This window comes from Spirosoma daeguense, assembly GCF_054776875.1.
On the sequence record NZ_BAAHBF010000013.1, the window covers coordinates 1 to 57,671 of the forward strand.

Below are 57,671 nucleotides of genomic sequence, written 5' to 3' on the forward strand. Positions count from 1 at the left end.
GATGAAATTAGCATTACGAAACCTTAACAGTCTCAAAAGTCAATCTACTCTATTAGCTAAGGCTGCGTAACATCAGTGATTAATAAAATAGGCCCCAGTCGTCGGGGGCATCATTATTCTTATCGAAGCCATTGACCCATTCCACAAAGAGCACTCTGAACTGCTCTATTTCATCCCGCAGTACGTTGAGGTAAGCTGGCATCGCTAATTTTTCGGCTTTGCAATAAGACGTTTGTGCCAATAATTCACGCGCATGCATTTTAATAATGACGGCGTTTTCCATCCGCAACGTATACAAATCTCCCCCCTCGGCACCAACTATTTTTGGAGCCAGCATCATGGCATTCGCTAACATCTGCTCATGCATCATTAGCACATCGTCTTCTTTATTGATGGTTTCGACAATAGCTTGTGTCAATTCCATCAACTCATTGGCTTTACGCAGGATGGGCAGATTTTTGATGCGCCGATTTTCGGCTTCCATTTCAGCACGGGTTTCTTCCGGATCGTAATCCTCGTCGAAGCCATCCCAGTCCATGAAGCTATCGTCGTCGTCGTCGTCAAAGTTCATCGCAAAATGGGCAGAGGGGTTATAATCTTCTGGTTGCCAAAGTAACACAAACCTTTATCAAAAACAAACCATTGTAACCGAAAAGCTAGCCATAAGGAGTAGATAACCGATAGGGTATTTGCCTTATTCGAAATCCTGTTTTTAATGGGGCTTATCAAAAACCTACATGTTACTATTATTAGTATAATTTAATTTAATTTTTTATACAGATCAACAAACGTATATTTGATGAGTAAACTCTATTTTACTATATAGATTTTATCTGCTTTATCCTACATGATGTTACTTTTAAGGGATTTCATTCGCTCACTCCTTCTGAGTTTGAGCTTTTACCTGTATTGTGCTCAGGGGTATGCTCAGGTTGATGTTACGTATCCGGTGAATCGGATGATTGTGCAACGTAACAACAATAACACAGCAACGATCCAGATTGCTGGCAGTTATTCGCAACCCATCGACGCTATTGAAGCCCGCGTTGTTGCCCGCGAATCGGGTCAGGGCGCCACCACGAATTGGACAGTTATTCAATCAAACCCCACCAATGGTCAGTTTAACGGCTCGATAAGCGCGAGCGGTGGCTGGTATAAACTCATGGTTCGGGGCATGCGTAATGGAACCATCGTGGGCGTGGATTCAGTCGATCGATTCGGAATTGGAGAAGTTTTTGCCATTATCGGCCACTCTAATGCGCAGGGAAGTAGCTGTGGCCCCGATGGTAATGGAAATGAACGTTGTCCTACACTAGGCGGAGCCTCCGACGATCGGGTGTCGGTAGTTGTGCTTGATGAAACTACGCCCGATTTCAATACGTATCTCCTTACCGCCGATACGCGCTATTTGCCCGGTATTGTCTTCAATAAATTACCAACTTTTCCGGGTCAGGCTCCGTTTGGCCACTTTGCATGGTTCTGGGGGCGCATGGGCGATCAGCTTGCGCAGAAGCTAAACGTACCGATTTTATTTTACAATGCAGGTTTTGGTGGCACCAACATGCAGCAAAACTATCAGGCAGCTTATAATCAGCCATTTGGCCACGGGTTTGTCCGATATTCACTACGTATGCCTTATGCCAATTTCCGGAATCTGATGAATCTCTACGTACCAAGTACCGGCCTTCGATCGGTACTGGTCCATCATGGCGAAAATGACCGATTTAGCCCGCCTGATTCACTTCCGATTTACTATTCAGGCGTTATCAGCAAGGCACGACAGGAGTTTAATAAGCCGGATTTGGCCTTCATCATCGCAATTTCTTCGTATGCGGGAGAGGTTTTTTCGAATGTACGTTACGCTCAGACACAAACGATTAATCAGCCGGGATTTCGTACTTTTCAAGGTCCTGACCTCGACAATATTTCATCCTATAACGATCGTCCCGATGGAATTCATTACTCCCCGTCTGGTCAGGAAAAGGTAGCCGATGCCTGGGCCAATTCCATTACAACATCAATGTTACAGAGTATAACGCCGTATGGAGCCGAAACGCAGCCCCTGGCAACAATTGCCTGTGCCGTTAACAACCAGCTTACCCTCACGCAGCCCGGCGGTTACCAAGATTATATGTGGAATACCGGGAGCACTAGTCAGGCGATAACGGCTGGAAACGGCACCTACAATGCCCGAATACGTAATGCCCAGCAGAAAGTGTATTTTCCTCCTGCCATAAACGTTCCTGATAACGTTAAACCAGCAGTGCCAACTATCAATGGTGGATCTTCCATTTGTTCAGTGGGCGGCTTAATATTAACCTCCAGTTTTACTGGCCTTAACCAATGGAGCACAGGGGCTACTTCTCAATCAATTACGGTTTCAAGTCCGGATTCTTATAGCCTGCTGGCCAAAAATCCGGTCTATGGATGCCTTTCCGAGCCGGTTTACAAACAGATTACCTTGGCCGATGCCGACCTGAGTTTAGCCTTAAAATCTAGTCGCGGTGCAGTGTTGGTAGGCGATACCGTTACGTATACCTTAACTGTGCGTAATGAAAGCGATTGTGATGCAGGTAGTATAACGGTTCAAAATCGGCTACCACCGAATATGACCTTTATTTCTTCACCTGATGGCCTTTCAGTAACCAATGGTATTGTTCGTGCCGTTATACCGTCAGTACTTGCGCGTGCTAAAGTTAGTCGTCGATACGTAGCTCGACTTACGGCTGCAGGTATGTATCGAAATGCAGCTGAACTACAACTCCAAACCAACAATGACCCGGATAGTGAACCTGGTACAGGTACAGGCGACGGACAGGACGATATGGCTTTTGCCGAATTAAGGACTCGAACTGCTGGCACTCTATCCGTATACGTATCACCCAATCCAAATCCTCCGCCATTACCACCCGTAGTTCCTGACGAACCGCTGGGTATTCCGAATAAAGCTGATTTAAGCCTGATACTACGTGCCAATAAGACAGTAGTCACAACTGGCCAATCGCTTACATTTACCATCACGATTGCTAACGACGGCGGTTCATCGACATCGAACATTTCTGTAAAACACGAATTGCCTCCTTCGCTCCAATTTGTAGGTTCAATCTCAGGCATGACTGTAAATGGGTCTACGGTTACGGGTACTGTAGCCCAGTTGGCAGCAAAAAAAGTAGCTGTTCTGCGGTTCGAGGTGAGAGCCGTTAGTGCTGGTCAGTCAATCAATAGAATTCAAATATCGGCATCCGGCCAGCCCGACCCGGATTCAACACCAAACAACGGAACCAACAATGGCGAAGATGACGAAGCCCGCTTCGATTTACGGATCGTGGCACCGTTGTAAGGTGTAGCAACTACAGCATTTTTCGAGAAATCAGCGGGAGTAATCGAACAAAAATGAGGGTAACCTGTATATTTGTCCGTATTACATCCGGAGTGGATGCTCCTGAACTCCCACTTTATCGAATGACGTATTGTTTAGGCATTAAGGTTGCGTCGGGCTTAGTGGCTATCGCCGACAGACGGCTAACCTCTGGTACCGAAGTATCATCGAACCGTAAGATCTCGGTTCATGAAGTCGAAAATCACTCATTATTTATCATGACATCGGGCCTTCGTTCGGTGCGCGATAAAGCCATTACTTACTTCCGGGAAGTATTAGCCGAACAAGATCGGTCGTTTAATAAACTCTATAAAGCAGTGAACGCTTTTGGCGAGCAGGTAAAGCGGGTGGCACAGGAAGACAAGGCGTCTATTGTAGCCAACGGACTGAATTTCAATCTCAATGCTATTGTTGGCGGCCAGTTGGAAGATGACGAAGAGCATAAGCTGTTCATGCTCTACCCCGAAGGCAACTGGGTGGAGGTAGATCAGGGTTCGCCGTTTAAAATTATCGGAAACTCGGGCTATGGCAAGCCGCTGCTGTTTCGGAATTTAGCCTACGAAACCAGTATGCAGGATGCACTTAAGATTGGCTTTCTGGCGTTCGATGCCACTAGGGTAAGTGCCAACGATGTCGATTATCCATTAGATATTGTCATCTATCCTAAAGATAGTTTCCATATGACCGAATACCGGCTCGAAAAAGACGATATGGACGAAGTATCGCATCAATGGAGCGCTTTACTAAGCAATTCGGTTCGAAAATTACCCTCTTACTGGATGGACCCCATTTTTGAAAAAGTCCGAGCCACCAAACAGATATAAATGATATATGAAGTAGGATGTATAATATATGATGTTAGAATACAATTTTATACATCATATATTATACATCCCACTTCATATATCATCCATCTTAATTCATCCGTTAACCCACCGTTTCCATGAATCTCCACGTTCGGCACGAATCTGAATATACCTATGATATTCCCGTAGCGCTGGGGCCTCAAACTCTGTATCTCTACCCGCGCATGTATCCTTACCAGCGTTTGCTGGATTACCAGTTGATAATCGACCCCACCCCCGATCGGGTTGTTCGAAACATCGACGCTGAGGGAAATGTACAGCAACTGGTGTATTTTAACCACCCAACCAAACACTTTAACGTAACGGTAGAAATGCAGTTGCAATCCGAAGAATTTAATTCTTTCGATTTTGTGCTGTTTCCGTTCGAAACTCAGCGCGTTCCTTTTCGCTATCCCAAAGCAATAGAAGAGCTTCTGGCACCATATCTGGAACGAGTGGGCGTATCTGAACGGGTTGAGAGCTGGGCCCGGCAAATTGCCGCTAGTACTGGCTGGCAAACTGTCGATTTTCTGATGGCACTTAACAAAACCATCTGGCAATTCACCTACGAAATCCGAGAAACAGGAGCCCCGTTTGCCCCCGAACAGACGTTAAACATGCGTAGAGGCTCCTGCCGCGATTATACTACGTTGTTTATGGCTGCCTGTCGCAGTTTGGGTATTGCAGCCCGATTTGTAAGTGGCTATTTGTTCGGAAATCCGCAACAGGAACACCAGTTGCATGCCTGGGCCGAGGTCTATTTACCAGGTGCAGGTTGGCGGGGTTTCGATCCGGCCGAAGGCTCTGTGGTCGTAAATCGCCACGTGTTTCTAACATCCACAGCGAAACCCGAATTAGCAGCTCCCATTAGTGGCATGTATACAGGAAAGGCGAAATCTAATCTTCGTTCCGAATTATTATTTGTATAAAGCCGCCGATTATTTACGTTATTTACGAGTAGCAACGTCGACTATAACCCTTCAACTGGCACGATTGACTATATTTGCATTCAATTATAGTGTATTATACTTATCTTATTCTGACCCAGAACAGTGGCATTAATTAAGTCTATTTCCGGAATTAGAGGAACTATTGGAGGACGTAGCGGAGAGGGCCTTACTCCCCTCGATGTGGTTAAATTTACAGCCGCTTTTGGCCAATGGCTCCGGCAACGTAATCCAGAACGTAAAGCTGTTGTTATTGGGCGAGATGGCCGTTTGTCGGGTGAGATGGTATCAAAATTAGTAGCCGCTACGTTGCAAGGGCTTGGTCTCGACGTTATCGATCTGGGTTTATCTACAACACCCACCGTTGAAATGGCTGTTCCTGGCGAATCAGCTTCTGGAGGTATTATTCTAACAGCCAGCCACAACCCTATTCAGTGGAATGCTCTCAAGCTGCTCAACGAAGCAGGTGAATTTATATCAGCGCAGGATGGAGCCGACGTATTGGCCATTGCCGACTCAGAATCGTTTGAGTTTGCTGAAGTTCGTAAATTAGGAACGTATCGCGCCGATGATACGTGGCTTCAGAAGCATATCGACCAGATTCTGGCCCTACCGCTGGTTAATCGTGATGCGATTGCCGCCCGTAATTTTCGCATTATTGTCGATGCCGTTAACTCAACTGGCGGATTAGCCGTGCCCATGCTTCTTGAAGCACTTGGTGTGGAACGTATCACCAAACTACATTGTGAACCCACAGGCAATTTTGCTCACAACCCAGAACCTCTTCCCGAAAACCTGCGCGACATCATTAAGGAAATGGGTAAAGGAAACGCTGATATCGGTGTTGTTGTTGACCCCGACGTTGACAGGTTAGCGCTGATTTGTGAAGATGGTTCGCCTTTTGGCGAAGAATATACGCTTGTTGCCGTTGCCGATTATGTACTGAAAAACAGCCCACAGGGCGGGAATACCGTATCGAATATGTCGAGCACGGTGGCCCTGCGCGACATTACTCAGAAATACGGCGGTCAGCATTTTGCATCGGCAGTGGGTGAGGTTAACGTAGTGGAAATGATGAAAGAAAAAGGGGCGCTTATTGGCGGAGAAGGCAACGGTGGAGTCATCTATCCGGAACTTCATCAGGGTCGCGATGCGCTGGTTGGTATTGCCTTGTTTCTGAGCCATCTGGCCATTTCTGGCAAATCAGCCTCTATGCTTCGGCGGACATATCCCAGTTATTATATTTCAAAAAATAAGATTGAGCTTACGCCCGATATTGATGTAGATGCGGTACTGAATCAGATACAGACCAAGTATGCACGTAACCCCATTAGTACTATCGACGGGGTAAAAATTGAGTTCGATAAAGAATGGGTTCATCTTCGTAAGTCAAATACAGAACCCATTATCCGTATTTATTCCGAGTCCGATACGTTGGCAACCGCCGATTATCTGGCAGGCAAAATCATTAGCGACATTCGGGAAGTGATTTCTGAGAACCGCTAGATACGTAGCGCACAAACACCCCTTAACCGCAAACAGGTTGCCTTATTTAGGTGGCCTGTTTTTTTATTAATGCTACGTAGCAACCCCTATATTGTAGAATAAAATACTCAATCGCTTTGTTAAATCTATGCATTAAATAAAGTTAACTATCTAACCTACAACTATTTATATAAAAAAAATTATCGTGGCATAATTTTTTAAGAATGTATTTCAGATTTCATTCATTACTAATTCAAAACAACCAGTATTATGGGCTTTTTGAGAGGAGTACTAGCAGGATTAGCAATTGGTTACCTAACAGCTCCACGTAGTGGCAAGGATACCCGCGACAAGCTAACACAAGGTTTCGACGATATGCAACGGCAATGGGAAGAGGGTGTCGATCAAGTACAAGCTCAACTCGACCGCCTGAGAGGAAAAGCAGAAGCCAACGCTGATAAGTACTCAAATCAGGCTGAAGAGATATTCGACAAATATCGCGATGATGCTGAATCGACTTATCAGCAGAAACGTAGTCAGGCAAAAACCGCCTATAACGATAAAGTTGATGAAGCAGCGAATGCCGCAAAATCAGGAATCAACAATGCCGAATCAGCACTCAAACTGAACTGATTTAATTCGAACTAATAGAAAAAGGCGTGGCTTCCCAAGATGGGAAGCCACGCCTTTTTCTATTAGTTCGAATTAACGTAACGGTCAAATTCACTACTGGTAAAGTTGACTTTTTCAAAGAATTTATTTTTAAATAATATATAGAATAACCATCAAGCGATTTAAAACAACATCTAATAAAATACTTTATGTAACATAAATTATAAGTTTAAACTACATTAAACTATAAACTAATAAATATTTAGATACAAAATATTACCGCCAATACTTTTTACATTAAATTTCGGACAAAAAAAGTCCTTCCTCAATAAATAACATAATCTAAATTTTGCCAATAAGCCCTATACTCAGCCCTCATAAATTTTCACGTCTAGGAGGGTTAAATCTAGATCATTATGAATATCATAGCCAAAGCCATAGTACTAAGTAGTATGCTGTTAATCGAATGTAAACCAAGTTCGGTTAATGGCGGCTATGAAGATATAGGTCACTTTCCTTCTAGAACTGCCGCACAGAATGAAGCCATCCGAGCCATTTTAGTGGAATATAATCGTTTACCAGCCCAAACAGACTATAAAATATCGTATTAATTTGACACATCAGGCTCCTCCAATAGTAATGCGATATGGTATAATCGGGACCAACAGGTAATGCGCTTAGAAGTCGATATTCATAGTGGCCCTGCCTGCAGATGGGATTCAGTTAGTAAACCTATTTTAGAACAGGCACTCCAATCCGCTAACAGATTAATGAAACTTGATTCATTAGCCAAGCCCAAACAGCCTTTGTCAGTATGCCAGTTCTAATATAGAAGATGTCTGATCGATGCAGCCATTCAGGTAGCTGGGGCTGCAGTATGTCTCTAATTAACTTACAAAAGGATTTTTAACGTACTAGAAATACGTAGCTAAAATGGTATTTTAGCTACGTATCATTCGGTTTTGAGAAACCTCACTACGTTGGTTATTAGTAATCAACGTCACATCTCATATCTATTTCAAAGTAAGAGCGGTCAGATTTCCCAAAACCTGACCGCTCTTACTTTTACATGACAATTACTTTTATTGAATCATAACAGGTACTTCCACATTTTCCCATTTCAGCGTTACGCCCTTGCCGGTTACGTCATACGCTAATTTCTCCGTCATCTGGGCCGACTTTTTGGGCTTGGCTGTTACACGCAGCACGTCCTGCGCCTGATCGTATTTGAACGCGCCCCACTGGTTCGATACTTTGTTGAAAATGATAGTCCACTCGTCCTGCCCCGGAATGGCAAAGAAGCCGTATTTACCAGCGGCAAGCGTTTTTCCTTCTACTTTAATGTCCTTATCTGTCTCAAAGATGGTGGCTTCGTTGGCACCAGCCCGCCATACTTTTCCATAAGGCGCCAAACTACCGCTCGGGTCCCAAACGTTACGTCCTTTTACCGACGGACTACTGTAATTAACCGTAATGTTTGCCCCATTTACTTTTCCGCTGGCGGTAGCGGGTGGACTTGGCCGACTGGCTTTGTCGCCCTGTGCCCATGTCATAAGGGTCATTAGTAGGCCCACCATCGTCAGAGCGATAGTCCGGTTCATTTGTGTTGTTTTCATTGATTGTTAGGAGTTTTGATAATCAGCGGCTAATGTAAAAATAAAGCCGAGAAACATCGGAACGTAGCACGGTTTATTTAGCGAACGAACGTAGCATTCCATAAAAGCAAAACGCCCGACACTACGTAGCATCGGGCGTTTTGTTTGGTATTGCCTATTCCCACTCAATGGTGGCCGGTGGTTTCGATGAAATATCGTAAACAACCCGGTTCACGCCTTTTACGCGGTTAATAATTTCGTTCGAAATATCGGCCAGAAATTCATACGGCAAGTGCGCCCAGTCGGCTGTCATACCGTCAATGCTTGTTACGGCACGTAGCGCCACTACACGCTCGTAAGTACGTTCGTCGCCCATTACGCCAACCGATTGCACAGGGAGCAACATAGCGCCAGCCTGCCATACCTTATCGTATAAGCCTTCGCGCTTCAAACCATCGATAAACAACGCATCGACCTGTTGTAGAATGGCCACTTTTTCAGGCGTTACGTCGCCCAGAATCCGAATGGCTAACCCAGGGCCGGGGAATGGGTGCCTTCCGAGAATGGCGTCGGGTAGGCCGAGGGTTTTACCAACCGCCCGCACTTCGTCTTTGAATAAGGTATTAAGCGGCTCTACCACTTTCAGTTTCATGTAATCGGGCAAACCTCCTACGTTGTGGTGCGATTTGATCGTTGCCGATGGCCCTTTTACCGATACCGACTCAATTACGTCGGGGTAGATTGTTCCCTGACCCAGCCACGCTACGTTCTCAACCAGATGCGCTTCGTGATCAAATACGTCGATGAAGGTTTTACCGATGGCTTTACGTTTGGCTTCAGGATCAGATATTCCAGCCAGAGCGGTATAGAATTGCTGCTGAGAATCGACTCCTTTCACGTTCAATCCCAGTGTTTTATAGGATTCCAGTACGCCCGTAAATTCGTCTTTACGTAATACGCCGTTATCGACAAAAATGCAGTAGAGATTCTTGCCAATAGCGCGGTGAATGAGCATGGCTGCAACCGACGAATCGACACCGCCCGACAAGCCCAGTACGACTTTATCATCGCCGAGTTTTTGCTTCAGTTGCTCAACGGTTGTTTCGACAAACGAAGCCGCCGTCCAATCCTGTGAACATCCACAAATATCAACTACGAAGTTGTGGAGCAACGTTTTTCCCTGAAGTGAGTGTGTAACTTCGGGGTGAAACTGAATACCATACGTAGGCTCACCCTCGACTTGGAAAGCGGCTACCCGAACCGTATCGGTTGAGGCAATAATCCGGAAATTGTCAGGAACACTGGTAATCGTATCGGCATGTGACATCCAGACCTGAGAGTGCTGATCGATGTCTTTCAGCAACGGACTCGTGTTATCGACAGTGCCAAGTTTAGCCCGTCCGTACTCGCGAATAGCTGATGCCTGTACTTCGCCCCCGCTGGTATGCGCCAGCAATTGAGCACCGTAACACACACCCAGGATGGGAAGTTTATGCCGAAAAGCTGCAAGATGAACTTCTGGGGAATCAGCGTCCCGTACAGACGACGGACTTCCTGACAGAATGATACCCTTTACATCGGGCGTAATAACGGGTAAATGATTGTACGGATGGATTTCACAGTAGACATTCAGTTCGCGAACCCGGCGGGCAATTAATTGTGTATACTGCGAACCAAAGTCCAGAATTAGAATCTGTTCGGTGGCCATGATGGGTCTCTAAACTGCAAAGTTAGCCCATTTTAGCGGGACAGCAAACCTAAAGAGCGAAAGAATGAGTGAGCGAAAGAGCGAAAATCATCCGGCAGGCTATTCGCTCTTTCACTCATTCACGCTTTTGCTCATTTATACAACAGGTATTTTTTCCGCATCACTTTGTAGGTATCCAGTGCAGGTTGCCAGCTTTTTCGGATTTTTTCTTCTGAAACACCCGTCAACAATTGTAGCCGGAGTTGGTCGGTTCCGGCAAGTTTGTCGATCCAGTTGTTGGGAAAAAAGAACTTGTTTTTATCCGACGCTCTTTTGATAAAATCGAATAGATAGTTCAGCATCAGGCCATCTTTTTTTACCGTAACGTTCGATAAATCAAGGCCGTAGCAAAGTTGCCCTTCTAATGGTGGATTAATTGCGCCCGGTTTATCGACTGGTGTAAATGTATAGGGGCCATACTTTGTATAGTGTGAACCAATTACCTGAAACTGTTTATCTGTACCCCGCCCAACGCTAACCACCGTGTTTTCAAAAAAACAGAGTGATGGGTAGAGCAAGATCGACTGCTGGTTCGGCAGATTCGGCGACGGTGGCACGGGTAATACATAAGGCGTCTGATGCGTATAATTTTTAAGTGGGATAATCGTCAGCGGGCACGTTTTCGCGCCAGCGAGCCATCCTTCACCATTAATCATCCGGGCCAGTTCACCAATCGTTAAGCCATAGACAACCGGAATCGGGTTTAAGCCAACAAATGATTTGAACTTCGGATCGAGTACCGGCCCATCAACGTAGTGCCCGTTTGGATTTGGGCGATCCAGCACAATCATCGGTTTGTTGGTTTCGGCGCAGGCTTCCATAACGTAGTGCATCGTGCTGGTATACGTATAAAACCGAGCGCCAACATCCTGAATATCAAACACCACAACATCCAACGAATCCAGTTGCTGAGGCGTTGGTTTATACGTTTTGCCATACAGCGACGCAACCATAATGCCGGTACGTGGGTCGCGACTGCTGGTGATTTTTTCGCCGTCCGTAGCGTCACCCCGGAAACCGTGCTCGGGCGCAAAAATCGTTTTCACAGCAATTCCTCTTGCCAGCAAACTATCGACCAGATGCGTTTTGCCGATACGTGACGTATGGTTTACCACCAATCCAACCCGTTTTCCCTGTAAGGTTGGCAGATAAAGTCCCATCTGGTCGGCCCCGGTCTGGATAGCATTGGCCGGGGTTGATGTTTTTGTTTGGGCAAAACTGGCCAAACTTATTACACAAAAAGCTGTCAGAAACAGTTTAATAAGGAAATACATAATGCAGGAAGAGGTAAGCGTTCTTACAAAACTCTTACTTTTACCAGAACAAAAAAATAGTTGGAAGTTATTAGGCATCGACAGGCTCCGGCTGTTGAGACCGCACTAGCGGCTAACCAGTAACTTCCACGTATCCGACAGCCGGAGCCTGTCGGAGCCTAACGGTTTTCGACTTATCTTGAACGTTCCTGTTTTTCTGGCCCGCAAGGTCCGCAACGCCCCTGAAGGTAGTTTTTCGGCTACGGTTACCCGCATCGGTATCGCCAGTATAGCACTGGGTCTGACTATTTTAGTCGTAGCCTTTGCTGTATTATATGGCTTCAAAAACACAATTCAGCAAAAGATTTTTCTGTTCGGAGCCCATTTGCAGGTCAGCAAATTCAGTAACAACAGCTCTTACGAAGAAACGCCACTCCCACTCAATACGGTTCTTTATCGCGAAGCCAATCGAATCCCCGGCCTTCATCACATTCAGGCGGTGGCCTTGAAAGCCGGTATTTTAAAAACCGATACAGAACTAACGGGGGTCATTCTCAAAGGCGTTGGTAAAGATTACGACTGGAATTTGTTCCGCGAGTCGCTCGTGGCCGGAACAGTGCCCGTTGTTGGCGCAGATACGGGAAACGGCTCCACGCAACTGCTGCTGAGCCAGTATATGGCTAATCAGTTGCAGGTAAAAGTGGGGCAGAACGTACCGTTATATTTTTTAGGCAATACGCCCCGCGCCCGTAAAATGACCGTAGTGGGTATTTATGAAACTGGTCTTGAAGAAGTCGACAAAACCATTGCACTGGGCGATATCCGACTGATTCAGCGACTCAATAAATGGGGAACCGATTCAGTTGGCACCTACGAAATTTTCGTCAACGACTTTAAAAAGCTCGACGCCACAGCCGACAATGTTTTCGACGTAATGGCGCCCAGTATGCGGCTCACCCGCGTAACAGACCAGTATCGTCCCCTGTTCGACTGGATGATTTTGCTCGACCGGAACATGGTCATTTTACTGAGCCTGATCGGGTTTGTTGCGTCGTTCAATATGGTTTCGGTATTGCTGGTTCTGATGATGGAACGTACTCCAATGATTGGCCTACTGAAAGCACTTGGAGGAGCCAATCCGCTAATTCGTAAACTATTTCTAGCCGTCGGGCTAAACATGGTTGGTTGGGGTTTGCTCATTGGCAATGGTGTTGGCATTGCGGTTTGTTTCTTACAAGACCGTTTTAAACTCATTCCGCTCGACCCAAAAAGCTATTTCATGAACTACGTACCAATCGTCTGGGACTGGCCAACTGTTCTGTTTCTGAACGTAGCAACTATTCTGATCATTGCGGCCATTCTATGGCTTGCTACGTTCATCATCAACCGTATCCAACCCGTAAAAGCACTGGCCTTTAAGAAATAATGGATAATGGATAATGGATAATGGATAATGGATAATGGATAATGGATAATGGATAATGCTTTACAAAATCTTTTTCATTCTTCACTATTCATTATCCATTATCAGTTATTCACAGCTTTCACTGTATAGCCTTTCTGACGTAGCAGATTGACAACGCCTTTGTCGGTACCTAGATGACCCGCTCCGAACGCGAAAAATGTTGGTTTATCTTTGGCTGCTTTTTCAATTACCGGAATCCAGTTGGCGTTACGTTCGCCAAGTAGACTATCTTCAAATTCGCCAATATCGCTGAACTTGCTCGACTTCATAAGTGCGTTCAGTTTGCTCACATCATTGGTTTTATAGGCCGCCAGCAATTCCGAAAATTCTTTCTTTGCCTCCTCAGGCATTTTTGCCATATCGACCAGACCTTTTAACTGTTCAGCCATCGGAATTTTATCCAGAGCCGCCAATTGAGCATCAATCGACTCTAGGCCAAGCACCTCTTTTTTGTCCTTAGCCGCCATTTGCGCAAACGTCATATCATAAGATGCAGGCTGACATGGTAACACCGTCATATACATCAGCGACAGTAGACCAATCGGCTTAAACCGCTCAACCTGAGCCAGTCCCATGTTCATTTTCTGCTTCAGATACGTATCCAATACCGTATAATCGTCGGGCTTAAGCAGGTCTTTCAACGTTTTGCCATCGGTCATCATAATGGCTTTCTGCATGTTCATCATCATCGACGGATCGTCCAGATCAAGCTCCAGATAGACCTGTTGGGCATCACCAACGGCTTTTTTCACCGCATCCGAAATTTTCAGATCGGTCGGGCAAACCAGATGAAACGTACCATATAAGTAAGAAGGCTTCGTAATGCCCGGCCCTGTTACTTCATAAAACAACGAATTATCCTGCGCTTTTGTCGTTGTTAAGGTACTGACAGCCAGCAAACCGGCTAAGGCGAGTTGAGTAATAATTTTTCGTTTCATAGACGTAATTAACGGAGAACGGGAAACATATTTTCCGATGAATCGGTAAGTCGTTTCCGTTTGTAACTTTGATAGTACCGACCCTTGCTAACGAAATTCTAGTCCGAATGATTGCACAAGATTCTAAGCCAGCATCTATAAAACCAGCGGCCTTCACGCACAAAATTCGCCTTGTTACGGCAGCCTCGCTGTTCGATGGACACGATGCCGCCATTAACTTGATGCGTCGGCTTATGCAGGCATCCGGAGCCGAAGTGATTCATCTGGGACATAATCGGGCAGTCGCCGAAATTGTTGATTGCGCCATTCAGGAAGATGTTCAGGGTATTGCCATCACGAGTTATCAGGGCGGACATCTGGAATTTTTCAAATACATGTATGACCTGCTTCAGGAACGTAGCGCGGGCCATATCAAAATTTTCGGTGGTGGGGGTGGCACAATTTTACCCGCTGAAATTGAGGAATTACATGCTTACGGAATCACCCGCATTTACTCGCCTGATGATGGTCGAACAATGGGACTTCAAGGTATGATCAATGATTTGCTACGTCGGTGTGATATTGAACTTCCCCCTGTCGACGTAGCAGATTTGCCGTCACTATGTAGTAATCCCGGACTAATCGCCCGACTTATCACGACCGCTGAAAACAACCCGCAACTATTCCGTCGACTGGTAACGGATCATTCACTTTTTAGTGCACACGCTCACACAGCGAACGTACTGGGTGTTACGGGCACGGGCGGTGCAGGCAAATCGTCGCTGGTCGATGAGCTGGTGCTACGTTATTTACGGACATTTCCAGATAAAACACTGGCAATCATTTCGGTAGATCCATCGAAACGAAAAACCGGCGGAGCACTTCTCGGCGACCGTATTCGGATGAATGCTATCTACTCCCCTACCGACACTACGTCGCGAGTGTATATGCGTTCGCTAGCTACCCGGCAGTCGAACCTGGCCCTAAGTCGATATGTGCAGGATGCCATTGATGTATGTAAAGCTGCTCAGTTCGATTTAATTATCGTCGAAACATCGGGCATTGGCCAGTCAGACACCGAAATTACCGAACACGCCGATAAAACGCTCTATGTAATGACGGCCGAGTACGGAGCCGCTACGCAGTTGGAGAAAATCGACATGCTTGATTTTGCCGATATCATTGTCATAAACAAGTTCGACAAACGCGGTTCGCTGGATGCACTACGTGACGTTCGGAAACAGTACCGACGCAATCATAATCTGTGGGACGTAGCAGATGACGACCTTCCGATTGTTGGTACTGTTGCTGCTCAATTCAACGATGCAGGCATGAACGCTTTGTTCCGTATGGTAACAGGGGATGGTAGGGAACAGGGAATTGCAGGGGTTGCGCAGGGTAGCGACATAGACAGTCCAAAAAATCAATCCGCTCCATCCCGGCACTCCCAGCCCCCTGCCATAATCCCCCCCGACCGAATTCGGTATCTAGCCGAAATTGTGGAAGAAAGCCGTCGATATAAGCAGTTTGTGCAGGAGCAAAGTTCACTGGCCCGTCAGCTTTATCAGATCGATGGTACGTTGACATTACTTGATGATTCTACTATTCAAGAAGCTCTTCAGAACGTATACACAACGCTCGAAACGCAGCTTCATCCCGATTGTCGCGCCCTACTTCAGCAATGGCCCGATCTGCAAAAGCGCTACGTATCAGAATTTTACGAATTTAAAGTCCGGGATAAAATCATCCGACAGCCGCTTTATTCAGAAACCTTATCGCATTTAAAAATACCGAAGGTAAGTCTGCCGAAATACCACGATTGGGGCGACGTACTACGTTGGTTATTGACCGAAAACGTACCGGGGGAGTTTCCGTATGCGGCTGGCGTGTTCCCACTCAAGCGTGAGGGCGAAGATCCTACCCGTATGTTTGCGGGCGAAGGCGGTCCAGAACGTACCAATCGGCGGTTTCACTACGTATCGAAAGGGTTACCAGCCAAGCGACTTTCTACCGCTTTTGATTCCGTTACGCTTTATGGTGAAGACCCGGCACTACGTCCGGACATTTTCGGAAAAATTGGCAACTCCGGGGTGAACATCTGCACGCTTGATGACGCTAAGAAACTGTATTCTGGTTTCGATCTGTGCGACCCTGCTACGTCGGTTTCAATGACCATAAACGGCCCTGCGCCCATGCTACTGGCCTTTTTTCTAAATGCAGCTATCGATCAGCAATGCGAAAAATGGTTACGTCAGCAAGAGGTCGATGGTATAGGGTTGGAGGCTAAGGGTGGCACATCAGATCTTTTCCATTCCCTAAACTCTATGCCCCACCCCCCTTCTTACAACGGAAATTTACCCGACGGTAATGACGGATTAGGGCTTATGTTATTGGGAACAACTGGCGATAAAGTTTTACCGATTGAAGTCTATGAACAGATAAAAGCTGATACACTTCGGCGGGTTCGTGGCACGGTACAAGCTGATATTCTCAAAGAAGATCAAGCCCAGAACACCTGCATTTTCTCGACTGAATTTGCGCTAAAAATGATGGGCGATATTCAGCAGTATTTTACCGATAATCTGGTTCAGAATTTTTATTCGGTGTCCATTTCGGGCTATCACATTGCCGAAGCAGGGGCCAATCCGGTTTCGCAACTGGCGTTTACCCTCTCTAATGGGTTCACGTTTGTTGAATATTACCTCAGCCGGGGAATGCACATCGATGATTTTGCACCGAATTTGTCGTTCTTTTTCTCGAATGGCATGGACCCGGAATACACTGTACTGGGGCGTGTTGCCCGACGAATCTGGGCGAAAGCTATGAAACACAAATACAAAGCCAATAGCCGGTCGCAGAAACTCAAGTATCATATCCAGACATCGGGGCGAAGTTTGCACGCCCAGGAAATTGCCTTTAATGATATCCGTACTACGTTGCAAGCGCTACTGGCTATTTATGACAACTGTAACTCACTGCATACCAACGCTTATGACGAAGCCATTACAACACCAACCGAAGAATCGGTACGTCGGGCTATGGCAATTCAACTGATTATCAATCGCGAATTTGGGCTGACAAAAAATGAAAATCCGCTACAGGGTTCTTTCATTGTGGAGGAGTTAACCGATCTGGTTGAAGAGGCTGTTTACCAGGAGTTTCTGGCGATAAACGAACGAGGTGGCGTATTGGGTGCTATGGAGCGGATGTACCAACGTAGCAAAATTCAGGAGGAGTCGATGTATTACGAAACACTAAAACACAACGGCAATCTGCCGCTTGTGGGAGTCAATACGTTTCTCGACCCAGCCGGTTCTCCTACAGCTTTACCCCGCGAAGTGATACGTTCGACGGACGGCGAAAAACGCTACGCTGTCAGCTCCTGTCAGGCATTTCAGGAACGAAATCGGCTGGCTGCCAACGTAGCCCTGACTAATTTACAGGCAACAGCCCTAGCCAACGGAAATATCTTTGATAGCCTGATGGAAGCCGCAAAAGTTTGTTCGCTGGGTCAATTATCTGCGGCACTTTACGCGGTCGGCGGGCAGTATAGGCGTAATATGTAAACCCCTGAAATCAACCTACTTATTGTACGTAAAACTAGTTTGCAAGCTATGTAACTTTTGCCAGACAGTATGTTCTGCAGGTTTCGGTGATAACTCAAACAAAACAGCCGTTCGGTTTTGTTTGGTGCAGTTTGTTACGTGAATTACGCAGTTTAGAATAATGTTTGCCTGAGCCATATAATCAAACATGGCAATTGTGCCACTGTAATATTCTTCTCCGTCAGTATTTTTAGATTTCTTCTTTATATCTACTGTTGTCGACGTTGTTTTTCGGGTCAGGATGTGTCTATCGGCAATATTTCGGTTTACGAGGCCATTATAATAGTCGGTTAGATGTTTCTGTAGGCTACCAGCATTTATCTGTGGGTTTCCTTCGAGCCACCATAAATAGGCGTATGACCAATAATCGGGACTATTCGGTTTTCCCCAGCCCGGTGTAAACCGTAACTCTTCGATGCCTTTATAGGGAATCTGAGGAGCAAAATCGATGGGAATGAGAAAACGCTCTGTTGTCCAGCCAGTAGGAATCGGCAAGGTGTAAGGCGGTGTCCAGGTGTGAATATCAAATTTGCCGGATAGGCTCTGTCCATAAACAGTTAGGCCGATTAGATTTAGTAATGTAATGAATAGGTTTTTCATACTTTTTAGCTGGTTTCAGGCCAAAAGTATGCGCCGTTTCTACGACTCCCGTTTCTGTTAACTTTTATTATGTTTTTTTAACAAATCGCTGATTTTAAGTCAATTCACAACTGTTTAATTAGCGAATCAGGACGTTTTTTCTCGTTTTGATGGCGTTCTGACGATAGCAAACTGTTGCAGAAAATGTTTGTGACTAGTTTCGGGAAATTGTATTGGCGTTTTGCGTCCATATACATAAAACAGCCCTTTATCGATTCGTTCTACATAATCGAGATTTACCAGTAATGAGCGCGATAAACTATAGAAATTACTGGTCGTAAAAAACTGTGCGAGGTATCCCAGATTCATCGAAAAAACCCGTTTCTGTTCATCGTCTATCAAATATATTTCTACATAAACGCGATCGGCAGCTAAATAAAGAACATCGCTTTTTTTAATTTTCACGTAGCCACGTCCCTGATCAACAGGCAAATACAAGCTATCTGACAAAAACGGATCAACCGAGTTTGCTTGTGTAGCCTGATAATTATAATAGGCCAGCTCCACCTGTATTGCTAATTCTTTATGTCGAAAAGGTTTAAGCAAGTATGCCGCTGGACGTGTTTGTTGCGCTCGGGAAATGGTTGGTGATTCTGAATTCCCTGTCAGGTAAATGATGGGTATGGTTTGCAGTGTCAGCAGTCGCTGCGCTATATCGATCCCGTCTTCAGAAGAGTGATCTAAATGAATATCGATCAGGATTAAATCGGGGGTGTTGACACGTACTGAAGTCAGAGCTGCCGATAGATTTCGGGCAATATCGGTTATCAGATGCCCCGCCTTTTCCAGAGTTTCCTTAATATCGTGAGCCGTTACCAGCTCATCTTCAATGACCAGAATTCGTAGCGCTTTCATTGAGTGGTACTTAGTTTAGCTTTTCTCCGAAGCGGAGAAAGAGGAAGTAATGTAAATGCCATTTCGAACTGCACATTTCCGTTGTTTTCGAACCGATACGTGCCAAACAACTGCTCTACCTGCATCTGAATTAGTCGTAAACCAAATGAGCGGGTAGGTACTTCTGCAATAGAAAAACCCGGCCCATTGTCTGCTACGTGCAATTGAAATGTTTTATTGACTAACGTAGCAGAGATTTGTAGCCTCGGTTTTGGGTTATTTTCAAAAGCATATTTACAGGCATTTGTAATTAATTCGTTCACAATCAAACCAATTCGCATGGCATAATCTTCAGACAATACTACTGTAGGTTCGATTTTGTAGACTACCTCCACCTGTTCCAGTTCAAACGCTTTCAACACCATTTCGGCCAGATCTCGTATAAAATCGGCCATATTGACCGTAACCAGATTGTTGCCATCATAAAGTTTACGCTGAAGTAAGCCCATCACTTCGATACGTCGCTGGCTATCTTCTACAGCATTTCTGGAGCGTTCATCATCCAGCCGATTCAACTGTAAACTCAACAGACTGGAAATCAATTGAAGATTATTTTTAACCCGATGATTTTGTTCCTGCACCAAAGCGGCATTTTGTTGACTTAATCGCTGGTTTTTCTGCGAGATTTGGTAGAATGCAATACTTGCGGCTGCTGTGCCCAAGAGCAAAACTGACAAAACGATGAGTAACCAACGTTGGCTCTGCTGGTTTTTCTGGCTCAGTTCTAACTCTCTCCGCTGACTTTTAAGCTCTGCTTCTTTTTTTTCGGTATCATACTCTACCCCAAGTCTCGAAACAGCCCCATTCCGATCTGCCAACATCTCATCACGCTCAAAGCTTCGTACCTCCAGCGACTTGTCGAACGCATTTTTCCAGTCTTGTTTTTGCTGGTAATACTGCATATAGGTTCGGGCTAAGCCCCGATCAAGAGCAAATTCTCTTATTTTCAGCGACTTATACAGTTCATTTGCATTCTTCAATAATGGGTAAGCTTTATCGGGCTGATTAAACTGCAAATAGGTAAGTGCCAGTTGCTGAGTAATAGACGCCTGATTTGCCTTGTGCTTGAGCGCAGTATAGATTTTTAAGGCAATCTGATAGTAATAAAATGTTCGTGGATTTCGCTGGAATCCGTAAACTTTACCCAGTGTATTGCTTACGCCCGCAATACTCAGCGAATCGTTTAGCCGATAAGCGATTCGCTCCCCTTCTTTACAGTAATAAAACAGGCTGTCCTGAAGTGGATGTTTTCGGTTGATGCTTAAACTATCATAACAAACCATTACGTATACTTCGCTCATAGATTGGTAAGCTGACAGGAGTGCTTTGGGCGTACTGATTCGTGCATAAGCAATTGACTGACGGGCAAACTCCAGTGATTTAACTTCATCGGCCTGTTCGCGCTCCATCCATGACAACCAAATATAAATTCGGCTGACCTTATCAAATTTATGTTTTCCTTCAACAATACGTAGCGATTTTATGAAGTAGTCTTTCGCAGTCAGATAGTCTCGGGCGGCTATGTGTATTTTACCATACAGATAATATGCTTCGGCCATGAGCAACGTATCATTCTTCGTAATTGCTTCCTGCTCAACTTCTTTTGCATAGGCCAATTTGTCGGGCTGAAGGGGTAAACCTATTCCACGTTGAGCGTTCGTTATCTGGGCTAAACACAGAAGGCAAAAGAGCAGAAAAAAAGTAGAGTGCGTTCTCATCAAACACAATACAGAAGCCCGGTTAGAATAAGGAAGGAAGCGGTAAAAGAAAGCTTTACCGTATCCAAATACGGCATAAACCCTGACTTTTCACGTCAATAGTACATAGAAATATCACATTTATTTTCGCCTGATTTTTTTTTCATTCTTTTCGCCACATAGCTGTTACCTCAGCTAGTTCGACTGGAATATAGGCATCCATAGTCGATACGTACAGGCTTGCAAATAACCTGTCTACACGTTGCTATGACTTAGCCGATTGGAAGGAATAATACCTATTTCGGAAAGAAAAAAACCGAATTGGGCAGTTTAACAAACACCACATTTGAAATATGAGTAGACTTGAATTATTTATCAATACGGCTTTCCGGTTCTATCCACACCGTTTTTATTAATGATTTCCTTTAACTGTTTCGTTAACATGAGACATTTTTATCTTCTTAATTTTGTTTACTAAAAACGATAGCATAAATGACTTTTTGAGACACTATTTATCTATCATGTAATCGACTCTGAATTAACGTAGTCAGCCCTTGTCGACAAAAGATAAGTTAGGAAATCAGATTCCCTGTCTCCTAACTGATGATATTGGGTGGTGATGTTGAAGGGAAATTGATTAGACTGCCCGAAGAATGGTTTGTCGGGTAATAGCCAAAGCCTTTTGGGGTGCGCTTCGACCTTGGAAACGCTACGTTACGTGTTCACTAAAAAATACTACGCCACAATCGTTTCAAAAGAGAGGGTTTACGAACAATACATATTCCTCCACCAACCATGATTGGCCCAGCCTTGGATTCATGCACCATAATTGTGCCTAAACTAATTACTGGATTTGCTGGGTTACCAGTAAACGTGCTACGTTTAAAGAGTCCACTTCTTGACGATATAAAGAGACGAAATTCGGTAGTATCCTGAGTTGCATCAAACTCGAGCAGAAAGGCTCCTGTACTATCCGTTTGGGTTGTCCAGCTATATCGCTGATTACCAACCAATATGTTGGCTTGTGATACAGGCGTTTGGTTACCAGTAGAATCTTCCAGTAGTACTCGCCCCGAAACGGTCCAGTGCGTCGTTATTTCGCTTGGCCTATTCTCCTTAAAGTTTGATACTATTGGCTCAATAACTGTCGGCTTTGGACGTAGCGAATCCTGAACAGATGGGTTGTATTTTGGTCTGGTTTGCGCCTGAGCAGTTTGCCAACCCAACAGGCTTATAGTCATTACGTTTACCCATCTACTCCAACGCGACGTAGTATGGGGGCTGGCTTTTATGCTACGTTGAAGTTGCTCCGGTCGAAAACGCCCGCACAACGATAGTGTTGCCGTATGATCACGAAATGCCTGTATTAACTGAGCATCCGAAAAATTACTGTAGTCAACAACCGTTTTTTGACAGTTCGCGCAAAACCGACCACATCCATCAGGCTGCATGGTTTCCCACGATTCGGCACAAGGTTCTGGAATTTGAATACTAAATCGGTTCATAGTTAACGGATCATTTCATTGTGCTGGTTATATCAGCTTTAATTCCATATGGCCGGTTTGCTCTTCAACAAACCCAACCATATGAAATTAAAGCCGAACCTACCCTTATGCGCCTGTTTCATCGACAACACTGGCATCCGGTGCGTTCCGTTTCACCGAATCAATACCATTATCCCGGCCAGCTTCTGATTCATACATCTGACTGGAGCCAATTATCTGACCGTTTCCCGCTTTCAGATTGAAATAAAACTTGCCGTTTTTTGCTTCTTTACGGTCATATTTCCCGTCATCTTCCGCATTTTTACGCACCGATTCAATACCATTGTCGCAGCCAGCCCGGGCGCTATAGCCTTCGCTGGTTAGAATCACCTGCCCATTATCGGCTTTGAGGTTAAATTGAAACTCGCCGTTGGTCCGAGTCGATACAACAAACTTGCCCATGTGTGATTTGGATTTAGGTTGACACTCATTTAGTTACAGGACAATTATACAAATTTGTTATTTAAGATACCTACTAAATGACGGTTTTTATAAATACCAACCATTCAACGAGTTACACAGATTTTTTATCTCTGGCATTTAGCTCATCAAGAAGTTATGACAAAAACATCGTTTAGTACTTTTCTGGCACGTGCCGGACTCGACTGGTTTATTCTGGCTTTGCTCGCCATGATTGGTTTAGCCAAAATTTGGCCATCTCCCGGCATTCAGGAAGGACCTTTTTCCCTATCGTCGATAGCTAACTACGGTGTTTCGCTTATTTTTTTCTTTTATGGTCTCAAACTCAACTTTGCTCAACTGCGCAAAGGGCTACGTAATTATCGGCTCCACCTGCTTATTCACCTAACTACATTTGTGCTCTTTCCGGCTCTTGTTCTGCCCATGCGAGCCATTTTCAAAACACCCGACACCGATATTCTATGGTTGGGCATTTTCTACGTAGCAGTCTTACCATCAACCGTTTCGTCGTCAGTCGTTATGGTATCTATTGCCGGAGGGAATATGCCAGCGGCCATTTTCAACGCTAGTATTTCCAGCCTGATTGGGGTATTTATTACGCCTGTCTGGATGAGTTTTTTACTAACCGACACAACCGGAAATTACGATTTAACCAACGTAATCGGTAAGCTAACGCTTCAGGTCATCGTGCCTGTTATACTTGGTCTGCTATTAAACAAACAACTCGGCTGGTTTGCGGCCCGTCATAAGACATCGCTACGTTATTTCGACCAGATTACCATATTGCTCATTGTTTATACGGCATTTTGTGAGTCATTCACGTTACGTTCCTTCGAGAAAATTTCGCTTGGTGACCTGCTATGGCTGGCGGGCCTGATGCTCTTACTTTTCTTTCTGGTATTCGGTCTGATTACCCTCTTTAGTCGATTACTTGGTTTTAACCGGGAAGATCGGGTTACGGCCTTATTCTGCGGTTCTAAAAAATCACTAATACAGGGTACAGTTATGGCTAACGTATTGTTTCCGGGCAATATGGCTGGAGTTGCCTTGCTGCCGATTATGCTTTATCATGCTCTCCAGCTAATTGTAGCCAGCATTCTGGCACAAGCTATGGCACGCCGAAAGCAGGACGATACGAAAACCATTTAAACGCAAGTTAGCTGGACTCGGCACCCCAAAACGGGCATTCAGCCAGATAGGGCCATAAGTCGATTAAACGTAGTGAATGGATTGGTCTCTAAGAATCATAAAACCTTAAAAACACAATCTGATCATGAAAACGACCATCATTGCAGCCCTGACTTTCTTCACCTTATCTACTGGTGCTTCTTTCGCTCAACGCGTATTTTCAAAACCTTTCGACAACCGCGCTCCACAATATGGTGGTGCCCAATACGACCGCGACCAGTATCAGGATGAGCTGAAAATCGACAGAATCGACGCTATTGTCAATCTGTCGCGCCGTCAGGAAAAACAGTTACACAAAATCGAAGATAATTACGATCGTATCCAGCAAACGTCGCGCATGACACCTGCCGGACTTCGTGATCTTCAACTCCGCAAACGTCAGGATATGTTAGCCGTTCTGACGTCGGCCCAACGCGACCGTCTGTTTGCAACCCAACAGCCTAATCGCTACAATGGTCCTTATGGCCGCCGTGGCTAATCGACACATAACGTAGTAAAAGACCATCCCCGAATCGGTATGTTAAATTATCGTTTCGGGGATAGTCTTTTTCGATCAACCAGCTACTTTTGCCCGAATTAGCCAGAAAACTAACGTATTGATTAACGACGTAGTAACTCCAACGTTTCCGCTCACGTTTAATCGTGCTGACTTCGGCGATAATTTTATCTGGGGAACCGCCACAGCCGCCTATCAGATTGAAGGAGCTGTTGACCGCGATGGCCGTACGCCCTGTGTCTGGGATACATTCAGTCGGCAAAAGGGACGTATCAAAACAGGTGAAACCGCCGATATTGCTTGTGAATTTTATGATCGGTATGAATCAGACCTAAAACTTCATAAAGCATTAGGACTCACTACATTCCGCTTCTCATTATCCTGGTCACGAATTTTACCGGATGGCATTGGGCCAGCTCATGGAGGACGTATCAACGAAGCGGGACTGGCTTTCTATGACCGACTTATAGACTGTTGTCTGGAACTGGGTATCACCCCCTGGATAACCCTTTATCATTGGGATTTGCCGCAAGCGCTTGAAAATCTGGGCGGCTGGCCCAATCGAAAAATAGTAGACTGGTTTGCCGACTTCGCCGACGTTTGCACCAAAGCGTATGGGCATAAAGTAAAACATTGGATTATTCTGAACGAACCGCTGGCGTTTTCGGTGCTGGGTTATTTCACAGGCCAGCATGCGCCGGGTCGGCGGAGTTTTCGGAGCTTGTTGCCTGTTATTCACCATACTACGTTGGCACAGGCCGAAGGCGGACGTGTCGTTCGACGTAACGTACCGGATGCGCAGGTTGGCACTACGTTCTCCTGTTCCCCCATCGACCCGTTTACTTCCCGAGATCAGGCAGCGGCTAACCGGGTCGACGCCCTAATGAATCGATTGTTTATCGAGCCAGCTCTTGGTATGGGCTATCCTGTCAAGGAACTACCATTTCTGGGCGGAATTGCCAAAAAAGTAGCCAAACCCGGCGACATGGAACGGCTGGTGTTCGATTTCGATTTTATCGGCTTACAACACTATTTTCGGGCGGTTGTTGAGCAGTCTTATTTCATGCCTTATTTGTGGGCAGCTCAGGTATCACCCCTCCGACGTAACGTAACGACCATTACCGAGATGGGCTGGGAAGTTTATCCCGAAAGTATATACCGGGTTATTCAGCAGTTTAGTCAGTATGAAGGTATTCGAAAATTGCTCATTACCGAAAGCGGTGCCGCTTTTTTTGACTCGGTTGAGCGAGGTATGGTCAACGATGTAGCCCGACTAACGTATCATCAGCGCTATCTCGAACAGGTTTTACGGGCAAAACGCGACGGTTTTCCGGTAGAAGGTTATTTTGCCTGGACGTTTTTAGACAATTTCGAATGGGCAGAAGGATTTCGCCCTCGATTCGGGCTGGTCTATGTTGACTTTCGCACCCAGCAACGTATTGTTAAGGCATCAGGCAAATGGTTTCAGCAGTTACTGACAGCCTGACAGACATTTAAGTGCTGAATACTTGTTCTGATCTATAAATTAAGGAGCAGATCAGGTGATGGGTTTGCGCTACGTTAGTAATTCATACTACATCTGTAGTAGCAAAAAATCAAGTCATTTTTCTAAATAGTACCGTTTCTTCTATATCAGGAGGTACCTACTTATTCGGTATTGCAAATAGAGCAGAATTCAGGTAATCTATAAAAAAGATAAGGTTCTCCGATCTTAGCAGAGAACCTTATACTGACTATTCCTAAACCCTTAACCTTTTCTACATGAAAAACTAACTTTTACTCTTTTCTGTTCCAAATACCGACGTAAATCGGTATTTATTTCAGACTACTGAATCTCAAGCGTTTCGCTCATTGAGCTATCTACACTCCAGATGAAATTGATCATCCGTGAGGTGTGATTCACTTGATTCATCCAGCGACTGGCTGCAGCATCTTTCTGACTAGCCAATTTATTCGTTACCTGAGCAACGGCTTCGTTGAACTTTGTCCGATCGGCAGTGCTGATAGTCAGCAGACCAGCCGGATTTTGATTATACAACGAGACTACGCTCATAAAGTTTTGCCAATTGGTATTGTGCGCAAACTTGGCGATACGCTGTTCTACATAGGCAGTTAACTGCTTTTGTGAACCATTGACAAGTAAGGCACTTGCCGGCTTGGTGGCTGCCGGGCTATCATCATTGCTGGTGGTGGTAGCCGCGTCTGCCTGAGAAATCGCTAACCCTAATCCAAGAATCAACGATGCAAAGATAACACGCGTTTTCATTGTTTTGTTATATTATGTTCTGATTATTGAACGCACAAATGTCTATAGAAATTCATAAATCACAAAACGTCTTATGTGTCCATGTCAGAATTTTATTCCGAATTTCGTGCTGTCTTTATGCCTGAAAACCACCATTTTCGATACAAAAACAACCCTAACAAAATAATATTCTACATAAACATTTGTTAACACGCATAAAATATGGCTTAAAATAATTCAAAAATTCTTTAAAAAGTTATATCATTGATTGTAATTATTCATGGCCGTCTGTATTCCCAAAGTACAAAAAGTGAGAGCAGCATCTCCAGTCCTGTCTAAATAGTCAGGCAATTGAATCATTTCGTCTTCCGGAAACTGTCCTAGCACAAAATCTACCTGCCGACCTTTCGAGAAATTACTGCCAATTCCGACCCGTAAACGCGCATATTCCTGCGTGCCCAAAACCTCATCAATGTTCCGTAATCCATTATGCCCACCCGGCGAACCTTTGGGCTTCAATCGTAATTTACCAAACGGTAGATCTTTATCGTCAGTAACTACCAGCAGATTCTCAACCGGAATATTCTCCTGCTTTAAATAATACTGTACAGCCCGGCCGCTCAGGTTCATGAACGTAGTAGGTTTTACAAAAAACAGTTGTTTTCCTTTATACTGCCATTTAGCTGTATATGCCAGCCGGGTCATTGAAAAAGAGAAGTCATGTTGAGCCGCCAGTCGATCAAGTACCATAAAGCCGGCATTGTGGCGCGTCAATGCGTATTCAGGGCCAATATTTCCCAGGCCAACAATTAAAAATTTCATACGTAATTCAGTCTACAGACACTGCACGGTTTAAGCGGAACGGTCTATTCCAGCAGTTTTCGCCCAAAATTACTGTATCGCTGGCTAATGTCCGTGCAAAAGGGTAATCGCCTGACGATAAGTCGACGTAGTACCGTCGGGAAACTGACAGTCCAGCCGATACACATACGTACCTTCGGGAGCCGCTTGCCCGTTAAGTTGCCCATCCCACAGCACTTCGCCACTTGTCAGCGGAAAATTAGTTCGGTTATATAACACGGAACCCCAGCGATCATAAACTGTAAAAGCGGCAATCTGAAGCGATGGAAAAACGAAATGAGCCGCCAATACGTCGTTTTTCTGGTCAGCATTCGGCGAAAACGCTGTAGGCAGATGAACACGATTAGCGCAATCTGTCGGAATCATGACCGACTGTGTCAATACACAATTATTTTCATCTCGCATGGTCAGTGTATACACACCACCACTGAGTGTTGAAAATGATTCTGTTCGTTGAAACTGCTGCCCATCAATCGAATATTCGACAATACTTGCATTTAAATTGGGGGCGATAGTCATCGATCCATTCTTCAACCCACATCCTTCATTGGTTATCTGAACCTCCACTAACTGAGGGCCTTTACTTGGGGCTACTGCAACCGATTGATTCAGCATACACCCCATACTATCACGCGCAACCAGCGTATACGCACCGGAAGTTAATTTGGTGAATGTATTATTTGGCTGAAAATTTTGACCGTCGATACTATATTGAATTATACCTTTTCCTCCTGTCGCTCGCATTGTTGCTTCTCCGTTTGGCTTACCACACGTTGTTGGTAAGGTAGAGGTATTCAAAACAGACATGGGTTGCCACGTTGGCAGACTAATAGTGCGATTTGCTTCACAACCAGCCGCATCTCGTACCTGAACGGTATAATTGCCGCCCGCTAACTGGGTAAAACTGGGCGAATTTTGATACGTAATGCCCCCATCGATAGAATACATTATCGGAGCTTTCCCGCCCGTAATCGCTACGTTCACCGAGCCATTTGCAGTTGCACATTTGGGGGGAGAACTTACCAGATTGCTGATTGTCGGCCCCGCATCTGTAGAAACCGTAACCTGCTGCGATGCCTGACAACCAGCCGCATCCTTAACAACTACCGTGTATGAACCGGGAGCCAATCCCGAAAATTGAGGTGTGTTTTGAAAACTTCCGTTATTCAGTTTATACTGCCATCCTGTAGCTCCTACAGATGCTACGTTAACTGAGCCGCTACTCTGATTGCAGCCCGAATTAGTCGCTGTAGCGGTGAATGTAGGCTCAATGATCTCAATTTTAATAGGTACCGGCGGGCTTTCGTTCTGATAAAGCGTTTGGGTAATGTAGAACGTAGTGGTTTGTGTAATTGACGGGCTATACGTATTTCCCCTCGTCAGCATCCGGGTTTTGTTTTGAGAAGAATACCAGCGGATGTCTTTACCGGTAACAACCAGATTTACAGGGACTCCCTTGCAGAATTTTGCGCCTGACTTAAGCACGATTCGGTACAACTCAACCCGCCCGCTGCCAGCTTCTGTACAGGTGGTCTGATTCGTAATATTTTCGTAGGTTCCGATCAGACTTTCGTTTGTTGCGTTATACGTCATACTGCCCCGCCAGTAACAAATATCTTTCGTTTCTGTGCTACCGTTCTGATTGGCCTCGCTGAACGTAACAGTTGTTCCATTCACCTGCCCCGTTACGTACGCAACGCCCCCAAACGGAACATTTGGATTGGCCGTCTGAGCTGTTCCACCTAACGCTTGTCCATTTTGCGTCAGGTTCATGGTATAATTAAAAATTTCCTGATTAGGGTTGGTCGGGTACGTTACTCCCAACCAATAGCCAGCTACGTCCTGTGCTTGGCTTTCCGAAACCACTACGACAAACAGACTCAGGATGCTACACGTAATCACTCGCTTCATACCGCATATAGTTCTGGTTCTCTGGTCAAAACTACAAACTGGGTATACCCATCACAATACTGCATTTGTATGATTTAGTGAGTGGTCATGATTAATTGTTTATTCTCTTTTTTTGCACTTATTTTTACTCCATGAACCAACAACGACTGATTCTGTCCAGTCCATTACTTGAGATTGTGATTAGCCGACTGACGCAGCAACTGATTGAAAATCACCAGGATTTTGCGGATACCGTACTGCTAGGCATGCAACCAAGGGGAATTTATTTTGCCGAACGTGTGGGGCGAGAGCTTAACCGAACGCTTGGCTACTCAGTACCATTAGGCTATCTGGACGCTACGTTCTATCGTGACGACTTTCGCCGTCGCGATTCTCCGCTACGTGCAAATACAACCCATGTGCCGTTTATTATTGAGAACAAGCGGGTAATCCTGATCGACGACGTACTGGCCACCGGGCGTATGGTACGTGCCGCTCTCGATGCCATGACCGCTTTTGGAAGACCTCGAAAAGTTGAACTGTTGGTGCTCGTTGACCGACGCTACAACCGAGATTTACCTATAAAGCCCGACTATACAGGCAAGCGGGTAAATACGCTTGAATCACAGCGAGTACTGGTCGAGTGGACCGAACAGGGTGCCGATGCAGACCGAATCTGGCTCGTAGGATAAAGGTTATTATACACTCCACACCAAATGATTGACAGTTAGGGATTTATTTATTCCACTTTAAGCCCTTTTTAATCCAATAGGCTAAGTATTTTCCCTATATTCGCTGTCTGGAAATACCTAAAATGAGACCTCTTTATCAGCTACTTGTTACTTTCCTTCTTTTAATTTCAGTTAGTATCAATGGATTTAGTCAGGGACAAACGACCTATACCGTAACGGGTCTTGTTACTGATGCCAATTCCGGCGACCCAATTCCGTTTGCCAGTGTGGCTCTTGTAGGCCGTAAAAACGGTACGTTAACCGACGAACGAGGGCGTTATACACTGACAGTAAAGCTCCTTTCCGACTCGTTGGCAGTCAGCTCTATGGGGTATAAAACCCTCCGTAAGTTTATCGACAAAGAACGTCCATCGCAGGCAGTCGATTTCAAATTGACTTCGGCGGGCACTGCCCTACAGGAAGTTACCGTTCGGGCGGGAGAAAATCCAGCCTGGCGCGTACTACGTCAGTTACGAAAGAATCGTACCATCAACGACCGTAGTCGATTGTCGGCTTATGAATATGACAGTTACGTTAAAACCGACATTGCGTTAAGCCACGTAACAGACCGGATGCGGAAAAACCCACTCATCAAGAAAATCAATCAGGCCATGAGCAAGCATGATTCGATTATTGATGACGAAGGACATCGGTTGCTGCCCTTGCTGGCTTCTGAATCAGTTTCCCGTTATTACTACCGCGCCAATCCGTCGCGCAAGCGGGAAGATATCCGCAAAACACGTATCAGAGGAGTAGCCGTTGATGATGCCGGACTAAGTTCGCAATTACTGGGCGGAACAAATCTGGTGAACCAGAATTTCTACGACAACTATATTCCTATTCTGGGCAAAGATTTTGCATCGCCCGTTGGTGATAACTGGAAAAACTGGTACGAATTCTATCTGGCCGATACGACCCAGATTGGCGATCACATTTGTTACGAAATTCAATTCGACCCCAAACGTCCTGAAGATTTGGTATTTACCGGCAAAGCCTGGGTCGACACCACTACGTTTGCCCTCTGTCAGATTGAAACCAAAATTGGGAAAGGAGCCAATCTGAACTACGTAAAAGACTTAACTATCGAGCAGGAACTAGAAACCACTATCGATTCCAGTGCCAGTACGTCGGCAACGGCAGGCTGGTTACCAGTTACCATACGCCTGTCGGCCAATTTAACCGGCGTCGGAAAACAGTCGCTTGGCTTGCGGGCAAACGTAGTGCTTCATAACAGCAACGTAACCGTCAATCGGCCGAAACCGATTCTGTTTTACGAACAACCAATTGAACCCAGCGACACAGCGGCAACGGAAAACGATGCGTATTGGCACAGCGTCCAAAAAAATCTGGCTGGTGAAGATTCGCTGAATAAGGAGGATCTGAAAACCCGCGAAATTATTAGCAAACTTAGGGCGGTACCTGCCGTAAAGGCCGCCGAAGGAGTTGGGCAGGTGCTAATTACGGGCTTTCTTAAGTGTGGACCAATCGATCTGGGCCCTTACCCGTATCTGTTTGCGGTAAACAGCATTGAAGGTCTACGGACACGTATCGGTTTCCGGACAAACGAAACCTTCAGTAAAAACTGGATTTTCCGGGGATATCTGGCCTACGGTACGCTCGACAATAAGTTTAAATATGGTGGCGAAATCAACTATTTATTCTCGCGGCAGCACTGGACAATAGCTGGTGTTACTATCACTCGGGATCTGGAGCGGCTGGGACTTACCCCTGAACTTATTGGCGGCAACCGTATTTTCTACGCACTGAGTCGTTTCGGTCGATATAGAGGTACTTACGAAAATTTCCAAAAAGAGGCTTTCTTTAAAACTGAACCCATTCGAGGTATTTTACTGACGGCTACCATTGGAAGTAAGTCGTTCGAGCCGATGTTTCCATTCCATTACAAGGAAAATCCTGATATGGGAGATTCCTCGCCGTTACGTTCCGACATTTATGACGCGTACTGGTCTATCGAAGCCCGGCTGGCCCGTAAAGAAAAATACCTGATGGATGGTAACGAACGTATTACATTAGGTACCAAACGTGCGCCCGTTCTGACTATTCGATACACGCATGGCGCAAAATCATTGGGCGGCCAATTTGATTATGACCGTATTACGATGCGTGCCCAGCAATCACTACGTATCGGTGTACTAGGCCGAATGAACTACCTGTTATCGGCAGGTTACACACCCTCTACGTTACCGGCTCCCCTGCTTTTCCCGCATATTGGTAACCCCACTCCGCTGCTCACCACCAATACGTTCAACCGGATGCAGTATTATGAGTTTGTGAGTAATCAGTTTGTTGCGTTACATGTGCAGCACCGTTTCGAAGGCTTGTTATTCAACCGATTACCCGGCATTCGGAAACTAAACTGGCGATTGATTGCCAACTTCGACGCGCTATGGGGAAGTCAATCGAAAGCAAATCGCTCTCTTGAATCGGCGCAACCGTTGCCAAATGGTGCCCGTTCTATACGCTTCGGCGCTCTTGATCCCGACAGACCTTACATGGAAGTGGGGTACGGTATCGACAACATTTTCAAGCTGATTCGGATTCAGGCTATTCACCGGCTGAATTACCTCAATAACGGCCTGAATGGTTTGCCAACCGACTCCTTTGCCCTAAAAGCTTCAGCAACTGTCAGCTTCTAGTTCTTCAAAAAACAAGTGCTACGTAACTTTCTGTACGTAGCACTTGTTTTTTGGGAAACAGTCTATTCTATGTCGCTAGTTGCCCCGGTTACAATTCAGAAAATTATCGGCGAAACCTTAACCGAAACGCCCGATTTACTAGCCGTTGAAGAACCGCTCGAAATCCGACTAGGCTTTGGCCCTACGGCTGAGCGGCAACAACGCTCCGTATCGGTCACGATGCGCACACCGGGCGAAGCAACGGGACGTAACGATGAAGAACTGGCGCTTGGATTTTTATTCACAGAAGGAATTATCCAGCAATCAACCGATGTCATTTCCTGTCGGCATTGTGTTCAGGATTCCCAAAAAGCAGGCAATGTTATCCGCGTCGAACTTCACCCAGATGTTGATGTAGATTGGTCGCGACTGACACGTAATACCTTTACGTCATCGAGTTGCGGCTTGTGTGGCAAGGCCACTATTGAAGCTGTTACGTCGCTAACAGCCGGGCCTGTTACGTCTGATTTTACACTTCCCGCTACGTTACTTCATTCCCTTCCCGAACGTATCCGGGCAACGCAACGCGCTTTTGCTTATACAGGCGGAATTCATGCGGCTGCCCTTTTCAACGCCGATGGTGAAATACTCCTGATTCGGGAAGATATAGGCCGCCATAACGCACTCGACAAACTAATCGGAGCTTCTTTCTGGCAAAATAAACTTCCGATTTCGCAGACAGGCGTGTTTCTGAGCGGCCGGATTGGGGTTGAGTTGGTTCAGAAAAGCTGGATGGCTGGCATACCATTTATAGCCGCTGTGGGGGCTCCGTCAAGTCTGGCCGTACAAATGGCCAAAGAAGCCGGTATTACCTTAGCAGGCTTTGTCCGCGACCAACGGTTTAACATTTACAGCGAACCGCAGCGGGTAAACTAGCAGAGGGCATGGGCCGCTACCCCCTGCCCTCTCCCCTACGCGCCTTTTGGCACGAGCATCGTCAGCGCACCCGGTTTAATTGCAGCTTTTAACGACGTAATACGTCCTCGATATTCGCCATCAATCTGAAAATAAGCGCGTCGGTGGGTTTCGATGTTGACCGACGTAGCGGGAAGAATTTCGATTTTCTTAGGATCGAAGGGCTGAAAACGCCAGAAAAGTTTCAGAATTTCTATAAATGACAACCGCCGAAAAATAACCACTTCAAACTGGCCATCCGACAGATCACCGTCGGGATTGATGACGGCTCCTGTGCCATACATCCGGGCATTGGCCAACACCACCATAAACGCTACCCGCGATACACACGTATCACCAACATTGATGGATACCCGTATCAGTCGCCGTTTTTTTAGTACGTTGACAACACTCCTCAGATAGCCCAGTTTACCCCGAAGATTGTTTTTTTCGTAATGTTTTACCAGTTGCGCATTCATACCAATATCGCCCAGATGCAGACAGATATCGTTGTCGTTTACGAGAATTAGATCAACCTTTTTTTCAACTCCTTCGGTCAATACCGCCAGACTCGCTTCAGCATCGGGCGGAATACCCAACTCCCGCGCCATGCCATTGGCCGAGCCAGCAGGCAACACACCTAACGTAACACCAGACGTATCGAGCAACTGTTCGGCAACAATTTTGAGCGTACCATCGCCACCAACAGCTACGACGCAATCGGGTTTATACTGATCTATTTGCTGACGTATCGTTTCCGCATCGGTTTTGCCGTCGAGATGAAAAAGGTGTGTTTTATGAGGCAGGCTGGCGAAATGTGTTTTGATAGCATCTTCCCAGGTTGTTTTAGTTGTGCCCCCCGAAACCGGATTAATGGCGAATAAAAATGTCAACTTCTGCGCGTTTAAAAAGTTATACAGGACGTGTATCGATTGTGAATTATGGGAACCAGCGAATCGCCTTCTGTTGATAAACTAAAAAAAAGCGTAAAGGATAGATTACGTCATAATTTCTTAACGTGGCTGCGCCTGACCGACAGACCCGTAGTAAAATTGTACCGGGGTTTTGGGAATAATAACAGCCTGACCGTTCATGGGAGTGTTTTACGTAGAAGCGCATTACCCCGAAAAACGTATCGTAATAATTTCTTTCTGAATCTGTTCGGACTGCTACGTCTGTTTTTGGTTCGACCGTATCCGCACGCTACCATTCGCGTACTGGCAAACGGTAAAATGGCAGAAACGCAATCAGATACGGATGGGTATTTCCGGGTCGACGTACCGCTCTCGCAGCCTTTAGACTGCGGATGGCATGATGTTCGGGCACAGCTACTGGCTGAATCGTCAGACAGTATTCGCGATGAAGCAGAAGGACAGGTACTGGTTCCACAGCAAACCGAATTTGGCTGTATATCCGATATCGACGATACGTTTCTGGTCTCGCATTCGGCTACAATTCTCAAACGATTGAAAGTATTGCTTACCCGAAACGCTTACAGTCGGCAACCGTTTGAAGGTGTTGTAGCGCATTATCAGCTTCTGGCCGAAGCCAACAGCGGCACGGCAACCAACCCATTTTTCTATGTATCGAGCAGCGAATGGAATCTGTACGATTATATTCTCGCCTTTTCAAAAAAGAATGGGCTACCTAAAGGTGTTTACCTGCTCAGTCCGTTGAAACAACTATCGGAGGTTTTAAAAACGGGGCAAGGCAAACACATGACCAAATTTGCGCGAATCGTGCGGATTCTGGAAGCTTATCCGAATCAACGTTTTATTCTGCTCGGCGATGATACCCAGGAAGATCCAACTATTTACGCGTCGCTGGTGAAACATTTTTCGCAACGAATTGTATGCGTCTATATTCGGCAGGTTCACGGCAAAAACGAACCCAAAACCCGCGATATATTGCGAGAAATTGAATTAAAGGGGATTCCCTGCTGCTACTTTGCGCACAGTGCCGACGCCCGCCAGCATTCACTCCAACTTGGTCTGGTTGCTACATAGCAAACGTTCACGCTAAACCTTATTTCAATACATCGACGTAGCGATTTATAAGTAAGATTTGATACGTATCCCTTTAGTATATGAAGCTTTCGAGCAAATCCGGTTTTCTCTAACCCCAGAAACCGAACGTCGAAAAGCGGACTCAACGAGAACATAAACGTATTGATTCTTAACTCATTTTTACGTCTTCTTATTCGTGAAAACGTCAATATCTGCTCTTTTTTTCGCCCTTATGGCCCTACTGAGTTTACCTGCTTATAAAGCTACCAGCAACCTATCAGAGCCGATACGTATCGAGGGCGGGCTGATTTCTGGTACGTCTAACAAAACAGGTGATATTCAGATTTTCAAAGGAATTCCGTTTGCTGCTCCGCCCGTCGGGCCACTACGTTGGCAGGCTCCTCAACCGGTTAAACCCTGGACGGGCGTTCGTAAATGTGCTACGTTCGGCGCAAGTCCGATGCAGGGAAATCCGGCTCCATTTGGCCCGTGGAGTGCCGAATACCTCATTCCGAAAGAACCCATTAGCGAAGATTGTTTATACCTCAATGTCTGGTCAGGTGCCAAATCAGCTTCTGAAAAACGGCCCGTACTGGTCTGGATTTATGGCGGTGGTTTCAACAGTGGCGGCAGCGGCTGTGCTATTTATGATGGCGAAGCAACAGCGAAAAAGGGAATCATCTTTGTCAGCATCAATTACCGGGTTGGCCCATTTGGTTTCTTCGCCCATCCTGAACTGACCAAAGAATCAGGACGTAACGCATCCGGAAATTATGGGCTGATGGATCAGGTAGCCGCGCTCCGGTGGGTGAAGAAAAATATTGCCGCTTTCGGGGGCGATCCCAGCAACGTAACGATTGCCGGTCAATCGGCAGGGTCGATGAGCGTGAATTGTATGGTCGCAACACCGCTGGCTAAGGGCTTGTTTACGAAAGCGATTGCCCAGAGCGGAGCGAGCTTTGCAAATCCTTACCCTAGCCTTCAGCAAGCCGAAGAAACGGGGCTGAAAATGGCCCAGTCGCTGGGAGCGTCGTCGCTGGCCGAACTACGTGCCAAACCAGCCGAGGAAATTCTAAAAAAAGCGCAGGGACGCGGCCCCATCATCGACGGCTACGTATTACCCCAATCGGTTGCCGATATTTTTGCGGCTGGACATGAAAACAACGTAACGTTATTGACCGGCTGGAATCAGGATGAAGGCATGTCGTTTGGGCCGCCCAAAAATGCAGAGGATTTTCGCAAGCAGATTCAGCAACAGTACGGTGACAAAGCGGAGAATTTACTTAAATTCTATCCAGCCACTACCGACGATGAAGCGGCCATTTCGCAGCGAAATCTTTCGCGTGATATGATCTTTGGTGCGCAGAATTATACCTGGGCCAACATCCAGAGCCAGAAAGGTAAAAAAGTATACGTATATCGGTTTACCCGCAAAATTCCCGCAACGGGTGAATACGCCAAATATGGTGCTTTTCATACGGGCGAAGTGCCTTACGCATATGATAATCTGGCATCTATCGACCGAACGCTACGTCCACTCGAACCAGCCGACGAAACGCTTGCCCGTGCCATATCGGGTTACTGGGCCAATTTTATCAAAACGGGCAACCCAAACGGTAACGGCTTACCCCAATGGCCTGCTTACGCCGTGGCCAATAAACAAATCATGCTCCTCGGCGACAAAACTACATCAGCCCCCATGTCTGACAGCCCAGCGCTGGATTTTCTGTTCAGCACCTTGCGGAAACGATAATTTTGAGGTCGGGCCAAGCTCTGTTTGGCCTGTATTTTAATTGAGTAAGGGCCAAACAGAGCTTGGCTCGGCCTTAGCAATTCTAAACCTATGAAAACCAATGTAACACTACTCATTCTATCCATCATCATAGTCCCTTTGCTAGCCATTGGACAAACGCAAAAAACACCTGCTACGTCGCTCGTAACGGGCAAAGATGTTGCCGTTGTCTCAACCGAATCTGGAAAAGTTCGGGGGTATATTCACAACGCTGTTTATACGTACAAAGGCATTCCGTACGCCAAAGCTGAGCGATTCATGGCTCCCACCAAACCCGACTCCTGGACGGGCGTACGGAGTTCGCTGACGTATGGCCCCGTTTGCCCACTCATGGACCCTACTACGTCGGTTATGGATGAATCGGAGTTTGTTTTTCACCACGACTGGGGCTTTCCGAACGAAGATTGTCTGCGCTTAAATATCTGGTCGCCGGGGATAAATGATACAAAAAAACGCCCTGTAATGGTGTGGCTACACGGTGGCGGTCATACGGCCGGCTCATCGCAGGAATTGCCTTCCTACGATGGCGAAAACATCAGCAAAAAAGGCGACGTAGTACTCGTTTCGATCAATCATCGGCTGAATATTCTTGGCTTTCTCGACTTATCGGCCTACGGCGAAAAATATAAATCGTCGTCCAACACCAGCGTTATGGATATGGTGGCAGCTCTGCAATGGGTAAAAGCCAATATTTCTAGCTTCGGGGGTGATCCAAACAACGTAGCGATTTTTGGCCAGTCGGGTGGTGGCGGTAAGGTCAATACGTTGCTATATACGCCGTCGGCCAAAGGCCTCTTTCAAAAAGCTATTATTCAGAGTGGTGGATTAGGATTAAGTTTTCACGATCAGGCGCTTACAAAACGCGTAGGTGCCGCCGTGCTGGATGAATTGGGATTAAAAGCTGACCAAATCGACGAGATTCAGAAAGTACCCTTTGCTACGTTGGCGGCTGCGGGGAAAAAAGCGGTTTATAAAGTTCAGGAACAGGCTAGAACCGAAGGCAAATCATTCACATTTCTGGGTTTGTCGTGGGGGCCAACGCTCGACGGAAGTTTTCTACCATATCAACCAACTGACCCAACGGCTCAATCCATTTCAAGCACAGTTCCACTCCTGATTGGCTCTACGAAAAATGAATTCATGGCGTCGCTACGTCTGCCCGACAGCAACGCGCTGACACTGGACGAAGCCAAATCTATGTTGCAAAAACAGTATGGCGATAAGACCGACGCGTTTATTGCCGCACTGAAAAAAGCGTATCCAAACGATACAAAACCATCTGACCTAATCGACGTAGACGGCATGTTCCGACGTAGCGCCATTAAAATGGCCGACATAAAAGCAACCTCCCCGGCCCCGGTTTATATGTACCTGTTCACGTATCAATCACCTGTGTTGGATGGACGATACAAGGCGGTTCATTGCAGCGAAATTCCGTTTGTGTTCAACAACATTGCCCGTTGTGAAGAGATGACCGGAGGTACCAAAGCCGCTTATACGCTGGCCGATAAAGTGAGCCAATCCTTTGTGAATTTTGCCCGAACCGGAAATCCAAACCACAAAGGTTTACCCAACTGGCAAAAATACACGCCTGCCAACGGAGCAACCATGCTCTTCGATAATCAGTGCACGGAAACGTATCACCACGACAAAGAAGCCCTCGCCATCGGACCACAGGTATCGCTTTAAACCGCATGAAACGATTCCAGAATTATCAGGCATTCTACCTACTGGTGTTCGCCATGCTCATTTCGTCCATAGCGCAGGCACGTATCGTACGGATGGTTGTTACCCGAACAGAGCCCTACGCCAATGGGCGAACGTTTGGAAACGCGGGTACGTATGAACGCGTATTTGGTCAGGCGTATGGTGAAGTTGATCCAAAACTGGCGCAGAATAAAATCATACAGGATGTACAACTGGCTCCCAGAAACGCGCGGGGCATGGTTGAATACGTATCGGAATTTATTCTGCTACGTCCTACCGACCTCAGCAAAAGTAACGGCCTGTTGTTTTTGAGCCTGCCCAATCGAGGCAATGTTTTCCCAGCCGATACGTCGTTGCTGAAGCGTGGCTACGTGTATTTGTGGAGCGCTTGGCAGGGTGATGTACTACCGGGCGATACGTATCCGGGAAGTCCGCGCTTAACGATAAAAGTTCCGGTTGCGACCGACAATGGCAAGGAAATCACGGGAAAGATTCGGGCTGAATTTCAGGTCGTAACGCCGGCAAAAACACAAAACCTAAGCAGCGGTCCTTTCAGTGGTCTGTCGCATCACAGCTACGAAACGGTAAGCCTCAATAATGCGGGACTGGTGCTAACCAAACGCGTTCACGAAGCCGACCAACGTCAGCCCATTCCGAACAGCGACTGGGCTTTTTCGGATTGTAAGGACGTAGCGTTTCCCGGAAAACCAAGCACCACGCAGCTATCAATCAAGGACGGTTTCGATCCGAATTATATTTATGAACTGGTTTATACGGCCAAAAATCCGTTGGTACTTGGTTTGGGGTTTGCCGCCATTCGCGACGTAGCATCGTTTCTACGAAATAGCCGAACCGATGAAGCCAATAACCAAAACCCGCTCGTGTCGACAGGTTCACAGACGATTCCTGTTCGGGCGGCTATTATGCAGGGCGTATCGCAGTGCAGTAATTTCACCCGAACTTTTTTGCAGTTAGGCTTTAATCAGGATGAAAGTGGCAAACGGGTTTTCGACGGCATTAACGCCCACATTGCTACCCGTCGCATCTCCCTGAACGTTCGTTTTGGTCGGCCGGGTGGTGGCGGCCTTCAACGCGAAGATCATCTGTTTCCGAGCAATGAACCGCCCTTTACATGGCAGGTTACCAAAGACCCGATTTCGGGTATAACGGGCGGCATTCTCGAAAACTGCTCACCGCTGGGCAACTGTCCCAAAATCATGCAAACGCTTAGTTCGTCGGAATATCGGCAGATTCGGGCATCGCTACCCACCACCGATCCATCGGGCAAAAAAGACCTGCCCATTCCCGACAACGTCCGCATTTACCTGATTGCCGGTACACAGCACTCGCCCAATGGAGCACCCGATCCAACCAGCGGTTTTCAGATGAACGATAACCCTACGACACCAACGCTACGTACGCTGCTGATTGCACTGGAGAAATGGGTTCTGGCCGATAAACTCCCTCCGAAAAGCGTTTACCCAACCCTGCAAGCCAAAACGCTGGTGCTTCCCGATCAGAAAAATGTAGGCTGGCCAGCTATTCCGGGTGTACCTTACAATGGTCAGTTCAACAACGTACCGCTGCTCGATTATGGCCCAACCTACGACATGCACCACGTAACAGGTGTGGTCTCGCACGAACCGCCGAACGTAGTGAAAGCCAATGTTTATGCGGTGCTGGTTCCAAAGGTCGATCAGGATGGTAATGAAGTTGCCGGAATACGTAACACGGCTATGCGGGCACCGCTTGGTACGTATACGGGCTGGGCAGTACGTAAACCGGGCTACGGTGAAGGTGATCTGGCATCGCTCAACGGTATGTTTATTCCCTTCAAAAAGACCAAAGCCGAACGTATCGCCGTAGGTGACCCGCGTCTGTCACTCGAGGAACGGTATGGTTCGCACGATAGCTACGTAGCAGCCGTTCGGAAAGCAACCACCGATCTCGTCAGCGAAGGGTTTTTACTGCCCGAAGATGCACAGGCCGAAATTGAGAAAGCGCAGAAAAGTACTATCCTGAAAAAATAACGACACCATGCTTTCTCTTTTTGGTTTCGCCACCATCGGTATTTTTCTGGCGTTGATTATCAGCAAACGCATGTCGGTAATCACGGCTCTCGTGCTGGTTCCACTGGCAATGGGTTTGCTGGCCGGATTCAATCCGAAAGAGTTGGGCGAGATGATTCTGGCAGGTATCAAACAGGTAGCCCCAACCGGCATTCTGCTGATGTTTGCCGTGCTCTATTTCGCAACCATGCTCGATGCCGGTCTTTTCGATCCAATCATCAGCGGCATAATTCGCTACGTAAAAGGCGATCCGTTGAAAGTAATTGTCGGAACGGCGATTCTAACAATGATCGTGCACCTCGATGGTGACGGTACTGCTACGTTCATGATTGTGATGTCGGCGTTTTTACCAATTTATCGGCAACTGAATATCAATCGGTTGATTCTTCCCGGCATTGTGGCGTTGAGTGTTGGGCCGTTGCATCTGGTGCCGTGGTCCGGTACGTCGGCGCGGGCTATTTCTACGCTGAAAACGGATGCTACGCTTCTATTCAACCCCAATATTCCAGCCATTGCAGCAGGCATTGTCTGGGTTTTGTTTGTGGCTTACTGGTTTGGTCTTCAGGAACGTAAACGGCTCGGCATAACCGACTTAAACTACGTTCACCACGAAAATCTCAGCGAACAGCAGCGGCAGCTTCGACGCCCGAAGCTATTCTGGATCAACGCGTTGATTACCATTGGACTGATCGTTACGTTGATGAAAGGCTGGGTACCTACTCCAGCGTTGTTCATTGTTGCCAGTGCCATAGCGTTGCTGATCAATTATCCGAAACTGCCTGATCAGCAGAAAGTGCTACGTGGTCACGGCAACAACATTTTTATGGTATCGAGTATGATTTTCGCAGCCGGTGTTTTCTCTGGAATTCTGACGGGTTCGAAGATGATCGATGCGATGGCGACGTCACTTGTTTCGCTCATTCCACAACAACACGCGGCCTGGCTCCCCACGTTAACAGCGGTGACGAGTATGCCCGCCAGCCTGGTGTTTACGCCCGACGCCTATTACTTTGGCGTTGTTCCGATTCTCAGTCAGACCGCTACGCAATTTGGTATTGATCCGCTGGAAATTGGTCGGGCTGCTTTGTTGGGACAAATGACCGTTGGCTTTCCTGTTAGTCCGCTAACAGCTTCTACGTTCCTGCTTGTCGGGCTGGCCGAAGTCGATTTGGGCGATCATCAGAAATTCATTCTGAAATGGGCCTTCGGCACTACGTTGGTTATGACGATAGCCGCTTTACTTACTGGCTCAATTCATTTATGAAAGAACGAATTCGCATTGGCTGTGGGGCTGGTTTTTCCGGCGACCGATTAGAGCCTTCGGTTATACTGGCGCAACAGGGGCAACTGGATTATCTGGTGCTGGAATGTCTGGCCGAACGAACGATTGCGCTCGCTCAGAAACGGAAACGTCAAAATCCAGCACTGGGCTACGATCCGCTGCTCGAACGTCGATTCGAAAGTCTGCTTCCACATTTATTAAGCAATCAGGTTCGTCTGATTACGAATATGGGAGCTGCCAATCCGCTGGCAGCCGGTCAGAAAATCATCGAGATAGCCCAACGACTTAACGTATCAATAACGGTTGCCGTTGTTACGGGCGACGACGTATTTCATCAGTTATCTTCGGATGCTATTACTCTGGAAACCAACAAGCTACTTACCGAATCAGGGACTTTACTGTCGGCCAACGCGTATCTGGGTATCGACGCTATTTTACCCGCGCTGGCAACGGGGGCCAATATCATCATCACCGGACGTGTAGCTGACCCTTCGCTTTTTGTAGCGCCACTAGTACATGAATTTGGCTGGTCGACTGACGACACAAATCAGATTGGTCAGGCAACGGTAATCGGTCATTTACTGGAATGTGCAGGCCAGCTTACCGGCGGTTACTTTGCTGATCCGGGACGAAAAGATGTGCCAGATATGGCGCACTTAGGGCATCCGTTTGCCGATGTCTCTTCAGATGGGAAAGCCGTGTTTGGAAAAGTCGATGGTACGGGCGGTACGTTAACGGCGGCCACCGTCAAAGAGCAACTTCTTTACGAAGTAATGGACCCGACTCGTTACATAACGCCCGACGTAGTAGCCGATTTTACGCAGGTACGTATCGAAGAAACGGGACCAAATCATGTCAGTGTTGCGGGCGGTCAAGGAAGATCAAAACCCGATACGTTGAAAGTAAGTGTTGGCTATGATGCTGGTTTCACGGGCGAAGGAGAAATTTCTTATGCGGGCTCGAATGCGTTGGGTAGGGCAAAACTGGCGGGAGAAATTCTTGACGAACGACTACGTCATTTATTTCCTGAACTCCGCATCGATTATATAGGCAGTACGTCCGTTCACCGAACCAATCTTGATACGTCTGTTGAACCATACGAAATCAGATTGCGGGTTGCAGGTCGGGCCGCTACGGATCAGCAGGCCGCTTTGATAGGCGAAGAAGTCGAAGCGCTGTACACCAACGGACCAGCCGGTGGCGGGGGTGCCCGTAAATACATTCACGAAGTCGTCGGAATTGTATCGACGTTGTTGCCACGTAGCAAAGTCAGCCCACAAGTTACTGTGTTTCAATCATGAAAATAAAACTGTACGACCTTGCGCACAGCCGGGCAGGCGATAAAGGCAATACATTGACATTGTCGCTTATACCGTATAAACCGGAAGATTTTGAACTGCTACGTAGTCAGGTAACCGCCGAAGCCGTGAAACAACATCTTGGTGCTATTGTGGCTGGTGAGGTGATCCGTTATGAATTGCCCAATCTTCCTGCGCTCCATTTTGTTTGTCAGCAGGCACTGATGGGTGGCGTTACTACGTCGCTCACAATGGATACGCATGGAAAAAGTTTGAGTTACGCACTGCTGGAAATGCAGCTAGAATGTAAAGATCCGATTAACTAGCTGCGCTATTTTTTTAAACAGTTTCCTATGAAAACCCCTCTCCTACTGATCGTTTGTCTCTTTGTAACAGGCGTGTTATTCGCCCAGACAACACCACCCAAACGGCCATTGCCGATCATCGATGTGCACGTTCACGCGATGAAAGTGAATCCTAGCTTCGCGATTGAAATGTGTCCCTGGTTCCTGAAAGACATGCCCGGTGGCGACCCTAACCAACAGATGCGGGCGTTTCTAAATGCTAGTTGCGTCGATCCGCTTCAGCCAGCCAAATCCGATCAGGAAATGCAGGATGCCGTATTGGCAACGATGGAACGACTCAACATGACCATCATCGCTTATGGCGATCCGCAGATTTTGCGCAAATGGAAAAAAGCCGCTCCTGACCGGGTTATTGCGGGTATCGGTGTCAGCTCGCCGAAGGATATGACCGTCGAAGCCTTTACCGATTCGCTCAAGTCAGGATTTTATCAGGTTATGGGCGAAGTGGCTCCTCAATATCAGGGACTTTCTCCGAGCGATATGTCGCTTGATGGTTATTTTGCAGCCGCTGAAAAACTGAACATTCCGGTAGGTATTCACATGGGAACGGGCGGCAATGGCATGGCAAATATCTCTCAGTCGAAATACCGTGCATCGTTGGGGCGGCCGTTTTTGCTGGAAGATATGCTGGCGCGTCACCCAAAGTTGAAAATCTGGGTTATGCACGCTGGATACCCGATGATTGATGAGATGATTGCGCTGATGGGTGCCAACGCCTACGTTTACGTTGATCTGGCTGGTTTCATCTGGAGTTATCCGCAGGAAGAAATTCACATGTATCTCAAACGGCTCGTGCAGGCGGGTTTTGGCAAACGTATTCTTTACGGCACCGATTTCATGATCTGGCCTAAATTATTCGAAACCTCGATCGGTATGATTGAAAATGCTGATTACCTCTCGTTCGATCAAAAACGGGATATTCTGTTCAACAATGCGGTTCGGTTTTTCCGGCTAGATCCTGACAAGTTTAAATAGCATTTGATAACGTATCGTTTTCGTCAAACTTCTTAGTTCATCAAGTAGTTACCTGTAACGTATATCCGTAGCCTGTCGACTGCTACGTTCTTATTGAAACTATTATGAGCCAGCACACGCCACCCGAGGAACTTACCGGAAAACTCGAAATTAAAGACCCTTACAACGAAGCGGCTGGCCTGACCGCCGTTGTCAAGTCGTTCGAGCATGTACTACGTGGTACAGGCGCCGGACGTGGCTGGAAAGCGTTGGTAAATCTGAATCAGAAAGACGGCTACGACTGCCCTTCCTGTGCCTGGCCTGACCCCGACGGGCATCGATCAGTAATTGCCGAATACTGCGAAAGCGGAGCCAAAGCGGTGGCCGATGAGGTTATGACCAAACATACGGCCTCGCCTGTGTTTTTTCAACGATATACGATAGCCGATTTATTGCAGAAAACTGATCTCTGGTTTGGTCAACAAGGGCGTTTGACACAGCCAATGATTTTGCGTTCGGGCAGTGCTAATTATGAGTCAATTAGTTGGAATGATGCTTTTCAACTAATTGCCAAAGAATTGAAGGCACTCAAATCACCCGACGAAGCCATTTTCTATACGTCGGGACGAACCAGCAACGAAGCCGCTTTTCTGTACCAGTTGTTTGTTCGGATGTTCGGCACCAACAACATGCCCGACTGCTCGAACATGTGTCACGAATCGACCAGCGTAGCACTTGCCGAATCAATCGGTTTAGGTAAAGCATCCGTTACGTATGACGATTACGAGAAAGCCGATGTTATAATGATTATGGGGCAGAATCCGGGAACCAACGCCCCCCGGATGATGACACCTCTGGAAGCGGCCAAACGTAACGGCGCAAAGATCATTGCCGTGAATCCACTGCACGAAACGGGTTTGCTACGTTTCAAAGACCCGCAGAGTCCGCGCGATATGTTATTCGGTGGCGAAAAATTGACTGACCTTTTCTTGCAGGTACGTATCAATTCTGATATGGCCTTTCTGAAAGCGATGTGTAAATTGTTGCTGGCCGAAGAGCAGAAAACACCCGGCAAAGTTTTCGATCAGTCGTTTATTGATCAGTATACGACAGGCTACAATGATTTTATCAAAAGCCTTGATAAGTTTGACTTAAGCGACTTAGCGGCTCAGTGTGGGCTCACCATTGCCCAGATTCAGGAAGCTGTCGATTTAATCAAACATACCCGCAAGTTTATTATTTGCTGGGCAATGGGCCTGACACAACATAAGAATGCAGTATCGACCATCAACGAAATCATTAACCTGCTCTTACTTAAGGGAAGTATCGGTATCGAAGGTGGTGGAGCCAGTCCTATTCGTGGGCACAGCAATGTACAGGGTGATCGGACAATGGGCATCTGGGAAAAACCGAAACCAGAATTTCTGGACGCCCTCAAACGTGTTTTTAAATTCGAGCCGCCCCGCGAAGATGGGTATGATACGGTATCGTCGGTTCAGGCCATGCACGAAGGCAAAGCGAAAGTTTTCTTCGGCTTGGGCGGCAATTTCGCGATGGCGGTTTCGGATACAAATTATACCGCCGAAGCATTGCAAAAATGTAAACTTACCGTTCACGTATCGACCAAACTTAACCGTAGCCACCTTATTCATGGTGAAACGGCACTGATTTTACCCTGTCTGGGACGTACTGATCGTGACATACAAGCTACTGGCGAACAGTTTGTTAGCTGCGAAAGTACGACGGGCGTAGTAGCGCAGTCGCATGGCGTAGTCGATCCTGTTGTCAATACGTTAAAAAGCGAAGTCGCCATCATTGCTGAACTTGCAAAAGCAACCCTAAACGGCAAATCAACTGTGGATTGGGATGGGCTCGTCGCCAATTACGACCGCATTCGCGACCTGATTGAGCAGGTTGTACCCGGTTTTGAAAAGTACAATGAGCAGGTTCGAAAGCCGGGCGGTTTTTACCTTCCGAATGGCCCACGCGTTCGCAAGTTCAATACGAAAGACGGGAAGGCTCATTTCACAATCAATGCCCCATCAACCCACAATCTTGAACCGGGCGAATTATTGTTAATGACGATCCGCAGTCACGACCAGTTCAACACGACAATTTACGGAAACGACGACCGTTACCGGGGTATTTACAATGAACGCCGGATCATTTTCATGCACCCCGACGATATCGGCAATCTGAAACTACAGGAAAAACAGGTGGTGGATTTGCACAGCAACTACAACGGCAAAAAACGCACAGCGCATCAATTTATGGTTGTTCCGTACGATATTCCGCGTGGCTGTTGCGCGGCCTATTTCCCAGAAACGAACGTATTGGTTCCTATCGATTCGAAGGCCGAGAAAAGCCATACACCTATTTCCAAATCGATAGTAATCACCATAACGCCTACCGAAAAAGCCTGAGATTGATGGCTATTACGTTTATAAACGTAGCGCAAAAACAAGCTGATGTTTGCACTGGATACCGTTCTCCCAGATGGGTTCTGGATAGGTTTTCAGAAAGTAGTCATAATTAACAGCTACCAGATCGAAACCTAGTTGCTGGTAAAGCGCAATCTGGCTAATTCCTGAATTGCCCGTTTTTATGAGCACACGGGTTTCACCCTGTTTCCGTGCTACGTTAATTACATGGTTCAGCAACGCTCTCCCCAAACCTTTGCCCTGATAGTCAGGTTCAACGGCAACATTCATGATTTCACTGTTGTCTGCGTTACGTTGCAACAGGCAAATGCCTACACTGTGCTCGTCAATTTTTAGCAGAAAATCTGGCTTAAAGGCAAATAAGCGTCTATCAATTGCTGATTTTCATCGCCCAGCAATAGCAAATGGTGAGGTAATTCTTCATGAACAGAAGCTTCTGAAATAACGTAGTGCATATTAAACAGAATATCAGCTAGCTGTACTACGTTCAGAAACTCCTTCAGTTCTACCTACGTAGCACTTTTTACTTCGTTGCTACGTAGAAGAAATCAAGACTTCCGGCCGGATTCGTGCTGACAAGGTAATCGGTATAATTGATTTCGGCAGCTAGTCCATCGGCCTGTAAAAGTCGGTTCCGATTTAGGCGATTCATCAGATCGTAAGGAACCTGTAATAGCCGACGCGGCAATCGGTATTGCAGATTGAAAATATCGAAGCGGGTTAGTTTCTTCACCGATTCTTTATTCTGCTCGTAATACGTCATCACTTTATCGTTCCCATGAACGCCTTTTGTATCAACTTTCGGGAAGTATCGTCCAATCAGGTTCTTCAACTCATCAGCGTAATACTCCCGCACATGCCATGGATTTCGCGTTAGTGAGAACGTTTTGTTCACTGTTGTCAGCAACAGCTTGCCACCGGGTTTCAGTACACGATGTGCTTCCTTAATAAACAAATCGTCGTTCTCAATATGCTCGATCACCTGAAACGTAACGATAAAATCGAACGTATTGTCTGCTAATCCGCTCAGGGGTGGAATGTTAGCCGCAATGAACGTAGCGTTAGGGTATGCTTTGCCCAACGCGTTTATCAGTTCCGTATTTTTATCGATTCCCGTGTAATGTTTAGCTGCTTTGGTGAGCAATTCGAGACCTCTGCCCCAGCCACAACCTATCTCTAGCACTTTACCGCTTACCATGTTGGCTGCTTCAACATACGGAAACAGGAGACGCTGGTGAACCGGATTATCCGAAGCAATTTCGGCCGACGTAATTTCAGTGGTCTTATACATGCGTTTGCAATTCAAACAACAAAATTACTCTTTTGCAGAAGTAAAGAAAAATGCACCCACCGAATAACTTAATAAGGATCATTTTTTCGTTATTACTAACAGTCTGAACGTTCAGTATTGTTTCGAGTTTATTATTCGAATAACACGTAAACTTGAAGTCTGAAAACTAAAGCTAAAAACACCCGGACTCGTTTTATGCGTACTCTATTTGCTTTACTTTTCATTGTTCTGCTATCGGCCTGCTCCAGTTCTAAAAAACGGGCACAGGATCGCATCAATGCGGCTTATGACGCCCGGACAGAAGCGCAACGGAATCAGCCAAATCGGCCAGCAACCCCACCCGAGCGATCCGAGCAGGCGCAGATTGAAAATCGCCCAAAGGCAGATCAGGCACCTGCCCCCATCAAAAACGAGGGGCCTTCAATGGGTTCAACTCCTTCTTCATCTAAAGGTGTTGGCGAATGGATGGTTACCTCTATTAAAGGGAAATTTCTGGCCGTTGACAGTAATTCGGTGCGGATTTTCATGAATCTTACGGCTAAAATGCCCGGAGGACAAGCCGTGGTAAGCCCGACCGAATTTGCCGAACATTTTATGATTGCCTATGTCATGTATCCTGACTACAACAATCGGGATCGGCTGGGCTACGGAACCGTTCCCTTGAATGCACAAACCGTTACGCACGAAGGCGATCATCTGACACTAAGTTTCGACGTAAAAAGGCCCAAAGATGCTGCTAGTGCTATTCTGCTCACCGAAATCACCGAAACCAGCAGTGGAACAAAGGCACGTAATGATCTTCCGTTACGTTTCAAACCGACGAAACTTAGCGACCGGTTTAACTTATTCTCTAAAGATGGACAGCCTCAGCTACGTAACTACGCAAACGCTGGCGATACAATCCTTATTCGTGATGTAAACGGTACCAGCAAAACTCTGTTCGGTTTCCGGTATCGCCATGATTTTGAAGCGGCATCGTCGCCAATGAACACGTCGCCTAAAGCGGTTTCGAAATCAATGACTGTCGATTCAACATTGACAATCACAACTAACCAGCCTTTTGTGATTCCTAAAGAAGGTCTCTACTACTTTATGGAAGATACGACCGACGCCAATGGAATCGGGCTAGTGGTTACAGACAAACGATTCCCGAAACTGACACGCCCAGAGAGACTGATTAAGCCCGTACTTTATATGAGTACCAGCAGCGAAATCAACGAAATGACGCAGGCGCAGGACACAAAAAAAGCCCTCGACCGTTACTGGCTCGGGCTTATGTCGGGCAATGAAGAAACAGCTAAACGAACCATCCGTTCGTATTACAACCGGGTTGAAGAAGCCAACCGTCTGTTTACCAGCTTCAAGGAAGGTTGGAAGACTGATAAAGGAATGATTTATATTGTTCTCGGCCCTCCTGACCGCGTGCAACGGAACCGCGAACGTGAAGTCTGGGTTTACAACCGCCGGGCCAACGTATCGGAAATCAACTTTACATTCACCAAAAAGCCAAACCAATTCGTGGACGATCACTATGAGCTGGTACGTTACATCGAGTATCAGCCAATCTGGTATCCGATAGTTGAAGCCTGGCGAACTGGTAATATCCGCGAGTAAAGTACAAGATGTATGATCTATATTGTATGATGTATTTTGCGCATCAGGCTTATATCATACATTATAGATCATACATCTCATTTAATAATGCCCCAACAAGAAAACCGTAATTTTCGCCCTCGTCAGCGCCCCCAGTTTCGGCCTCAACCCGACGAAATGGTCTTTGGTATTCAATCGGTTATTGAAACGCTACGTTCCGATCAGCAGATTGATAAGCTGTATATGGAAAAAGGCTTGAGCCATCCTGAAATTCAGAATCTTGCCTTTCAGAATCGCGTAACAATCCAGCGAGTTCCTGTTGAAAGACTTGACCGATTGACCCGGAAAAATCATCAGGGTGTCATTTGTCTGGTAGCACAGGTTCAGTACGTAAAACTGTCGAACGTAATTGCCGATGTATACGAACGGGGCGAAACCCCTTTCATACTGCTGTTAGACCGTATCACTGACGTTCGAAACTTCGGCGCCATTGCCCGAACAGCCGAGTGCACAGGCGTTCAGTGCATTGTGATTCCGGGCCGAGGAGCGGCAGCTATCAACTCCGATGCGATGAAAACCTCATCGGGAGCCCTAAATCATATATCCGTCTGCCGCGAGCCTGACTTAACCGAAACCGTAAAATATTTGCAGGAATCAGGCATTACCGTTGTTGCCTGTACCGAAAAATCGAGCCGCGACCTCTACGAACGTAACACAGACCTTACCGGTCCAATCGCCGTCATTATGGGTTCTGAAGAAGACGGTATCTCCCCTGAGTTGCTACGTATGGCCGATACACACGTAAAAATTCCACTTCTGGGTGCCGTGGGCTCACTCAACGTATCGGTTGCTACGGGTGTCGTGCTTTATGAAGCCGTTCGGCAACGTAGCATAAGCGTAGAAAAATAAAAATAATTACGGTTATTCTACTACAGAGCCGATCTCCCGGGGAACGAAAAACTTGATATAGGAACAGCGACGGGTGTAGGCTCGTCGTTTGTTTTGTCAGGCACCAGACCGGGGGCGTTACGTTTGCCCCCAAAAAGCCGGTTAAATGATCGTGTATAGAGAAAACTCACTCCTCCTCCGGTGGTAATTGTACTATTCAAACTTGCCTGATTCAGCACACTTTGCTGATTTCTGTTATAGGCTTTTACCCGAAAACGACCGTCGGGTGTAACAAAATATTCCAGCGTCCATTCGCCCAGCAAGCTCGCAGCATTATATTGGCTCTGGCCATACGTAAACCCACCGTCACGGCTAATACGTAGTCGATCATTTAGCAACCGGTACGAAAAGCGTAGTTGTAGATTATTCAGCAGATTTTCGTTTTGATTCGTGCTGGTGAACCCGCCAATCGACACACCTACGTCCAGATTTTCGTCCAGATTCGACGCCATACGGCTAATCTGATTAGACAGCAGTTCGCTCACGCTATTAAATACACCCGTGTTCACTTGCCCTTGCTCAAACAAACCTGCGCCTTCGGGCAGTAGCTGATTAAATAGAAGAATACTACTTACCTGACGCGTCAACTCCTGATCGTTACTCTGAAGCCGCGACTCAAACGCCGTAACGGCTTGGCGGAATGAAGCAGATGCCGGATACTCTTTTATGTCGAGATCATAACTAACCGCCGGTAAACCTAAATCGCCATTTAACTTAATCAGCAAATCGACCGGATACCGGCGGGTCTGGTCGGTGCCGGGGGTCGACGTACTATTTTGAGGTAGTAAGGGCGACAGTGACGTGTATTGCGTATAAGCCGCCGTTACGTTCAGAAGCGCGCTATAAGGATCACCTGTCCATGTAATACGGCTGTTTGGCTGAATCTGGAAGCGTTTGTTGAGGATATTCTGGAAGGTAAAGGTGTAATCGCCTTTCTGGATTTCATAATTACCAGTCATCACAAAATCGCCTTTGGTATCTACCTTCATAGCCAGACGCCCCTGCCCATAAGCGCTGATAATGTCGCCTGTTTGCCGATCCAGTTGGATTTCGCAGTACGCATCGGGCGTAATGTCAAAATTAAAATCCATCTGAATTCGCGACAGGTCAAGCAGCGGCTGTTCGGCTTGTTTAACGGTTTGGCTCGTTGGTTTGGATAATGCCACTCTGTCCACAAAACGAATCTGATCATCGGTATCAACCGACGTAGCACCATCCAGAGGAATATAAATTCGAGTGCCTTTATTACTCGTTACGTTGGCCCGAATCACTAGATTATCGAGTGGCCCGAAGAGTTCGGCCTTGCCTGTTATCACCGCCTGGCCATAAAACGCATCATTATCTTTAGCCTGCGTGTTCATGATTTTAAAGTTTCGAAAATCGGCATCGAAACCCAGCGTAAAAAACCGGAAACGGTCGTGGTAAACTCCTCCGCGCACCAATGCCGTATTACCTTCAGCATCGCGCAACGTCAGTTGACGAGCAATAATATCATTTTCACCGAAATAGATTTTATCATCGAACGTAAAATCAGCTTTCAGGTAATCGAATCGACCACGGCCGTTTTTCACCGTAACTTCTCCCTTCAACACCGGCGAGGCTGGTGTACCCGATGCAGTTATCACGCCATTGAGCGTACCGCTAAGGTTCGAGAAAAGATCGGTTGTGAACGGCTCTACCAGTTTCAAATCAGCATTATTTACGGTGGCTTTTATCGCCAATGGATCTGTTTTTCGCTGCGGGGTATACGTACCAGTAATGGTTACTACGTCGGCTCCGCTTCGGCTTACGTGCGCATCTACATTCAGACGTTGCGCCTGTTGATCCCAGACGCCTTCGCCCCGCACATCGCCCAGCAACGCATTCTGATACGACAACGCACTCACAGACAACGTACTTTCCAGAATTGGCAGTGTATAAACGTTACGTATGGCCACGGTTCCATTGAGGGTGCCTCCCAAGGTAGTTTTCAAAACCGAGTTTAAGGAAGCCAGCAAAAAGTTTTTGGCCTCAACATTGAGATGTTCGACAGAATCAGCCGAAATTTTTCCGGAAGCCCGCACTAGTTGACTCTGGTTCTGCAACGACAAATCACGGACGGTGTATTCATCGCCCACTTTCCGAATTAATCCCTGCGAATTAAGAATCCAGTCACTCTCAAGCACACGTAGTTTCGACTGGCGGAAGGTGAGGTCGATGGCATCGCCTTTAAAGCGTAGTTCACCATTCAAATCAGCACGGTTCAGATGTTGACCGCTACTGTCTACCTGCTCTATGGCACTCGTAAAATCAATATGATCGATATCCCAGGAAGCTTCGGCCTGCAAATTACGGGTTGGCAACATAGCACTGAATGCCTGCCACTTCGACGAAATAATGGCCGAAGCAAGCACTTCTTTTCCATAAATAAATTTGGATGTTGTCAAGTCCAGATCGCTCGGGCCAAACGAAACCAAGCCCAGACGTAGCGAATCCGTTTTTACGTTGGCCGTTAAAAACGACGTATTATCGACCGTAAATCGACCTTCTAGCTGCGTGGATGGTGCTATGTAAACTCCCGATCCAAAAAAGGCCAGCAATGGAGCACTATTTCTTGTTATGATCTGATAGTCAACTCCGTATCTTTTCGATGGATTCAGAGATTTCTGGCGCAGTTTCTGGGCATAATACGTTTTCATACCCGCAGCATTGCCGTTGAAATAGAGTTGATATTCCTTTGCCAGTTGGGTTAAATCATCAATTGTTCGCTGAGGCTGAAAATTACCCTGCAAACGAGTGGTCAAAAAATCAGATTCCAGATCGAAATAACGTTGCAAAAGAACGGTATCCTGCACACTATTACGCTCAATAGACGATACCAGCGTCAGTTTATTGATAGCAAGCTGGCGTCTGTTTCGGGTAAGTTTTGTGTTGGTCAACGTAGCACTTCCCACAATATCGTCGAGGTTTTTGCCTTCGAGCTGCACATCAAGATCCGTGTTAATCACCAATGAATCAGACAGATAACCCATGGCCTGCAAATCGGCTCGTTGTACCGTTCCGCGAAGATCGTAGTGCTTACGAGGGCCACTCAGGTTAAATTCACCATCAAGACTAAACGCAACATTTGGATCATCAATATTGAGTGAGCCTACGAAAAGGGCTTTTTGTAGATTTCCGTTTGCCGCTACGTTCCGATATTCATAACCTTGCCAGCCAAACTTACTGAACTTCCCATTGAGGTCAATAGCGGCACGCTCCAGATTAGTACCCTGCCCTACTACGCGCCCTTCACCATTTATCTTTCCAAATTGGTCCGGGTCATTAATCAGTTGCCCTAGCTCAAGGTTATCGGCTTTCAGATTTGCGTTGTACGTTGTCTGGTCACCATTATCAGCCAGTTTCAACGCCAGATCACCCGTTACGTTCCCAATAGCCGTTTGAAAAGTACCTTTCGTTTTAAAATTATCGAAGGCCCCGGTGAACGTAGCATTGAAGGTAGCGATACCCAGTTTCTGAACGGTTTGGTTAAACGATGAATCCGGATAATACTGCCGGATATCGGCCATATTAACTACCGACGGTGTGAAAGCAAAGTCGACTGTTGTATGGTCCATATCGGGTAATCCTTTCCAGGCCACTTCACCCGACAACTGACTACGTCCCTGCGGACCAAACCGCAAATCCATATTACGAAGCCGGAAATCCTCAACCGTTCCCGTAAAATACCCACTCAGCAACCAGGTTTCGTTGAGGCCACGCAGGTATTCCGAAAAGTAGCCCAGATCTTTCGACTGCACTTCGCTATCCCGGAAACGCGCCTGCATCAGCACCCGGCTGTTAAAATCGCCAAATGCCGACGGTTTGTCGTACAGAAACGTCAGTTCGTTACGTATAATGGAGTTACCGATATGAGCATATAGACGGCCCAGTTCGAGCTTTGTATTGCAGTATAAGAACTTGGTATCGAGTCGCTTAATTTTCAGCTGTGAGCCACGATCAATGCCCGATAATCCACTGGCATTGAAGGCTATGGTATCGCCCAGAACCAGAAAATCGTGAACTTCGGCATTAAGATTCTGAAACGTAAAATGGTTGTAATCAAAGCTATTCCGATCATTCATTAAGGGTTCACGCGGGTCTTCAAGGGTGTATTTACCTTCGACCAGATGAATATGCGACACCGTAAACGGTACGTTCTGATTGGGAATGCTCGGTTTGGTTGGATCGGATGTAAGCTCTTCGATACGGGCGATGAAATCATCAAGATTCGTATCGCCGTTTTTTGGATTTTTTATCATCCGAACATCCGGTTGGTACAAAACCACTTCGTCCAGATGGATATTGTGCGCCGACGAATCGATTAGATTACGCAGGTCATAATTGGCATCGAGCCGTCCGACAAGGATCATTGGCCGATTCTGAAGGTCTTTGATGGTCAGATTCGTTAACGTCAGCGAATCGAACCACTTAATCGATACGGCCTCAATATCAACCGGAAAACGAAGCTTTTCGGAGAGCCAACCGGCGGCTTTCTGCGCTAGTTTGGTCTGCACAGCTGGCATCTGCAAGCTTATCAGTATGCCCAGCGACAAGCCCAGTACCGTCAGTACAACGTAGAGCAGCGTTTTAAGGAATATGGCGAAAAACTGACGCATTCAGCACGGAAATGCCTAATATACAACGATTAACCTAAAAAATATTCACTTGGATCACTAACTGAGGAAACGGTTTAGTAATCACTTTCATTGTTTTTTCGAAAATCATTTTTTGCTGCCAATGCTACCTTTGTTTTAGACCAATGAACGTAGCACCAACCACCTTCAAACCACTCTACAGAAACCAAACTACCTTGTAATTCATTAGTTTTGTAGAGTGAATATTTTAGCCATCGAATCATCCTGCGACGAAACGTCGGCGGCAGTTTTAGCCGACGGCCATATTCGGTCGAACATAATTGCCACTCAGTTAATTCACGAAAAATACGGGGGCGTAGTACCCGAATTAGCTTCGCGTGCCCATCAACAGCATATTTTACCCGTAGTTGAGCGCGCTTTACAAGACGCAAAACTATCGAAAAACGATGTAAATGCCGTTGCTTTTACCCGTGGCCCCGGTTTATTAGGCTCTTTATTGGTCGGCGCATCGTTTGCCAAAGCACTGGCATTAGGGTTGAATATTCCGCTTATCGAGGTAAATCACATGCAGGCACACGTATTGGCGCACTTCCTCGAAAGCCCTGCGCCCACGTTCCCGTTTCTGTGTCTTACGGTTAGCGGTGGTCATACCCAACTTGTGCGAGTCGATGATCCGTTACGTATGACTGTTATTGGACAGACTCAGGACGATGCGGTCGGTGAAGCGTTTGATAAATCGGCTAAATTGCTGGGGCTGCCCTACCCCGGCGGCCCACTCATCGATAAATACGCCAAAGAAGGTAATCCGAAGGCATTTCGGTTTCCGATGGGTGAAATGCCGAATCTGGACTTTTCGTTTAGCGGCATAAAAACCGCAATCCTATATTTCCTCCGCGATAACACAAAAACAAATCCTGATTTTATTCAGGAAAACCTGGCCGACATTTGCGCGAGCATTCAGCATACGCTGGTACAGATGTTACTTACGAAACTCAAACGAGCGGCCCGCGAAACTGGAATTCGTGATATTGCTATTGCAGGGGGCGTATCGGCGAACAGCGGACTACGTAGCGCGCTCCTTGCGTTGGGAGACGAACAGGGATGGAACGTATTTATTCCCAAATTTGAATATTGTACCGACAATGCAGCCATGATTGCCATGGCCGCCCAATTTAAATACGAGCAGGGCGATTTTACTGACCAAACCGTCAGTCCGTTACCTAGAATGAGTTTTTAAGCCAAATCATTTTTTACGTTGTCGCCC

The 57,671-nt window shown here is 46.5% G+C and carries 43 protein-coding genes; 25 read left to right on the forward strand and 18 right to left on the reverse strand.

Going from position 1 to position 57,671, the window contains the following annotated elements:
- Positions 1 to 79 precede the first annotated feature (79 nt).
- Positions 80 to 571, reverse strand: coding sequence for a hypothetical protein (locus tag ACYVD4_RS31105; RefSeq protein WP_460952257.1), 492 nt, complete (start codon positions 569 to 571; stop codon positions 80 to 82).
- A 276-nt stretch (positions 572 to 847) separates the two neighbouring features.
- Between ACYVD4_RS31105 and ACYVD4_RS31110 the strand changes: the two genes are divergently transcribed.
- The 5 genes from ACYVD4_RS31110 to ACYVD4_RS31130 all read left to right on the forward strand — a co-directional run bounded on the left by ACYVD4_RS31110 (position 848) and on the right by ACYVD4_RS31130 (position 7,289).
- On the forward strand, positions 848 to 3,340 hold the full coding sequence (locus ACYVD4_RS31110) for a DUF11 domain-containing protein (protein ID WP_460952258.1): 2,493 nt from the start codon (positions 848 to 850) through the stop codon (positions 3,338 to 3,340).
- 122 nt (positions 3,341 to 3,462) lie between these two features.
- On the forward strand, positions 3,463 to 4,203 hold the full coding sequence (locus ACYVD4_RS31115) for a peptidase (protein WP_460952260.1): 741 nt from the start codon (positions 3,463 to 3,465) through the stop codon (positions 4,201 to 4,203).
- Positions 4,204 to 4,322: 119 nt separating this feature from the next.
- The gene (locus ACYVD4_RS31120; protein ID WP_460952262.1) at positions 4,323 to 5,153 is read left to right on the forward strand and encodes a transglutaminase family protein; all 831 of its coding nucleotides are present in this window, start codon (positions 4,323 to 4,325) and stop codon (positions 5,151 to 5,153) included.
- Positions 5,154 to 5,276: 123 nt separating this feature from the next.
- Positions 5,277 to 6,677: a phosphoglucosamine mutase gene (gene glmM / locus ACYVD4_RS31125; protein WP_460952264.1), complete on the forward strand. Its 1,401-nt coding sequence runs from the start codon at positions 5,277 to 5,279 to the stop codon at positions 6,675 to 6,677.
- A gap of 249 nt (positions 6,678 to 6,926) precedes the next feature.
- Positions 6,927 to 7,289 (forward strand): YtxH domain-containing protein, encoded by a 363-nt coding sequence (locus ACYVD4_RS31130; protein WP_460952266.1) that lies wholly within the window; start codon positions 6,927 to 6,929, stop codon positions 7,287 to 7,289.
- Positions 7,290 to 8,350: 1,061 nt separating this feature from the next.
- Here ACYVD4_RS31130 and ACYVD4_RS31135 read toward each other — a convergent pair.
- The 3 genes from ACYVD4_RS31135 to ACYVD4_RS31145 all read right to left on the reverse strand — a co-directional run bounded on the left by ACYVD4_RS31135 (position 8,351) and on the right by ACYVD4_RS31145 (position 11,884).
- A complete protein-coding gene (locus ACYVD4_RS31135) occupies positions 8,351 to 8,884 on the reverse strand; it encodes a DUF2911 domain-containing protein (RefSeq protein ID WP_460952268.1) in 534 nt (177 codons plus the stop codon).
- Between the two features lie 154 nt (positions 8,885 to 9,038).
- The gene (guaA, locus tag ACYVD4_RS31140) at positions 9,039 to 10,571 is read right to left on the reverse strand and encodes a glutamine-hydrolyzing GMP synthase (protein WP_460952270.1); all 1,533 of its coding nucleotides are present in this window, start codon (positions 10,569 to 10,571) and stop codon (positions 9,039 to 9,041) included.
- A gap of 131 nt (positions 10,572 to 10,702) precedes the next feature.
- Complete coding sequence (locus tag ACYVD4_RS31145; RefSeq protein ID WP_460952272.1) at positions 10,703 to 11,884, reverse strand: exo-beta-N-acetylmuramidase NamZ family protein; 1,182 nt, start codon at positions 11,882 to 11,884, stop codon at positions 10,703 to 10,705.
- Between the two features lie 178 nt (positions 11,885 to 12,062).
- Between ACYVD4_RS31145 and ACYVD4_RS31150 the strand changes: the two genes are divergently transcribed.
- A complete protein-coding gene (locus tag ACYVD4_RS31150) occupies positions 12,063 to 13,289 on the forward strand; it encodes an ABC transporter permease (RefSeq protein ID WP_460952273.1) in 1,227 nt (408 codons plus the stop codon).
- 101 nt (positions 13,290 to 13,390) lie between these two features.
- On the opposite strand, the gene ACYVD4_RS31155 is transcribed toward ACYVD4_RS31150, so the two are convergent.
- A complete protein-coding gene (locus ACYVD4_RS31155) occupies positions 13,391 to 14,266 on the reverse strand; it encodes a TraB/GumN family protein (RefSeq protein ID WP_460952275.1) in 876 nt (291 codons plus the stop codon).
- Positions 14,267 to 14,373: 107 nt separating this feature from the next.
- On the opposite strand from ACYVD4_RS31155, the gene ACYVD4_RS31160 reads away from it, so the two are divergent.
- Entirely contained in the window at positions 14,374 to 17,811 is a 3,438-nt protein-coding gene (locus ACYVD4_RS31160) for a methylmalonyl-CoA mutase family protein (protein WP_460952277.1), read from the forward strand.
- A 15-nt stretch (positions 17,812 to 17,826) separates the two neighbouring features.
- On the opposite strand, the gene ACYVD4_RS31165 is transcribed toward ACYVD4_RS31160, so the two are convergent.
- The 5 genes from ACYVD4_RS31165 to ACYVD4_RS31185 form a co-directional block, all read right to left on the reverse strand.
- Entirely contained in the window at positions 17,827 to 18,450 is a 624-nt protein-coding gene (locus ACYVD4_RS31165) for a hypothetical protein (protein WP_460952279.1), read from the reverse strand.
- A 126-nt stretch (positions 18,451 to 18,576) separates the two neighbouring features.
- Complete coding sequence (locus ACYVD4_RS31170; RefSeq protein ID WP_460952281.1) at positions 18,577 to 19,344, reverse strand: response regulator; 768 nt, start codon at positions 19,342 to 19,344, stop codon at positions 18,577 to 18,579.
- Positions 19,341 to 21,101 carry a sensor histidine kinase gene (locus ACYVD4_RS31175; protein WP_460952282.1) on the reverse strand — a complete coding sequence of 587 codons (1,761 nt, stop codon included), beginning with the start codon at positions 21,099 to 21,101 and terminating at the stop codon, positions 19,341 to 19,343. The genes ACYVD4_RS31170 and ACYVD4_RS31175 overlap by 4 nt, the downstream gene beginning before the upstream one ends.
- Before the next feature lie 704 nt (positions 21,102 to 21,805).
- Entirely contained in the window at positions 21,806 to 22,585 is a 780-nt protein-coding gene (locus ACYVD4_RS31180; protein WP_460952284.1) for a carboxypeptidase-like regulatory domain-containing protein, read from the reverse strand.
- A gap of 105 nt (positions 22,586 to 22,690) precedes the next feature.
- Positions 22,691 to 23,026, reverse strand: a complete 336-nt coding sequence (locus ACYVD4_RS31185) for a YegP family protein (protein ID WP_460952286.1) — start codon at positions 23,024 to 23,026, stop codon at positions 22,691 to 22,693.
- Positions 23,027 to 23,182: 156 nt separating this feature from the next.
- Here ACYVD4_RS31185 and ACYVD4_RS31190 point away from each other — a divergent pair, with 156 nt between their 5' ends.
- From ACYVD4_RS31190 to ACYVD4_RS31200, 3 genes are all read left to right on the forward strand, one after another.
- Positions 23,183 to 24,193, forward strand: coding sequence for a bile acid:sodium symporter family protein (locus ACYVD4_RS31190; protein WP_460952288.1), 1,011 nt, complete (start codon positions 23,183 to 23,185; stop codon positions 24,191 to 24,193).
- Positions 24,194 to 24,317: 124 nt separating this feature from the next.
- Complete coding sequence (locus ACYVD4_RS31195; RefSeq protein WP_460952290.1) at positions 24,318 to 24,710, forward strand: hypothetical protein; 393 nt, start codon at positions 24,318 to 24,320, stop codon at positions 24,708 to 24,710.
- A gap of 118 nt (positions 24,711 to 24,828) precedes the next feature.
- Positions 24,829 to 26,214: a GH1 family beta-glucosidase gene (locus ACYVD4_RS31200; RefSeq protein WP_460952291.1), complete on the forward strand. Its 1,386-nt coding sequence runs from the start codon at positions 24,829 to 24,831 to the stop codon at positions 26,212 to 26,214.
- Between the two features lie 339 nt (positions 26,215 to 26,553).
- On the opposite strand, the gene ACYVD4_RS31205 is transcribed toward ACYVD4_RS31200, so the two are convergent.
- The 3 genes from ACYVD4_RS31205 to ACYVD4_RS31215 all read right to left on the reverse strand — a co-directional run bounded on the left by ACYVD4_RS31205 (position 26,554) and on the right by ACYVD4_RS31215 (position 29,745).
- Positions 26,554 to 26,994 (reverse strand): hypothetical protein, encoded by a 441-nt coding sequence (locus ACYVD4_RS31205; RefSeq protein WP_460952292.1) that lies wholly within the window; start codon positions 26,992 to 26,994, stop codon positions 26,554 to 26,556.
- Between the two features lie 240 nt (positions 26,995 to 27,234).
- Positions 27,235 to 27,795 carry an aminoacyl-tRNA hydrolase gene (pth, locus tag ACYVD4_RS31210; RefSeq protein ID WP_460952294.1) on the reverse strand — a complete coding sequence of 187 codons (561 nt, stop codon included), beginning with the start codon at positions 27,793 to 27,795 and terminating at the stop codon, positions 27,235 to 27,237.
- Positions 27,796 to 27,879: 84 nt separating this feature from the next.
- A complete protein-coding gene (locus ACYVD4_RS31215; RefSeq protein WP_460952296.1) occupies positions 27,880 to 29,745 on the reverse strand; it encodes a T9SS type B sorting domain-containing protein in 1,866 nt (621 codons plus the stop codon).
- A 131-nt stretch (positions 29,746 to 29,876) separates the two neighbouring features.
- Between ACYVD4_RS31215 and pyrR the strand changes: the two genes are divergently transcribed.
- From pyrR to fdhD, 3 genes are all read left to right on the forward strand, one after another.
- On the forward strand, positions 29,877 to 30,416 hold the full coding sequence (gene pyrR, locus ACYVD4_RS31220; protein WP_460952298.1) for a bifunctional pyr operon transcriptional regulator/uracil phosphoribosyltransferase PyrR: 540 nt from the start codon (positions 29,877 to 29,879) through the stop codon (positions 30,414 to 30,416).
- A gap of 122 nt (positions 30,417 to 30,538) precedes the next feature.
- Complete coding sequence (locus tag ACYVD4_RS31225) at positions 30,539 to 33,112, forward strand: DUF5686 and carboxypeptidase-like regulatory domain-containing protein (RefSeq protein WP_460952299.1); 2,574 nt, start codon at positions 30,539 to 30,541, stop codon at positions 33,110 to 33,112.
- A 69-nt stretch (positions 33,113 to 33,181) separates the two neighbouring features.
- Complete coding sequence (fdhD, locus tag ACYVD4_RS31230; protein ID WP_460952301.1) at positions 33,182 to 34,027, forward strand: formate dehydrogenase accessory sulfurtransferase FdhD; 846 nt, start codon at positions 33,182 to 33,184, stop codon at positions 34,025 to 34,027.
- Between the two features lie 35 nt (positions 34,028 to 34,062).
- Here the strand turns inward: fdhD and ACYVD4_RS31235 are convergent, their stop codons facing one another.
- A complete protein-coding gene (locus ACYVD4_RS31235) occupies positions 34,063 to 34,938 on the reverse strand; it encodes a diacylglycerol/lipid kinase family protein (RefSeq protein ID WP_460952302.1) in 876 nt (291 codons plus the stop codon).
- 48 nt (positions 34,939 to 34,986) lie between these two features.
- Here ACYVD4_RS31235 and ACYVD4_RS31240 point away from each other — a divergent pair, with 48 nt between their 5' ends.
- From ACYVD4_RS31240 to ACYVD4_RS31280, 9 genes are all read left to right on the forward strand, one after another.
- Complete coding sequence (locus ACYVD4_RS31240; protein ID WP_460952304.1) at positions 34,987 to 36,051, forward strand: App1 family protein; 1,065 nt, start codon at positions 34,987 to 34,989, stop codon at positions 36,049 to 36,051.
- A 232-nt stretch (positions 36,052 to 36,283) separates the two neighbouring features.
- A complete protein-coding gene (locus ACYVD4_RS31245; protein ID WP_460952305.1) occupies positions 36,284 to 37,804 on the forward strand; it encodes a carboxylesterase/lipase family protein in 1,521 nt (506 codons plus the stop codon).
- A gap of 90 nt (positions 37,805 to 37,894) precedes the next feature.
- Complete coding sequence (locus ACYVD4_RS31250; RefSeq protein ID WP_460952306.1) at positions 37,895 to 39,532, forward strand: carboxylesterase/lipase family protein; 1,638 nt, start codon at positions 37,895 to 37,897, stop codon at positions 39,530 to 39,532.
- A 5-nt stretch (positions 39,533 to 39,537) separates the two neighbouring features.
- Entirely contained in the window at positions 39,538 to 41,580 is a 2,043-nt protein-coding gene (locus ACYVD4_RS31255; protein ID WP_460952307.1) for an alpha/beta hydrolase domain-containing protein, read from the forward strand.
- Between the two features lie 7 nt (positions 41,581 to 41,587).
- Positions 41,588 to 42,883, forward strand: coding sequence for a CitMHS family transporter (locus tag ACYVD4_RS31260; RefSeq protein WP_460952308.1), 1,296 nt, complete (start codon positions 41,588 to 41,590; stop codon positions 42,881 to 42,883).
- Positions 42,880 to 44,202 carry an acyclic terpene utilization AtuA family protein gene (locus tag ACYVD4_RS31265; protein ID WP_460952326.1) on the forward strand — a complete coding sequence of 441 codons (1,323 nt, stop codon included), beginning with the start codon at positions 42,880 to 42,882 and terminating at the stop codon, positions 44,200 to 44,202. The genes ACYVD4_RS31260 and ACYVD4_RS31265 overlap by 4 nt, the downstream gene beginning before the upstream one ends.
- Positions 44,199 to 44,525, forward strand: a complete 327-nt coding sequence (locus ACYVD4_RS31270; RefSeq protein ID WP_460952310.1) for an AtuA-related protein — start codon at positions 44,199 to 44,201, stop codon at positions 44,523 to 44,525. Before ACYVD4_RS31265 ends, ACYVD4_RS31270 begins: the two co-directional genes overlap by 4 nt.
- Before the next feature lie 27 nt (positions 44,526 to 44,552).
- Positions 44,553 to 45,539 (forward strand): amidohydrolase family protein, encoded by a 987-nt coding sequence (locus tag ACYVD4_RS31275; protein WP_460952311.1) that lies wholly within the window; start codon positions 44,553 to 44,555, stop codon positions 45,537 to 45,539.
- 104 nt (positions 45,540 to 45,643) lie between these two features.
- Complete coding sequence (locus tag ACYVD4_RS31280; RefSeq protein WP_460952312.1) at positions 45,644 to 47,941, forward strand: FdhF/YdeP family oxidoreductase; 2,298 nt, start codon at positions 45,644 to 45,646, stop codon at positions 47,939 to 47,941.
- An 18-nt stretch (positions 47,942 to 47,959) separates the two neighbouring features.
- On the opposite strand, the gene ACYVD4_RS31285 is transcribed toward ACYVD4_RS31280, so the two are convergent.
- From ACYVD4_RS31285 to ACYVD4_RS31295, 3 genes are all read right to left on the reverse strand, one after another.
- Entirely contained in the window at positions 47,960 to 48,334 is a 375-nt protein-coding gene (locus tag ACYVD4_RS31285) for a GNAT family N-acetyltransferase (RefSeq protein ID WP_460952328.1), read from the reverse strand.
- Positions 48,292 to 48,414 carry a hypothetical protein gene (locus ACYVD4_RS31290; protein ID WP_460952314.1) on the reverse strand — a complete coding sequence of 41 codons (123 nt, stop codon included), beginning with the start codon at positions 48,412 to 48,414 and terminating at the stop codon, positions 48,292 to 48,294. The genes ACYVD4_RS31285 and ACYVD4_RS31290 overlap by 43 nt, the downstream gene beginning before the upstream one ends.
- Positions 48,415 to 48,482: 68 nt before the next feature.
- On the reverse strand, positions 48,483 to 49,250 hold the full coding sequence (locus ACYVD4_RS31295) for a class I SAM-dependent methyltransferase (protein WP_460952315.1): 768 nt from the start codon (positions 49,248 to 49,250) through the stop codon (positions 48,483 to 48,485).
- A 195-nt stretch (positions 49,251 to 49,445) separates the two neighbouring features.
- On the opposite strand from ACYVD4_RS31295, the gene ACYVD4_RS31300 reads away from it, so the two are divergent.
- Entirely contained in the window at positions 49,446 to 50,864 is a 1,419-nt protein-coding gene (locus tag ACYVD4_RS31300) for a GWxTD domain-containing protein (RefSeq protein WP_460952316.1), read from the forward strand.
- Between the two features lie 87 nt (positions 50,865 to 50,951).
- Positions 50,952 to 51,752, forward strand: coding sequence for a 23S rRNA (guanosine(2251)-2'-O)-methyltransferase RlmB (rlmB, locus tag ACYVD4_RS31305; protein WP_460952318.1), 801 nt, complete (start codon positions 50,952 to 50,954; stop codon positions 51,750 to 51,752).
- Between the two features lie 20 nt (positions 51,753 to 51,772).
- On the opposite strand, the gene ACYVD4_RS31310 is transcribed toward rlmB, so the two are convergent.
- Positions 51,773 to 56,428, reverse strand: coding sequence for a translocation/assembly module TamB domain-containing protein (locus ACYVD4_RS31310; protein WP_460952320.1), 4,656 nt, complete (start codon positions 56,426 to 56,428; stop codon positions 51,773 to 51,775).
- A 217-nt stretch (positions 56,429 to 56,645) separates the two neighbouring features.
- On the opposite strand from ACYVD4_RS31310, the gene tsaD reads away from it, so the two are divergent.
- Positions 56,646 to 57,644: a tRNA (adenosine(37)-N6)-threonylcarbamoyltransferase complex transferase subunit TsaD gene (tsaD, locus tag ACYVD4_RS31315; protein ID WP_460952321.1), complete on the forward strand. Its 999-nt coding sequence runs from the start codon at positions 56,646 to 56,648 to the stop codon at positions 57,642 to 57,644.
- Positions 57,645 to 57,671: the final 27 nt, after the last annotated feature.

Bases quoted from the DNA above. Each gene is read 5' to 3' on its own strand.
- ACYVD4_RS31105 (WP_460952257.1), bottom strand. From the start codon at position 571: ATGAACTTTGACGACGACGACGACGATAGCTTCATGGACTGGGATGGC.
- ACYVD4_RS31110 (WP_460952258.1), top strand. From the start codon at position 848: ATGATGTTACTTTTAAGGGATTTCATTCGCTCACTCCTTCTGAGTTTG.
- ACYVD4_RS31115 (WP_460952260.1), top strand. From the start codon at position 3,463: ATGACGTATTGTTTAGGCATTAAGGTTGCGTCGGGCTTAGTGGCTATC.
- ACYVD4_RS31120 (WP_460952262.1), top strand. From the start codon at position 4,323: ATGAATCTCCACGTTCGGCACGAATCTGAATATACCTATGATATTCCC.
- ACYVD4_RS31130 (WP_460952266.1), top strand. From the start codon at position 6,927: ATGGGCTTTTTGAGAGGAGTACTAGCAGGATTAGCAATTGGTTACCTA.
- ACYVD4_RS31135 (WP_460952268.1), bottom strand. From the start codon at position 8,884: ATGAAAACAACACAAATGAACCGGACTATCGCTCTGACGATGGTGGGC.
- guaA (WP_460952270.1), bottom strand. From the start codon at position 10,571: ATGGCCACCGAACAGATTCTAATTCTGGACTTTGGTTCGCAGTATACA.
- ACYVD4_RS31145 (WP_460952272.1), bottom strand. From the start codon at position 11,884: ATGTATTTCCTTATTAAACTGTTTCTGACAGCTTTTTGTGTAATAAGT.
- ACYVD4_RS31155 (WP_460952275.1), bottom strand. From the start codon at position 14,266: ATGAAACGAAAAATTATTACTCAACTCGCCTTAGCCGGTTTGCTGGCT.
- ACYVD4_RS31160 (WP_460952277.1), top strand. From the start codon at position 14,374: ATGATTGCACAAGATTCTAAGCCAGCATCTATAAAACCAGCGGCCTTC.
- ACYVD4_RS31165 (WP_460952279.1), bottom strand. From the start codon at position 18,450: ATGAAAAACCTATTCATTACATTACTAAATCTAATCGGCCTAACTGTT.
- ACYVD4_RS31170 (WP_460952281.1), bottom strand. From the start codon at position 19,344: ATGAAAGCGCTACGAATTCTGGTCATTGAAGATGAGCTGGTAACGGCT.
- ACYVD4_RS31175 (WP_460952282.1), bottom strand. From the start codon at position 21,101: ATGAGAACGCACTCTACTTTTTTTCTGCTCTTTTGCCTTCTGTGTTTA.
- ACYVD4_RS31180 (WP_460952284.1), bottom strand. From the start codon at position 22,585: ATGAACCGATTTAGTATTCAAATTCCAGAACCTTGTGCCGAATCGTGG.
- ACYVD4_RS31185 (WP_460952286.1), bottom strand. From the start codon at position 23,026: ATGGGCAAGTTTGTTGTATCGACTCGGACCAACGGCGAGTTTCAATTT.
- ACYVD4_RS31190 (WP_460952288.1), top strand. From the start codon at position 23,183: ATGACAAAAACATCGTTTAGTACTTTTCTGGCACGTGCCGGACTCGAC.
- ACYVD4_RS31195 (WP_460952290.1), top strand. From the start codon at position 24,318: ATGAAAACGACCATCATTGCAGCCCTGACTTTCTTCACCTTATCTACT.
- ACYVD4_RS31205 (WP_460952292.1), bottom strand. From the start codon at position 26,994: ATGAAAACGCGTGTTATCTTTGCATCGTTGATTCTTGGATTAGGGTTA.
- pth (WP_460952294.1), bottom strand. From the start codon at position 27,795: ATGAAATTTTTAATTGTTGGCCTGGGAAATATTGGCCCTGAATACGCA.
- ACYVD4_RS31215 (WP_460952296.1), bottom strand. From the start codon at position 29,745: ATGAAGCGAGTGATTACGTGTAGCATCCTGAGTCTGTTTGTCGTAGTG.
- pyrR (WP_460952298.1), top strand. From the start codon at position 29,877: ATGAACCAACAACGACTGATTCTGTCCAGTCCATTACTTGAGATTGTG.
- ACYVD4_RS31225 (WP_460952299.1), top strand. From the start codon at position 30,539: ATGAGACCTCTTTATCAGCTACTTGTTACTTTCCTTCTTTTAATTTCA.
- fdhD (WP_460952301.1), top strand. From the start codon at position 33,182: ATGTCGCTAGTTGCCCCGGTTACAATTCAGAAAATTATCGGCGAAACC.
- ACYVD4_RS31240 (WP_460952304.1), top strand. From the start codon at position 34,987: ATGGGAACCAGCGAATCGCCTTCTGTTGATAAACTAAAAAAAAGCGTA.
- ACYVD4_RS31245 (WP_460952305.1), top strand. From the start codon at position 36,284: ATGGCCCTACTGAGTTTACCTGCTTATAAAGCTACCAGCAACCTATCA.
- ACYVD4_RS31250 (WP_460952306.1), top strand. From the start codon at position 37,895: ATGAAAACCAATGTAACACTACTCATTCTATCCATCATCATAGTCCCT.
- ACYVD4_RS31255 (WP_460952307.1), top strand. From the start codon at position 39,538: ATGAAACGATTCCAGAATTATCAGGCATTCTACCTACTGGTGTTCGCC.
- ACYVD4_RS31260 (WP_460952308.1), top strand. From the start codon at position 41,588: ATGCTTTCTCTTTTTGGTTTCGCCACCATCGGTATTTTTCTGGCGTTG.
- ACYVD4_RS31265 (WP_460952326.1), top strand. From the start codon at position 42,880: ATGAAAGAACGAATTCGCATTGGCTGTGGGGCTGGTTTTTCCGGCGAC.
- ACYVD4_RS31270 (WP_460952310.1), top strand. From the start codon at position 44,199: ATGAAAATAAAACTGTACGACCTTGCGCACAGCCGGGCAGGCGATAAA.
- ACYVD4_RS31275 (WP_460952311.1), top strand. From the start codon at position 44,553: ATGAAAACCCCTCTCCTACTGATCGTTTGTCTCTTTGTAACAGGCGTG.
- ACYVD4_RS31280 (WP_460952312.1), top strand. From the start codon at position 45,644: ATGAGCCAGCACACGCCACCCGAGGAACTTACCGGAAAACTCGAAATT.
- ACYVD4_RS31290 (WP_460952314.1), bottom strand. From the start codon at position 48,414: ATGCACTACGTTATTTCAGAAGCTTCTGTTCATGAAGAATTACCTCAC.
- ACYVD4_RS31295 (WP_460952315.1), bottom strand. From the start codon at position 49,250: ATGTATAAGACCACTGAAATTACGTCGGCCGAAATTGCTTCGGATAAT.
- ACYVD4_RS31300 (WP_460952316.1), top strand. From the start codon at position 49,446: ATGCGTACTCTATTTGCTTTACTTTTCATTGTTCTGCTATCGGCCTGC.
- rlmB (WP_460952318.1), top strand. From the start codon at position 50,952: ATGCCCCAACAAGAAAACCGTAATTTTCGCCCTCGTCAGCGCCCCCAG.
- ACYVD4_RS31310 (WP_460952320.1), bottom strand. From the start codon at position 56,428: ATGCGTCAGTTTTTCGCCATATTCCTTAAAACGCTGCTCTACGTTGTA.